A 55,309-nucleotide genomic window follows, 5' to 3' on the forward strand; every position below is an offset into this window, starting at 1 on the left:
GCGATCGGCGCTCTCATAGCCACGCTGCCACGACATCACGTCCCGCCGAGCCGACGGAACCATGATCTGTTCCTGGCGCGGAGGCGTTCGCCTCGCCTGCGCGCCAGGGACTTTTCAGGGACCTTCAGCGCTGCCCGAGGGGCTTCCGAAGGACCTTCCGCCGCCTGACGCGGCAAGCCTCCGAAAGACCGGAAAGGCCTCCGTTGCAGGTCAGAGGCCCTTTGCCAGGCGAAGCCGCGGTGGCGGCAGACGAGTCGGGCTGTACGCCGGGTTCTGTTCCGAGGGGTCCTCGCGGGCCCCTCGGCGACGGCCATCCATCTAGGGCCGGTGTTGCCACCGGCCTCGTGCGGTCTACCCGCGGACTCGGGCGGGCAGCCCTCGAACGTCCGCGCAGAGACACCGGGGTGTCTCCTTTTGACCTTGCTCCGGGTGGGGTTTACCTAGCTGCCCAGGTCACCCTGGGCACTGGTGGTCTCTTACACCACCGTTTCACCCTTACCGAGGACGAGATCCCCGGCGGTCTGCTTTCTGTGGCACTGTCCCGCGGGTCACCCCGGGTGGCCGTTAGCCACCACCCTGCCCTGTGGAGCCCGGACGTTCCTCGGGAAGCCCCCTAGGGGGACTCCACGCGGCCGTCCGCCCGGCTCGTCTGCCGTGCCGACCATGGTACCGGGCGCCGGGACCGGCGGGGACCGGCCGCCGCCGTCGCCAGGACCGAGCCCGTCAGGATCAGGGCGAAGGCCGCCAGGACCGTCGCGGTCAGGCGCTCGTTCAGGAAGACCGCGCCCGCCGCCACCGCGACCGCCGGGTTGACGTACGTGATCACCGTGGCGCGGGTGGGACCCGCCTCCCTGATCAGCTCCAGGAACGCCACGAACGCCACCGCCGTGCAGAGGACGCCCAGGCCGGCCAGGGCCGCCAGGGCGGTGGAGGAGGGGACGGACGACGGCCGGGCCAGGAACGCCACCGGGGCGTAGACCACGGCCGCCAGGGTCAGACAGGCCGCCGTCAGGTGCAGGGAGGGGACCTCCTTCAGCCGGCGCGCCGCTATCAGCGGGGCGGTGGCGTAGCCCAGGACCGTCAGCAGCACCTCGGCCAGGGAGCGGGCGTCGCCGCCGGTCAGGTGGGGAAGGGTCAGGACCGTCACCCCGCCCAGGCCCAGGGCGAGGCCGGTGATGCGGCGGGCTCCGAGGTGTTCGGTCTCCCCCAGCAGGCGGGCGGCGATCACGCCCACGATCGGCACGCCCGCGATCAGCAGCCCGGCCGTTGAACTGGACAGATGCCGTTCGGCGTCGGTGAGCGTGAACCAGGGGACGATGATCTCCAGACAGGCGAAGGCCAGCAGGGGCCGCCAGTGGGCGCGTACGGTCCGGGGCAGGCCGCCCTGGCGCAGGGCGAAGGGCAGCAGCAGGAGCGCGCCGAGCGCGCAGCGGGTGAACACGACCACCGGCGGGGACACCTCGTCCACCGCCACCTTGATCATCAGATAGGGGATGCCCCAGATCACTCCCATGAGGGAGAACAGGAACCAGCCACGTGCAGTCATGAGGTGAGTTTCGGCCACGTCCTCACGGGGCGTCTTGAACGCTGTTGCGAGGCGCCACCGAGGTGACGCTGGTGCGGTACGCCGCCGGTGTCACCCCGAGCACCCGGCGGAACCACCGGGTCAGGTGCGCCTGGTCGGCGAAGCCCACCAGGCCCGCCACCTCTGCCGGGCGCAGGCCGGCCTCCAGCAGGCCGCGCGCCCTGCTCACCCGGTACTGGGCCAGCCAGGCGTACGGGGGCACGCCCATCGTCGTACGGAAGGCCCGCAACAGCTGGTAGCGGGACAGGCCCAGGTCGGCGGCGAGGCAGGACAGCGGCGGGGGTGCCGTCAGCTCGTCGGCCAGACGGTCGCGGACCGTCAGGGCGATCGTCCGCGCGCCGGGGACCAGGTCGCGTCCCGGTCGGGCGGTGGAGTGCCGGCGGGCCAGCGCGGTCAGCAGCCAGGGCAGGACGGACTCGGCCTCCAGGGGGTCGGGGCACGAGCTGAGTCCGGTGTGGGCACGGCGGAACGCCGCGGCGAGTCCGGGGTCGTCGAGGAGGGGCTCGCGGAAGTACGGCAGGCCGCCGAGGATGCCGTCGGTCAGCAGCGCCGGCTCGGCGTACAGGGCGCGGTAGGCGTAGCCGTCGGTGGCGTTGGCGGGGCCGCCGGTGTGCATCTCGCCGGGGTCGAGGACGATGATGGTGCCCGGTCCGGTGCGGATGTGCCCGCCTCGGTAGTCGATCACCTCGCAGCCGCCGACGCAGACGCCGATCGTGTACTCCTCGTGGGCGTGCGGGGCGTAGGTGTGCCGGCGGAAGTTCGCCGTCAGGAGGTCGAGCGGCGGCCCGCCCCGGCCCAGCCGGGCCCGCGTCCACAGCGCCTGTTCCGTCATCCGGCACCCCCTTGCCTGTCCTGCGCCCATGGGTGCAACGCCGTGAGGTCCCGTTTCCATGCCGCGTCGAGGCCGGCTCCGGCCACGCGGTCCCGCGTGCCCTGCACGCCGGCCGCGCGCCCGCCCGGGCCGAGGTGGTCCGCCGTGCGTTCAATATCCTTGCGGAGGAGGGGAGATGAGGATGCTGAGGACACTGGGACGGCTGGCCGGGCACGAGATGCGGCTGTACACCAGCCTGGCGCTGTGGCTGGCCCGACGCACCCAGGGGACCGCCGGCGGGCGGGGTTTCGGGTACATGCGCGGGCAGGCCGCCACGATGTGGGGGGTGGCCGCCGTGTGCGTGATCGAGACGATCGGCGTGTCCGCGATGCTGCGCGACATGCCCACCGCGCACGACGTCCTGCTGGTGCTGGACCTCTACACCGTGCTGCTCGTCGTCGGCCTGCACGCGGCCTGTGCGGTCCGCCCGCACGTGCTGACCGGGGAGGCGCTGCGGGTGCGGTACGGGGTCCATGTGGACCTGCGGATTCCGCTGGGCGCGATCAGGGCCGTACACCGCGAGACGCAGCTGACGCACCGGCCGGCGGGCGACGTGCTGGACCTCGCGATCGGTTCTCGGACGTCGGTGCGGCTGGAGCTGGCGGAGCCCGTCACCCACCGGTCGCTCCTCGGCCGCCCCCGGCGGGTGCGCACGGTGCGCCTGCACGCCGACGACCCGGGCACCCTCGTCCAGGCGCTCACACGGGCCTGAACAGGACCTTCGCCGCCACGCCGTACGCTGTCGCGGAGGTCTACGTAAGGAGTACGTGTTGCTGGTCCTGCTGCCGCCCTCGGAAGGCAAGGCGACCGCGGGCGAGGGTGCCCCGCTGGAGCTTCGGTCGCTGTCGTTGCCGGGGCTGACCGCGGCGCGGGACGCCGTGCTCGGTGAGCTGGTCGAGCTGTGCTCCGGCGACGTGGAGAAGGCGCGCGAGGTGCTCGGGCTGAGCGAGGGGCTGCGCGGCGAGGTCGCGAAGAACGCCGGGCTGCGCACGGCCGGTGCCCGCCCCGCCGGGGAGATCTACACCGGGGTGCTGTACGACTCCCTCGGCCTGGCGACGCTGGACGCGGCGGCGCGGCAGCGCGCGGCGGAGTCGCTGCTGGTGTTCTCCGGGCTGTGGGGCGCGGTGCGGGTCACGGACCGCATCCCCTCCTACCGCTGCTCGATGGGCGTGAAGCTGCCGGGTCTCGGCGCGCTGGCCGCGCACTGGCGGACGCCGATGGCCGAGGTGCTGCCGGCGGCGGCCGGGGACGGGCTGGTGCTGGACCTGCGCTCCTCCGCCTACGCGGCGGCCTGGAAGCCGAAGGGCGAGGTCGCGGGGCGGACGGCGACCGTGCGGGTGCTGCACGCGCCGACCCGCAAGGTGGTCAGCCACTTCAACAAGGCGACCAAGGGCCGGATGGTACGGAGCCTGCTGACGGCGGGCGCCGCGCCGAACGACCCCGCCGAGCTGGTCGAGGTGCTGCGGGAGCTGGGGTACGAGGTGGAGGCCGAGGCGCCGGGGAAGGCGGGGAAGCCGTGGTCGCTGGATGTGCTGGTGGAGGAGATCCACTGAGGGCACCCCTCGCTTGAGGGCACCCCTCACTCCCGCCTCGCATTGCATCATGTGCAACGCGCTTTGCGCATGATGCATCCGCTGGGCACGATGAGGGCGTGACCTCACCGCCACCCTCCCCTCCGGCCGCCTCGGTACTGGAGCTCGCGCCCGTCGTGCCCGTGGTGGCCCTCTCCGACGCCGGCGACGCCGTACCGCTGGCGCGGGCGCTGGTGGCGGGCGGGCTGCCCGCGATCGAGGTGACGCTCAGGACTCCGGCGGCGCTGGAGGCGATCCGTGCGATCACCGGTGCGGTACCCGGGGCGGTCGTGGGAGCGGGGACGGTGATCAGCCCGGACCAGGTGACCGCGTGCGTGGCGGCCGGGGCGCGGTTCCTGGTCAGCCCCGGGTGGACGGAGACGCTGCTGACGGCGATGCGGGCGTCCGGGGTGCCGTTCCTGCCCGGCGTTTCGACCGCCTCGGAGGTGGTGGCGCTGCTGGAGCGCGGGGTGCGGGAGATGAAGTTCTTCCCGGCGCAGGCGGCGGGCGGCACGGCCTTTCTGAGATCCCTGGCCGGTCCACTGCCGCAGGCCCGCTTCTGTCCGACGGGCGGGATCGGTCCGGCGACCGCGCCGGAGTATCTGTCGCTGCCCAACGTCGGTTGTGTGGGCGGGAGCTGGATGGTCCCGGCGGACGCAGTGGCCGCCGGGGACTGGGCCCGGATCGAGGAGCTGGCGCGGGGCGCGGCGCGGCTCGCCGGGCTCAGGGACGCAGGTGGGACGTGTCGTTGAACAGCCGTACGCTCGCGTTGCCGTCCGCGTAGTACGCCACCGCCGACAGGGAGGCGGCGGACAGTTCCATGCGGAACAGCGACTCGGGCGGGGCGCCGAGGGCGAGGCGGACGAGGGTCTTGATCGGCGTGACATGGCTGACCAGCAGGACCGTGCGGCCCGCGTGGGCCGCGACCAGCTTGTCGCGCGTCGCCGCGATCCGGGTGGCCGTCTCGGCGAAGCTCTCGCCGCCGCCGGTGGGGCGGGCCTCCGGGTCGGCGAGCCAGGCGTTCAGGTCGTCCGGGTAGCGCTCGCGGACCTCGCCGAAGGTGAGGCCCTCCCAGGCGCCGAAGTCCGTCTCACGCAGACCGTCCTCGATCGTCACCTCCAGGCCCAGGCGGGCGGCGACGGCGGCGGCGGTCTCGCGGGTACGGGTGAGGGGGGAGGAGACGACGGCCTGGATGGTGCCGCGCCTGGCGAGCGCCGCTGCGACGCGCTGCGCCTGCTCTCGGCCGGCGGCGGAGAGGGAGGGGTCGGTGCCGCCGCTCCCGGAGAAGCGTTTCTGGGGGGTGAGGGGGGTTTCGCCGTGCCGGAGCAGCACGAAGGTGGCGGGGGCGCCGAGGTCGGGGGCGCTGCTCCAGCCCGGCGTGGAGCGGTGCTCCTCGTCGGGGATGTCACGGCGCTGCCCGCCGCCGGCCGTGGCTGCGGCCGATTCGGTGGGCGACCACTGCTGGCCCCTCGCCCCCGCGTCCATCGCCTCGTTGGCCAGACGGTCGGCGTGCTTGTTCTGTTCGCGGGGGATCCACTCGTAGGTGACCTGGTCCGGGGGGAAGACCGACCGCGCCTCGGTCGCCAGGGGCTTCATGTCGGGGTGTTTGATCTTCCAGCGGCCCGACATCTGCTCGATGACCAGCTTGGAGTCCATGCGGACGTGGACCCGGGCCGTCGGGTCGAGGGTGTGGGCGGCGCGGAGGCCGGCGACCAGGCCCCGGTACTCGGCCACGTTGTTGGTGGCGACACCGATGTACTCGGCCACCTCGGTCAGCGGCTCACCCGTGGCCGCGTCGCGGACCACCGTGCCGTAACCGGCGGGCCCGGGGTTGCCCCGCGACCCGCCGTCCGCCTCGACGATGAACTCCCGCACCCCGAAAGCCCCTTACCGGCTCTTACAGACCCGACTCGGCCGTACGCACCAGGATGCGGCGGCAGTTCTCGCAGCGCACCACCGTGTCCGGCGCCGCCGCGCGGATGTCGTTCAGCTCGGTGATCGCCAGCTCCTGGCGGCAGCCCTGGCAGGTGCGGGCGTACAGCTTGGCCGCGCCGATGCCGCCCTGCTGCTCGCGCAGCTTGTCGTAGAGCTTGAGGAGGTCGGCCGGGACGGCGGCCGCCATGACCTCGCGCTCCTTGGTCACCGAGGCGGCCTCGCCGTCGATCTCCTCGAAGGCCGCGTCACGGCGGGCGGTCGCGTCGTCGATCTTCGACTGGACGGAGGCGACGCGCTCGGTCAGCTCGTTCACCCGCTCCTGCGCGGCCTCGCGGCGCTCCATGACCTCCAGGACCACGTCCTCCAGGTCGCCCTGCCGCTTGGCGAGGGAGGCGATCTCGTGCTGGAGGTTGGACAGGTCCTTCGGCGAGGTGACCGCACCGGAGTCCAGGCGCTGCTGGTCGCGGGCGGCGCGCTGGCGCACCTGGTCCACGTCCTGCTCGGCCTTGGTCTGCTCGCGGGCGGTGTCGCTCTCCTCGGTCTGCGCGGCGACGAGCAGGTCCCGCAGCTGGGTGAGGTCCTTGTGCAGCGAGTCGATCTCGGCGTGCTCGGGCAGCGACCTCCGCTTGTGCGCCAGCTGCTGCAGGCGGACGTCGAGGGCCTGGACGTCGAGGAGTCGGATCTGGTCGGCGGGCGCGGCGTTCAGTTGGGGGCTCCCATTAGCTAGTGGTGACGGTGGACGCCGCGTGGGCGGTCCAGGGGTCGGTGACCGTCTTGGAGACATGGACCCGGAGGTCCCAGCCGTGGCGGTCGGAGATCTCGTCGAGCTGGGCTGCGGCCAGCTCGCACCAGGGCCACTCGGTGGCCCAGTGCGCCGCGTCGAGCAGCGCGAGGGGGCTTTGGGCGACCGCCTCGGAGGCGGGGTGGTGGCGCAGGTCTGCGGTGAGGAAGGCGTCGACGCCGGCCGCGCGGACCTGGTCGAAGAGGCTGTCGCCGGAGCCGCCGCTGACGGCGACCGTGCGGACGACGGCGTCGGGGTCGCCGGCCACCCGGATGCCCTGTGCGGTGGCGGGCAGCCGTTCGGCGGCGCGCGCGGCCAGTTCGCGGACGGTCAGCGGGTGGTCGAGTTCGCAGACCCGGCCGAGGCCGCGGCAGCCCTGCGGGTCGGTGGGGTCCGGCACGAGGGGGCGTACGACCCTCAGGTCGAGCGCGCCGGCGAGGGCGTCCGAGACTCCCGGGTCGGCGGTGTCGGCGTTGGTGTGGGCGACGTGCAGGGCGATGTCGTTCTTGATGAGGGTGTGCACGACACGGCCCTTGAAGTGGGTCGCCGCCACCGTCGTCGTCCCGCGCAGGTACAGCGGGTGGTGGGTGACCAGCAGGTCGGCGCCGAGCTTCACCGCCTCGTCGACGATCTCCTGCACGGGGTCGACGGCGAACAGGACCCGGGTGACCTCCTGGCCGGGGTCGCCCACGACCGTGCCGACCGCGTCCCAGGACTCGGCCCGCTCGGCGGGCCACAGGGTCTCCAGCGCGGCGATGACTTCAGACAGACGGGGCACGAGGGAAAGGCTACCTGGCTGGTCCGCTGGCCGTACCGCATGCGCCGGGTCTGACCCCGCTCAGCACATAAGCACCGGTTTCCTCAGGTGAATCGCTTCTTCGCCACCCTTATGTGTGAAGTGGCTGTCGGCCGGTGCCCCGCCTGTGCGTGCGAAAACTAGCTTCGTTCGCCGGAGGTGACCGAACGATGACGGCCTGTGCGATCGAACCCCCCTCGACCGGTGCGGAGGGCGGCGGGGCGAGGTGCGCCATCACGGCGGACGGCGCGTACGCGGCGCGCCTCGCGCGCGACGGCGAGTCGTGGTTCCCGGAGCGCTGGACGCTGGACGGCCCCGAGCCGTACGCGGTGCCGCTGCCCGGCAACCAGCCGGAGGAGCCCGGCACCGAGGTGCAGCCGCTGTCCGACGGCCGGGTGCTGATCCACCGGCTGGTCGAGCACCGGCACGCCTTCTCGCTGCTGTACCCGACCGGCCCCGGCACCGGCGAGCTGCCGCTGGGCGCGGTGGAGTGCCCCGGGCCCGGCACCCGGCTCACGCTGCTGCCGCCGGCGCCGGGGGGCACACGGGCGTACGCCCTCGCCGTCGGCCCCCGCTCCAGCGTGGTGTGGCTGGTGGCGGGCGGCGCCTTCGGGCCCGAGCGGCTCGCCGAGGTGCCGGGGCGCTGCTCGGGCGGGGTCTGGCTGGACCGTGCCGGACGGATGCTGGCGCTGGACCGTGAGCTGGGCGGGCCGGTCAAGACGGTCGTGCTGGACCTGGAGCGCGCCGAGGTGTCGCCGCTGCTGCAGATCGCGGCCACGAGCCATGACCGGCTGCTGCTCGCCGACCCCGACAGCGGGCTGCTGCTCATCTCCTCCGACGCACCCTCGCCGGGGGAGGAACGATTGGGCTGGGGCGTGCTCGGCAGCATGCTGCCGGTGCGCTTCCCGGAGAGCCTGCGCATGCCGGACTGTGTGGTGACGCCGTTCGCGATCCAGCCCGGGCAGGTGCTGATGCCGGAGAACTGCGCGGTGGCGCTGCGGGTGGACGGACCGGTCGGCAGCTGGGTGAGCACCTGGCGGCCGGCGGGCCGGCAGGTGAGCCATCTCCCGGCGCCCGAGGGCTGGCTGGCCGGGTCCGGGGTGTGGACACGGGACGGGGTGCTGCGGCTGCCGTACGCGACGCGGGAGACTCCGTGCGGCGTGGCGGAGCTGACGGCACCCCGGGGGGAGACGGGAGGCACGGCCGCCGCGGGGAGCGGTGTCGGCGGGCCTTCGGGGGGAACCGGGGGGCCGGGGGGCGCGGGTCCGGCGGGTCCGGTCCGGGACGGCACGGCGGCCGGGGCGCCCGAGGCGTCGCGGCCACCGACGGAACCGGACCCTCCGGAGCCCGCGCACCCGCGGGCTCCGCAGCCGGTGGCGGCACGTCCGGTGCCGTTGCAGCAGGCGCCTCTGGGACGTCTTGTAACGAAGTAGTGGCGGTTGGCGTGTGCGCCTGGATTCGGCTCGCGGTGTGTTGGTTACACTCGCCCGGCTGTACGAAAGATCATGTGACGGGGTGAATACGTCCGATGAGTGACACCAGTACGATGGAGCAGCTGTCCGCAGACTCCCAGGAGGCTGCCGGCCACGGCAGGCACCGGGGCCCGGTCGCGGCCCAGGAGAGCGAGACGGCTCCGCACGGCCGGCACCGCAGGCCGGCCGAGGAGTCCGCGGAGGCGGCTGCCTGACGGTTGAGGGAAGAGGGGGTGCCCGGCGGGCACCCCCTCTTCGCGTTCTCAGCCCCGCTTGAGTCCCAGCACCTCCGCCGCCGCGAAGGTCTCCCCCGGCGGCCGGTCCGCGTAGTGCGGGGTGAGCAGCGCGTCGAGTTCGTCGTAGGTGAACGTGTCCTGCTTGCTGTCGAACTTCGCCTGGACCCGGGGCCGTTCGACGACGGCGACCATGCCGCCGTGGACGACGAGCAGCTGGCCGTTGACCCGGGCGGCGGCGGGCGAGGCCAGGTAGCCGACGAGCGGGGCGACGTGCTCGGGGGCCAGCGGGTCGAGGCCGGTCCCGGGCTCGGCGAAGCCCGCGAAGACGTCCTCGGTCATCCGGGTCCGGGCGCGCGGGCAGATCGCGTTGGCCGTGACGCCGTAGCGGGCGAGGGCGAGGGCGGTGGAGGTGGTCAGGCCGACGATTCCGCCTTTGGCCGCCGCGTAGTTGGGCTGTCCCGCCGATCCGGCGAGGAACGCCTCGGAGGAGGTGTTCACGATCCGCCCGTACACCGGCCCCCCGGCCGCCTTGGACCGCTCCCGCCAGTGCGCGGCGGCGAAGCGGGTGGTGTTGAAGTGTCCCTTGAGGTGGACGCCGATCACCGAGTCCCACTCGTCCTCGGTCATGGAGAACACCATGCGGTCGCGCAGGATGCCCGCGTTGTTGACGAGGATGTCGAGCTTGCCGTACGCGGTGATCGCCGACTCGACCAGTTCCCGGGCCTGCTGGAAGTCGGCGACGTCCCCGGTGTGCGCGAGGGCCCGGCCGCCCGCGGCCCGTATGCCGGCGGCGACCTCCTCGGCGGGGCCCGCCGACGCCTCGCCGGACCCGTCCCGTCCGGGCTGTCCGTAGTCGTTGACGACGACGGCCGCGCCGAGCCGGGCGAGTTCCAGGGCCTCGGCCCGGCCGAGCCCGCGTCCGGCGCCGGTGACGACGGCGGACAGTCCCTCAAGTGGCAGTGACATGCGCGCAGTCCGTCCTCAGATCTCGATGCACGTACGCAGGGCCGTCCCGGTACGCATCTGGTCCAGTGCCTCGTTGATCCCGGCCAGCGGCACCCGGTGGGTGATCAGCCCGGCGAGATCGACGCGGCCCGCCCGCCACAGGGCGATCGTGCGCTCGTAGGAGCGCAGCACGTCCCCGCCGCCGTACAGGGACGGCAGGATCCGCTTCTCGTCGAAGAACAGCTCGAACATGTTGAACTGCAGGAAGTCGTCCATGGCGCCGGCGCCGACCACGACCAGGGTGCCGCCGCGCCGGGTGTTCTCGTACGCCGTCCGCGCGGTGGCGGACCTGCCGACGACCTCGAAGACGTGGTCGAAGCCCTCGCCGCCGGTGACCTGCTGTCTGGCGTCGGCCAGCTCCTCCGGAGAGACCGCCCTCGTGGCGCCGAACCCGAGTGCCGACTCGCGCCGGGAGGCGACCGGGTCGACGGCGACGATCTCGGCGGCGCCCTTCAGCCGGGCCCCCTGCACGACGGAGATGCCGACACCCCCGCAGCCGATGACGGCGACCGACGAACCGGCCTCCACATCGGCGGTGTTGAGGGCTGCGCCGAGTCCGGTGGTCACCCCGCAGCCGATCAGCGCGGCGATGTCGAACGGCACGTCCTCGGGGATCGGCACCGCGCAGCCGGCGGGGACCACGACCTCCTCGGCGAAGGTGCCGGTGCCGGCGAAGCCGAACACATCCGAAGCGCTGCTGCCGGAGCGCTGGAAGTTCGGGGTGCCCGCGTTCATGAACCCGGCCAGGCACAGCTCGGTCTGCCCGCGCCTGCAGGCCGGACAGGCGCCGCAGGCGGGCAGCCAGCACAGGACGACCCGGTCGCCCGGCTCCAGACCGCGCACCCCCTCCCCCACTTCGAGGATCTCGCCCGCGCCCTCGTGGCCCGGCACGAACGGCGCGGGCTGCGGCAGTACCCCCTTCATCGCGGACAGGTCCGAGTGGCACAGCCCGGTGGCCCGCACCCGGATCCGGACCTTGCCGGGGCCGAAGCCCACCGCCTCGACGTCGTCGAGGACCTCCAGCTTTTCCTGGCCGATCTCGTGCAGTACGGCTGCGCGCATGGTGCGGCTCCCCTCGGTACGGGTTTCAGGAGTGCTCTACGACGGTGTCGGTGAGGACCGGTACGTCGTCCCTCTCCCGCACGGCGCTCACGGCCACCCGCACCCGGCCCTCCTCGCGCCACATGCGGATGCGCAGGGTCTCGCCCGGATACACGACCCCGGCGAACCGGGTGGTGTACGACCGCACCCGGCTCACCTCGCCGCCGAGCAGCGTGTCGACGACCGCCTTGAGCGTGATGCCGTAGGTGCACAGTCCGTGCAGGATCGGCTTGTCGAAGCCGGCGCGCCGGGCGAAGTCGGGGTCGGCGTGCAGCGGGTTCCAGTCGCCGGAGAGGCGGTAGAGGAGGGCCTGGTCCTCGCGGACGGCGCGGTCGACGGTCTCGTCGGGTTCCCCGGCGGGGGGGTCGAGGCGTGTGGAGGGACCTCGGTCGCCGCCCCATCCGCCCTCTCCGCGTACGAAGATCTGGGCGTCGTTGGTCCACAGCGGTCCGTCGGCGTCGGCGACCTCGGTGCGCAGGACCAGGATCGCGGCCTTGCCCTTGTCGTAGACGGCGGCGAGCCGGTTGGTCGCGGTCGCCGTTCCCTCGGCCGGGATGGGGCGGTGGATCCGCAGCGCCTGCCCGCCGTGCAGGACCTTGGCGAGCTCGACCTCCACACCGGGCATGGACAGCCCGCTGATCACCCCGGGCGCGCCGGAGCCCGCGACGGTGGCGAAGCTCGGCAGGACGTGCAGCCGGGACTCCAGGGTGTAGCGCAGCTCACCGGGGTCGGTGGCGGGGATGCCGGCGCCGATGCCGAGGTGGTAGAGCTGGACGTCCTTGGTGGTCCAGGCGATCTCGCCGGTCCGGGGTTCGGCCGCGAGGGCTTTCGCTGCGTCGATGGGCATACGGCTCCTGACACTGGCGGTCCACTGGGCTGGCGGTTCAAGACCCCGGTGCGGACGTCCGCACCGTCGGCCGCACCGAGGTCGCTGCGGGCCGGTCTAGAACGCGTTCCAGTCCGGCGCCCTCTGTATAGCCGAGCACTCCGGAGTTGTGAAGGCTCCTGACGCCGTGTCAGCTCTGCCGGGGCAGTGACATTTGTACTGCCCGAGTGCGTACATGCGCCTCTGCCCCGCCCCGGGCACGGGTGCCATCATCGTGCTGACGGTGTGGCCGGAACCGTTCGGTTCGCACGGTGCTGTCGTACCGCCGTACGGCGGGGACCATCTGATCGGGGGAACACGGATATGACGGTGTTGCGCAGAGCGCGGGCGCAGGTGCGGGCCTGGCAGACGGCACGGCTCGAATGGAAGGCGGAGCACGAGCGCTTCAAGGCCGCGCAACGGGCGGCCGGAAAGTGCGGCAAGACCCCGGACGTCGACCATCCGGGGCCGCCGCCCACCGGCTTCTCACTGCTGCCGTGGCTGCTGATGGGGATGGGGGCCTTCTCCAACCTGCTCCAGGGCGAGGCGCCGAACCCGTTGATCGGCGGCCTGGGCCTGCTCGCCTTCAACTCCCTCTACGTCTACGTCACCTTCCGCTCCTTCGACCGGGCCAAGCGGGAGGCCGTCTCCACCCGGGTGGCCCTGCTGCTGATGGGCCTGCTGACCACGGGCCTGGCCGTCGGGTACGGCGGCAGCTGGCTGATGTTCTTCCCGCTGCTGGGCCTCGCGGCCGGCGCCACGCTGCGCGGCCCCTGGCTGGGCCGTACCGGCATCCTGCTCGCGGTGTACGCGGCGGCCGTCTCCGGCGTCCGCGACAACTGGGGCGACGCGACGAACATCGGCTACGCCACCTTCCTGTCCAGCATGGTGACCGCCGCGATCCTCGGTCTGTCCGAGGCCGTACGGGAACTGCGCGCCGCCCGCGAGGAACTGGCCCGGCGCGCGGTGGAGAAGGAGCGGCTGCGCTTCTCGCGGGATCTGCACGACCTGCTCGGACACACGCTGTCGGTGATCGTGGTGAAGTCGGAGGCGGCGCGGCGGCTCGCTCCGCGCGACATGGACGCGGCGCTGGGCCAGATCACGGACCTCGAGTCGGTGGGCCGGCAGGCGCTCACCGAGATCCGCGAGGCGGTGACCGGCTACCGCGAGGGCAGCCTCGCCACCGAGCTCACCCGGGCCCGTTCGGCGCTGTCCGCGGCGAGCGTGGAGCCGCTGGTGCGCCAGTCCGGTGTGCCGCTCGCACCGCAGACGGAGGCGCTGCTGAGCTGGGTGGTGCGCGAGGCGGTCACCAATGTGGTCCGGCACAGCGACGCCGGCCGCTGTGAGATCACCGTCGAGAGCGGCACCGAGCAGGCCCGGCTCACCGTGACCGACAACGGCAGCGGCAGGCCCGTGCGCCGGCCCGAGCAGGGCATCGGCGGCACGGGACTGAAGGGGCTGACCGAGCGCCTCGCGGCGGCGGGCGGCTCGCTCACGGCCGGCCCGTCGCCGCGCGGCGGTTTCACGGTGACCGCCGAACTGCCGGTGGCGTCGGCGGAGTTCGCGGACCTCGCGGCTACGGCGCCCAGGGCGGGCTGACCGCCCAGCTGACGTCGTCGGTCCAGGACGTGCCGCTGTCGAAGTCGTTGGGGCCGCCGTCGCTCGCTATGTAGAGGTTGTGGGCGTAGTGGCGCAGGTATCTCGTCGGGTAGTTGTACGAGGCGAACGAGGTGCCGGTGCCGCTCTTCCCGGCCTGCGGGCAGAAGGTGGCGTCGGCCCGGAACTGGGCGGTGCCGTCCATGGGCTGCCGGTAGAGCCTGTAGTTGCGGTGGCGCAGGTAGTCGCCGGGGTAGTTCCGTGACTCGAAGGAGACACAGGAACTGCTCGCGAGGCCGCGGCGGACGATCCAGGTGGCGTCGCTCCGGTCCGTGCCGGAGCTGCTCGCGTTGACGGCGGAGATGACGCCGGCGTCGTTCTGGTGGCGGACGTAGTCGGCGGTGCAGCAGGACGTGGTGGCGCGCAGCGAGATCTCCGAGCCGGGGTTCAGGGTGCCGGTGCTGCCCGTCGCGCCGCCGTAGCCGGCGGAGACGATGTCGGCCTGGACGGCGTTGTCGGCGGCGTCGGTCGGGATGCCGGAGGTCATGACGCCCTCGAAGAAGGAGCCGATGGAGCCGTTGCTGTTGTCGCCGCCGGTGCCGAGGACGATCGCGCCCTCCTGGTGCATCGGCGAGTATCCGCTCCTGGCCGGCTCACCTCCGGAATAGGTGGTCGTGAGCCCACCGGACTGGGCATTCCCGTATTTCAGCGCGAAATGGTTCTGCCCGTTGTTCTTGAGCAGCGCGGTCACGAAAGGCAGCGGTCCGGTGCCGGTGTCGGAGGTGTTCCTGCTGTATCCGGCGTCGGACTGGAACAGCCCGTTCTCCAGGTCGGCCTGCACCCAGGGGCCCTGTCCGTAGCAGGGCGAGAACCAGCACTCGGTGCCGAAGTTGATGGCGTCCATGTGGCCGTTGCCGGTGTCCTTGTTGTTGGTCTCGGCATTGCCGTAGTCGAAGCAGCAGCGGTTGTTGACGTGGGTGCCGGACGTCACCATGTACATCCCCTCGGCCTGCCCGTTCACGGCGACGCCCGAGGTCGAGTTGTCCCGGTAGCCCATGCCGGCGGAGATCTCCAGGCCGTAGACCTGGTGGCCGCCGACGGTCACCGGCAGCGCGTCGGCGGGCGCCCCGACATCGGCCGCGCCGGCGCCGCCCGCACCCTCGATCGTGAGGTCGTTGTGCCGGGCGGACTGGTCGTAGATCTCGGTGATGACGCAGGTCGTGCCGGAACAGAAGGAGTCCTGGACGGCCGCGTTCGCGTATCCGCCGGCGGCCAGCAGCCCGATGTCCCTGGTGGCGCCGTCCGAGGCGCGCCGCACCTGGTAGAGCGGGCCGCTGTACGAGGAGTACAGCGCCCGGACCAGGCTGTGCGCGGCGACGCAGGGGGTGCCCGCGGAGGCGTAGATGTCACAGGGCAGCGAACCGGCCGCGGCGGCCTGGGGCGCGCCGGTGCCGAGGAGCAGTGCGGCGAGGGTGGCGCAGACCGCGAGGACGGACAGGGCGGCGCTTCTCAGCCGCCGGGGGGCGGTGTGGGGGGATCTCATGAGCACGGTGCACCTCGGATTCTCCGTTCGGGATTTCGGACAACGTTCGACCGAAATACCGAACCTATTCAACGGTGGAAATTGCACGGATTCCTGGAAATGCAGGGGCGATTGTTTGAGCACTCCCCGGAGACCGTCAACCCCCGCGGCAGCGGACCATGCCAAGTCTTTAATCGGCGGCGGCCGCCGCCGAGTTGTCGCCGCAGGACGTCCAGGGCCGTAATCTGACCCCATGAACGAGATGCCCCGGGAGCACCGGACCGGCAAGTCCATTCGGGTGCTGCTCGCCGAGGATCAGGGCATGCTGCGTGGTGCGCTCGCTCTGCTGCTCGGTCTTGAGGAGGACATCGAGGTGGTGTCCCAGCTGGGCTCGGGCGGCGGCATCGTCGACGCCGTGCTCACCCACCGGCCGGACGTGGCCCTGCTGGACATCGAACTGCCGGGCGTCAGCGGGCTGGACGCGGCGGCCGAGCTGCGGGAGCAGGCGCCCGACTGCCGGGTACTGATCCTCACCACCTTCGGCCGGCCCGGCTATCTGCGCCGGGCCATGGAGGCCGGGGCGGCCGGGTTCCTCGTCAAGGACGGGCCGGTGGAGGAACTGGCCGCGGCGATCCGGCGCGTGCTCACCGGGGAGACCGTCGTCGATCCGGCGCTGGCCGCCGCCGCGCTCAGCGCAGGACCCAGTCCGCTGACGGCCCGTGAGTGCGATGTGCTGAAGGCGTCGGTGGACGGGGCGACCGTAGCCGACATCGCCGGCGAGCTGCATCTGTCCGAGTCCACCGTCCGCAACTACCTGTCCTCGGCCATCGGCAAGACAGGCACCCGCAACCGGGCGGAGGCGGTGCGGGAGGCCCGGCAGCAGGGATGGCTGTGAGCACCGGTCGGGCCGTGCCGGGTCACTGGATCACCTCCGCGTTCTGATACTGCCTCCCCTCCGGTGCCACGCAGACGAACCAGGCCGACGGAGCCCCGACGCCCGCCCTGGGCACCGCCACGGTGCTGGAGCCGTCGTTCCAGGTGCATTTGACCTGGCCGGCCGTCTGGGCCACCTCGCCGATCACCAGCCGGCCGGAGCTCTCAGGGCTCCAGCCCAGCCGTGTGGCGATGGATTCGAGGTCGGTGCCCGACGGCCGGTCCCAGTTCTCCAAGGTGTTGTACATGACCTGCTGGGGTGTGTGCTCACCCCAGGCGCGCGTGACGAAGAAGGAGATCTTGCCGATCAGGTCGGCCGCCTTGTGGACCTCCGCCGCCTCCAGGCGCAGCTTTTTCATCGCGTTGTACTGCCGGACCGCCTCCGTCCGGTCGCGCGGCGCATCCCACACCTGGAGCTCCACGCGCCATTCCTTCCCCCGGTACAGGCCCCTCGCCAGATCTGTGCGTTGCGGCTCGTCCACATGCCGGGCCCGAGAAGGCGCGGGTCGGGTCGCCACCGGCGCCGTCCGGTCCCCGTGACCACCGCCGGGCAGCCCCGTCACCGCCAGCGTCACCCCTGTCGACCCCGCCAGTACCAGCGTCGTGGCCGCCGCCACCGCCCAGCGGCGGGCTCTGCGGCGGCGGCCGCGGCGGATGACCGCCCCGACCGGGGCTATGCCGATCTCGGCCTCGTCCGCGGCGTCCGCGAGGAGCAGGGCGATGTCCGTCTGCGTCATGTCGGTCATCTCGTTCATGTCGTGGCTCTCCCGGTCCGCGCTCGTCACTTCCGACCTCCATGCGTCACCGTCTCGGCGAGTCCCGGTATGGCCCGGAGTTTCGCGATGCCCTTGGCCGCGTTGCTCTTCACCGTGCCGACCGAGCAGCCCATCGCCTCCGCCGCCTGGGTCTCCGTCAGGTCCTCCCAGTAGCGCAGGACCACCGCCTCCCGCTGCCGCAGCGGCAGCTGGGCGAGCGCCTTGAGCAGCGCGCCGCGGTCGTCGGCCTGCGCGATCCGGTCCCCTGTGTCGGCCACCTCGTGCACCAGGCCCGAGTCGTCCTTCGGAGCCAGGAACTCCTTGAGCCTTCTTCTGTGTTTGCGCGCATGCAGGTTGATCATCACGCGGCGTACATAGGCCTCCGGATCATCGGCCGCGCCGACCTTGCGCCAGGCCACATAGATCCGCTCCAGCGTGGACTGGACCAGGTCCTCCGCGGCGTGCTGCTCCCCCGTGAGGAGAAATGCCGTACGCATCAGCCGCGGCCAGCGGCCGATCATGAAGCTCTGGAACTCCTCGTTCCGAGCGTTCTTCCCGTCCCCCATGGGCACCTCCCTAGATATCAGAAGGAGTCCATGGGACGCCCGGACCGTTGCCTCATCCTCGGGAAGTCGCGGAAGTCTTTCGCGGCAGCCACAGCAGCATCAGCACCGCCCCGCCCAGCAGCACCGCCGTACTGGCCCGGAAGGCCAGCGCGTAGCCGTCCGTCAGCGCCTCGGGGCCGTGGCCGCCGCCCGTGCCCGCCGCGGCGACGGTCGACATCGCGGCGAGCCCGAGCGAGCCGCCCATCGTGCGCGAGGTGTTGACCAGTCCGGACACCACCCCGGCCTCGCCCGGCGCCGCCCCCGACGTGGCGAGGGAGGCGAGCGGCGTCGCCGCCAGACCCGCGCCGAGCATCATCAGCATTCCCGGGATCATGATCCCGGTGACGTACGCCCCGTGCGCGCTCATCGTCGACTGCCAGCCGAAGCCCGTCGCGGCCACCAGCGTGCCCAGCGCCGCCACGGTCCGCGCGCCCGCCGCCCGCATCAGGCGCGGCGCCAGCTTGGAGCCGGCGACCACGGACAGCGAGCTGGGCACGAGCGCGACCCCGGCCTCCAGCGGCGAGTAGCCGAGCACGTTCTGGGCGTAGAGCGTCATGAAGTACCACATGCAGAACATGGCCGACCCGGAGACGAACATCGCCGCGTTCGCCGAGGCGACCGAGCGCAGCCGCAGCAGTCCGAGCGGCATCAGCGGGGCCGTCGTACGGGCCTCCACCAGCAGGAACAGGCCGATCAGCAGCAGCCCGGCGAGCAGCGGCAGCAGCGTGGCGGCGGCCGTCCAGCCCTCCGCCTCCGTCTGCGAGATGCCGTAGGCCAGGGTCGCGAGGCCCGCCGTCACCAGCAGCGCGCCCGGCAGGTCCAGGCGCCGCCCGTCACCGGCCCGGCTCTCGGTGAGCCAGCGCACCGAGCCGGCCAGCACGAGCGCGCCCACCGGCACGTTGATCAGCAGCACCCAGCGCCAGGACAGCAGGTCCACGAGCACCCCGCCGACGAGCCCGCCCGCGGCCCCGCCCCCGGCGCCGACCGCGGTCCAGGTGGCGATCGCGCGGGCCCGCGCCGCCCCCTCCGGCACCGCGGAGGTCAGCAGGGTCAGCGTCGAGGGGGCCAGCACCGCGGCGCCCAGCCCCTGCACGGCCCGCGCCAGCAGCAGCTGCCAGCCCTCCTGGGCGAGGCCGCCGCCCAGCGAGGCCAGCGTGAACAGGCCGAGGCCGACGAGGAACATGCGCTTGCGCCCGTACAGGTCGCCGGCCCGGCCGCCGAGCAGCATGAACCCGGCGAAGGCGATGGCGTACGCGTTCACCACCCATTGCAGGCCCGACGGGGTCAGGCCGAGGCCGCCGCGCATGGACGGCAGGGCGACGTTCACCACGGACACGTCCAGGACGACCAGGAACTGTCCGGCACAGGCGAGCGCCACCACCAGCCAGGCGGGCACGGTCGTACGGCGGGATATGAGGGCTGTGGTGCCGGGGGCTTCGAGCATGGGTGTCATGCTCTCAACCCGGTTACGGTCCTTGCATCGGCATTTCGGACCACGGCTCTCGGTCGTACGACCTAGCCCGCCGCGACTGACGGCAGCTCAGAAACCCAAGGAACGGTCAAGGATTCGTTAGAGGCCCGAAGCAACGGAATAGTTGCCTGTGCATACGAGGTTTACCCGGCACTTATGTACACGGGAGGCCTCACTCAATGACCCACACGACGACCGGCCAGCCGCCCCGGAGGGCGAACGGCGCCGTGGTCCCGGTGCTCGCCTTCGCGGGCATCGTCGTCGCGGTGATGCAGACCCTGCTCGTGCCGGTCATCAAGGACCTGCCGCAGCTGCTGGACACCGCCCCCTCCAACGCCACCTGGGTGCTGACCTCGACCCTGCTGTCCGGCGCCGTCGCCACCCCGATCATGGGCCGGCTCGGCGACCTCTACGGCAAGCGGCGGATGCTGATCCTCAGCCTCGCCGTGATGGTGGTCGGCGCCCTGGTCAGCGCGCTCACCAGCCAGCTGCTCACCATGATCGTCGGCCGGACCCTGCAGGGCTTCGCGATGGGCGCGATCCCGCTCGGCATCGGCCTGATGCGCGACATGCTGCCGCGCGAGAGGCTCGGCTCGGCCATGGCGCTGATGAGCTCCTCGATCGGCGTCGGCGGCGGCCTCGCGCTGCCCGCCGCGGCCCTGGTCGCGCAGCACACGAACTGGCACGCCCTGTTCTACGGCGCCGCCGGCCTCGGCGCGCTCGCCATCGTCCTCACCCTCCTCGCCGTACCCGAGTCCCCGATGCGGGCGGACGGCTCCTTCGACCTGCTCGGCGCGATCGGCCTGTCGACCGGCCTGGTCCTGCTCCTGCTGCCCATCACCAAGGGCAGCGACTGGGGCTGGTCGTCGGGTACGACGCTCGGTCTGTTCGCCGCGTCGGCCCTGGTCCTCGTCCTGTGGGGCCTGTACGAGCTGCGCGTGCCGGCACCCCTGGTCGACCTGCGCACCACCGCGCGCCCGGCCGTCCTCTTCACCAACCTCGCGTCGATCATGGTCGGCGTGGCGTTCTACGTCGTCTCGCTGGTCCTGCCCCAGCTGCTGCAGCTGCCGAAGGCCACCGGCTACGGCCTCGGCCAGTCCATGGTCGTCGCCGGTCTGTGCGTGGCCCCGCTGGGCCTGACGATGATGTTCACGGCGCCGGTCTACGCCCGGCTGTCCGCCAGGTTCGGCCCGAAGGTCACCCTCATCATCGGCCTGCTGGTCATCGCGCTCGGCTACGGCGGCGGCCTCGGCCTGATGGACGCGGCCTGGCAGACCGTCGTCACGTCCGTGGTGCTCGGCGCCGGCATCGGCCTCGCCTACTCCTCGCTGCCCGCGCTGATCGTCGGCGCGGTGCCGGCCTCGGAGACCGGTGCGGCGAACGGCCTCAACACGCTGATGCGGTCCATCGGCACCTCGGTGTCCAGTGCCGTCATCGGCATGGTGCTGGCCAACACGGCGAACCACGTGGGCGGTGTCGCCGTCCCCACCATGCACGGCTTCCGGGTGTCCTTCCTGATCGCGACGGCCGCGGTGGCGGTGGGGCTGGTGCTGGCGCTGTTCCTGCCGAAGGCCTCCCGGCCGGGTCAGCAGCACACTCAGCTGCGGGCCAGCAGTGAGGAGGAGGCTTCGCTGGAGCGGGCCGAAGAGGCGCTCCGTGGATTCCGGGGACGCGTTCTGGGTGCCGACGGCGTTCCGGTTGCCCGGGCCAAGGTCACGCTCATCGACCGGCGGGGGCGGCAGGCGGGGGCGACCGTCTCCGACGAGGACGGCGGTTATGCGCTTGCCGTGCCGGCGCAGGGGGCGTACGTCCTCGCCGCGAAGGCCTCCGGCCATGGGCCGCATGCTTCCTCCGCGACGCATTCCGGGGAGGACCGGGCTGTCGAACTGGATCTTTCGCTGCCTGGGGAGACCGTGAGCGCGTAGAGCTCGGGACGTTCTGCCGTCTCGCTGTCGTGGCTTGTCGCGCGGTTCCCCGCGCCCCTACGAAACGCACCCCTTGTCGATCAGCGGCCGGGGGTGCGGCAGCATGGGCCCCCGGAACAGTCGTACGACCGGAAGGCCAGCCATGACCGCCGCCGCCCCCAAACCCGAGATCCTGGCCGCCTTCGAAGGGGCCAAGGGGTTCATGCCCGTGGACGAGGGGCTGGCGCTGTACGCGGCCGCGGTGGAGGCCGGGGGGCTGGGGCTGCCGTTGCTGGAGGTGGGCACGTACTGCGGGCGGTCCACCGTGCTGCTCGCCGACGCGGCCCGTGCGGCCGGGGTCACGGCGCTGACCGTCGACCACCACCGGGGCAGCGAGGAGCAGCAGCCGGGCTGGGACTACCACGACCCGGAGACGGTCGACCCCGAGGTCGGGCTGATGGACACGCTGCCCGCCTTCCGCCGGACGCTGTTCAAGGCGGGTCTGGAGGAGCACGTGGTCGCCGTCGTCGGGCGCTCCCCGCAGATCGCGGCGATCTGGAACTCCCCGCTCGGTCTCGTGTTCATCGACGGCGGCCATACGGACGAGCACGCCACCGCCGACTACGAGGGCTGGGCACCCCATGTGGCTGAGGGGGGCCTCCTCGTCATCCACGACGTGTTCCCGCACCCCGAGGACGAGTTCACCGGGCAGGCGCCGTACCGGGTGTATCTGCGGGCTCTGGAGTCGGGCGCGTTCACCGAGATCTCGGTGACCGACTCGCTGCGTGTCCTGCGTCGAACGCGCGCGGGGATCTGAGGCCCCGGTTAGAGTCACAGACGTGTCGTACCTAGGCCCGGAGTTCGATCCGCCCCAGCCGCGCCGGTCCCGGCGCCGCCCGCTGACCGTGGCGCTCGCCGTGCTGGTGCCCGGCGCGCTGCTCGGGTGGGTGGCGTACGAGGCGGTGGGCGGCGGGGGCGGGGCCGCCGCGGCCCCGGGCGCCCGCGGCGGCTCCGCCGTGTCGTCCCCGGCGCCGTCGTCGCCGTCGGCCCCGTCCGCTTCTCCCGCGGACGGCGGCACGCGGGCCTCGGGGCCGGCGCCCGCGGACGGTCCGCTGAAGGGCAAGGTCGTCGTCGTCGACCCGGGGCACAACCCGGGCAACTTCCAGCACCCGGACGAGATCAACCGCAAGGTGGACATCGGGACGAACTGGAAGGAGTGCGACACCACCGGGACGTCCACCAACGACGGTTACACGGAGGCCCGGTTCAGCCTCGACGTCGCCCACCGGCTGCGCACGCTGCTGGAGCAGCAGGGCGCCACGGTGAAGCTCACCCATGACGGCGACAGCCCGGCGTGGGGGCCGTGTGTGGACGAGCGGGCCCGGATCGGCAACGCCGCGCACGCGGACGCGGCCGTCTCCATCCACGCCGACGGCTCCGCCGAAGGCGACCGGGGCTTCCACGTCATCCTGCCGGGATCGGTGCACGCCGGTGCCGCCGACACCCGGCCGATCGTCGACTCCTCGCACGACCTCGGTACCCGCATCGCCGGAACCTTCCTGCGCGACACCGGTGAGCCGCCGTCCAACTACCTCGGCGAAGGTACCGGTCTCGTCACACGTACGGACCTGGGCGGTCTCAATCTGTCAACGGTTCCCAAGGTGTTCATCGAGTGCGGCAACATGCGCGATAGCAAGGACGCGGCACTGCTGACCAGCGGAGCCTGGCGGCAGAAGGCCGCGCAAGGGATCTCTGAGGGAATCGTGAGTTTCCTGCGCGCGTCCTGACCGGCGGGCGGAACCGGCCGGACAGGCGGATCTTGCGGACGGTAGTGTCTACCGACGACGAGACGACTTACGAAGGACCTTTGAAGTGAATATCCGCTCCCTCACTAGAGGCGACGGCGCGGTGATCGGAGCAGCGGTGGTGCTGTTCATCGCGTCGTTCCTCACCTTCCAGAGCTACTCCTTTTTCGGCAGCTCAGCCAGCGGGAACGCATGGGACAACCTGGGCATTGGCCTGGGCATCTACATGGGCGCGGTGATCGGGGCCGTCCTCATCGTCGTCAACCGCTGTCTGCCGCAGCAGCGCAAGGTGCTCGGCCTCGACCTCGGCCAGGCCGGCACCGCGTTCGCGGTCCTGGCGGCCTGGTCGCTGCTGTGGTCGCTGATCGACACCCCGGACGGCGCGGACGTCGGCGCGGGCCTCGTCCTCGGCTTCATCGCCGCTCTCGTCCTCGCGGGCGCCGCCATCGCCACCCCCCTGGTCCCGGCCCTCCAGGCCGAGCTGCTCCCGGCCCCCAAGCCGGTCGCCCCGCAGCCCTACGGCGCCCAGCCGCCCGGCGGTTACGGCTACCCGGGCGCTCCGGCCCAGCCCTACGGCGGCCAGCCGCAGGCCGGGCAGCCGTTCGGGCAGCAGCCGCAGGGCGGTCCGGCGCCGGCGGAGCAGCCGGCCGCGGCCCAGCCGGCCCCCGCGGACTTCTCGCCGTTCTGGTTCGCCGTTCCGGTCGCCCGTCCGCTCTTCGCGGAGGACGGCTCGCCGACCCCGATCGCCGAACTGGCGCCGGGCACCTGGTACCTGGCCGTCGAGCAGCGCGGTGCCGCGCTGGTCGCGCAGACCCAGGACGGCCGCCGCGGCGTGCTCCAGGACACCTCCGGCATCCAGCGCGGCTGACCGCCCGCACCCGCCGCAGCGACGGCCCCTCGCCCTTCCGGGTGAGGGGCCGTTGTCGTAGAGTCGGCTCCCGACCGGTGAACTGACGGACCGTCAGGAGGCAGGGGATGCGGCTGGGTCTCGCACTCGGGTACTGGGGACGCGGCCCGGACGCCGGTCATGTGCCGCTCGCCCAGGAGGCGGAACGGCTCGGCTACGACTCCGTGTGGACGGCGGAGTCCTGGGGGTCGGACGCCTTCACCCCGCTCACCTGGATCGCCGCGCGGACCTCGACGATCAGGCTGGGTACGGCGGTCGCCCAGATGGCCGCGCGTTCGCCGGCCACCACCGCGATGCACGCGCTCACCCTGGACCACCTCTCCGGCGGGCGGATGATGCTCGGGCTCGGCCTGTCCGGGCCGCAGGTGGTGGAGGGGTGGTACGGCCGCCCGTTCCCGAAGTCGCCGCTGACCGCGACCCGGGAGTACGTGGACGTCGTACGGCAGGTGCTGCGGCGCGAGGCGCCGGTGGAGGTGGACGGGCGGTTCCATCCGCTGCCCTACCGGGGCCCGGACGGCACCGGGCTCGGCAAGCCGCTGAAGCCGATCACGCATCCGCTGCGGGCCGACCTCCCCGTGCTGCTCGGCGCCGAGGGGCCCGGGAACGTGGCGCAGACGGTCCGGATCGCCGACGGCTGGCTGCCGCTGTACTGGTCGCCGAGCCGGCCCGGGGCGTACGGGGACGTGGTGCGCAAGGTGCCGGAGGGGTTCATGGTGGCTCCGCTGGCCCGGGTGAAGGTGTGCGACGACGTGGCCGAGGGGCTGCTGCCCGTGAAGGCCATGCTCGGCTTCTACATCGGCGGGATGGGCCACGCCTCCCGCAACTTCCACGCCGACCTCATGGCGCGCATGGGGTACGAGGAGGAGGCGCGGCGGATCCAGGAGCTGTTCCTCGCGGGCCGGCGGGAGGAGGCGGTACAGGCCGTACCGGACGCCTTCGCCGACGAGATCTCGCTCGTCGGGCCGCGTGAACGCATCGCCGAGCGGCTGGAGTTGTGGCGGGCGGGCCCGGTGACGGACCTGCTGGCCCTCTCACCGGACCCGCACACGCTGCGCGTGCTCGCGGAGCTGAACTCCTAGCAGGACGAAACGCCCTAGCTGCCCTTGGCGAGCTGGGACGCCGAGGGGACCTGGTCCTTGACCGGGGCGCCCGCGCTCGCGCCCGCGTGTTTGACGTCGCCGATGACGTCGTTGAAGGAGGAGGCCGCGTCGGTGTCACCGTTGCGCAGCTTGGACGGCAGGTTCTTCAGGGCGTCGATGCCGGCACCGAGCGGCGCCAGCGCCTTGGCGAGCGCCGGGTCGCCCTGCGCGTTCTTCTGGGCCGCCTTGAGCCGGTTGTAGGCGAAGGCACCGGCGAGGCCCGCCTTCACCAGCGCCGTCTTGCGGCCCTTGGCGCCCTTCTTGAACGCGCCGGCCTTCCAGGGCTTCACGATCCACTGGTAGGTGGCGCCGGCCGCGAGACCGGCGTCGACCACGAAGCGCGTCTTGGCGAACTTGCGTCGCTGCGCGGAGGTGGTCGGGCTGGGGGTCCCGGCGGGGACGGCCTCGACCGCCGCGGCGTCCGTCGTACTGGTCTTCTCGACGGTCTTCTCGCTGCTGCCGCAGGCGGTGGAGCCGGCCAGCAGGGCGCAGCACAGCGTGAGCGCCACGCACAGGCGCCGTATCGGTACGGGCACGGAAGTCCTCCGGAGGTGTCCTCCCCGAGCGATCTGCTTCCTCCGGCAGCCTCACCCGTGACCGCGGGTTCCGCCACTCGGCGGCGGCCGACCGGGTTTCACCGTCCCGCGCCCGGCAATCCGGAAGGTATGTCCCCTCGATATCGCAACGGCACGAATCAGGCCGGGACGGTCATCGCGGTCGTCGCCGACATCATGGCCCTGATCCTCGGCCTGTGGATCCTGATGTACCTGCTGGACGCGAACCGGGCCAACAGCCTGGTCCAGTTCGTCCACGACGCCGCCGCCTGGCTGGCGGGCTGGTCGCACGACCTGTTCACGTTCAACGAGGCCTGGGCCCGGGTGGTCGCCGGTTACGGCCTGGCCGCGGTCGTGTACCTGTTCGTGGGCCACGCCGTCGCCAACCGCATGCACCGGCACTGAAGCCCCGGGCTATCCGCAGCAGTCGGGGTCCAGGCCGGCCGGCAGGTGTTCGCCGCCGAAGACCGCGCAGGTCGCCTCGTGGCCGCCCAGGGCGGCGACCGCCAGCAGCAGGGAGCCGGCCGTCCAGGTGGTGAGCTCCTGCGGCCAGATCGCGTCGTCCTCGAAGACGTAGCCCGTCCAGTACAGGCCGCTCCCGGGATCGCGCAGATGCTGGATGGACTGCAGGATCGCCAGGGCGCGGTCCGACTCCCCCACCGCCCACAGGGCCAGGGCGAGTTCGCTGGACTCGCCGCCGGTGACCCAGGGGTTGGGCACCACGCAGCGCACGCCGGCGCCGGGCACGACGAACCGGTCCCAGGACTCCTCGATGCGGGCCTTGGCCTCCGCGCCGGTCAGCGCGCCGCCGAGGACCGGGTAGTACCAGTCCATCGAGTAGCGCTCCTTGTCCAGGAAGCGCTCCGGGTGGCGGCGGATCGCGTGGCGGAGTCCCCCGACCGCCAACTCCCAGTCCGGCTGCGGCTCTTCGCGCTGCTCGGCGATGGCGAGCGCGCAGCGCAGCGCGTGGTGGATCGAGGAGCTGCCGGTGAGCAGGGCGTCCGCGGTGGGCGTGCCGTCGTCCTCGCGGCGCCAGCCGATCTGACCGCCGGGCTGCTGGAGTCCGAGCACCCACTCCATGGCCGCGTAGACGGTCGGCCACATGCGGTCCAGGAAGGTGTCGTCGCCGGTGGACAGGTAGTGGTGCCACACGCCCACGGCCACGTAGGCGACGAAGTTGGACTCGCGGGCGCGGTCGGTGACGTCGTCGTGGGCGCCGTCGGCGTAGGCGGCGTACCAGGAGCCGTCCTCGTTCTGGTGCCGGGCCAGCCAGTCGTAGGCCCGCTCGGCGGCCTCGTGCTCGCCGGCCGCGTCCAGGGCCATCGCGGCCTCGGTGTGGTCCCACGGGTCCAGGTGGTGCCCGCGGAACCACGGGATGGCACCGTCCTCCCGCTGTACGGCGAGGATGCCGGCGACGGTCGCGGCGGCCTGCTCGGCGGTGAGGACCCCGGGCAGGACGAGGTGTTCTGTCCGGGGGGTGGTCACTTGGCGGCCACCTCGGCGGACAGACGCGGCAGGTGCGGCTTGGTCGCGTAGACCACGAAGCTCTTGCCGATCAGCGGGTTCAGCGCCTGCTCGGCGACCCGGGTGGCGAGCGGCTTCTTCATGATGTCCCAGACGAGCAGCTTGTGGTACGCCCGCACCGGCAGCGCCTTGTCGTTGTCGACGCCGAACGCGCACTTGAGCCACCAGTACGGCGAGTGCAGCGCGTGCGCGTGATGGCTGCCGTACGGCTTCAGACCGGCTTCCCTGATCTTCGCCACCAGCTCGTCGGCCTTGTAGATGCGGATGTGGCCGCCCTCGACCTCGTGGTAGGCGTCGGACAGCGCCCAGCAGACCTTCTCCGGGCCGTAGCGCGGCACGGTGACGGCGATGCGGCCGCCCGGCCTGAGCACGCGGACCATCTCGGCGAGCACGCCCTTGTCGTCGGGGATGTGCTCCATCACCTCGGAGATGATGACGACGTCGAAGGACTCGTCCGGGAAGGGCAGGGCCAGCGCGTCGCCCTCCATGGCGGTGGCGGTGGCGCCCTCCGGCGCCTCCCCGGCCTCCTTCATCGCCGCGAACCACTTGGCGACCTCGCGGATCTCCTCGCCGTTCTGGTCGAGGGCCACGACCTGGGCGCCGCGCCGGTAGCACTCGAAGGCGTGCCGGCCGGCCCCGCAGCCGAGGTCCAGGACGCGGTCGCCGGGGGCGAGCGGGAACCGGGAGAAGTCGACGGTCAGCACGTGGCCCTGCTTTCGGGGTAGACGCCGGTGTCACTCGTCGAGGTCGCGGACGCGACCTTCGCCGAGGTCACGGAAGCAACACTCGGTGGGGCCGCGGAGCGGCCGGGTATCGGTGCCGTGGCGCGGCCGGGTACCGGTCCCGCGGAGCGGGCGATGGCCTCGCGGTAGTGGGCCACGGTTCCCTCCGCGGCGCGGGCCCAGGTGAAGTGCCGCAGCACCCGCTCACGGCCCGCGCGGCCGAGCCGCACCCTCAGCTCACGGTCGCCCAGCAGCCGGCCGAGACCGGCGGCCAGCGCTCCCGCGTCGCCCGGCGGTACGGCCAGGCAGGTCTCGCCGTCGCGGCCGGCGACCTCGGGAATCGCGCCGCCGGTCGTGGCGAGAAGCGGGGTGCCGGTGGCCATGGCCTCGGCGGCGGGCAGGGAGAAGCCCTCGTACAGCGAGGGCACGCAGGCGACCTCGGCCGAGCGGATCAGGCCGACCAGTTCGGCGTCGGAGATGCCCTTGACGAACTCGACGGCGCCGTCGAGGCCGTACCGCTCGATCGCCGCGGCGACCGGCCCCTCCTCGGGGCGCTTGCCGACGACGACGAGATGGGCGGCCGGGTGCTCGGTGCGCACCTTGGCCAGCGCCTCCACCAGGAACACCAGCCCCTTGAGCGGGACGTCGGCGCTGGAGGTGGTGACGATCCGGCCCGGGACCTCGGGCACGGCCGGATTCGGCGCGAACAGATCGGTGTCGGCGCCGATGTGGACGACGTGGACGCGGTCGTCGCGGACGCCGAGGTGGTCCACGATCTCCTGCCGGGAGCTGCCGGAGACGGTGAGGACCGAGGGCAGCCGGCGCGCGACGCGCTTCTGCATGCGGGTGAAGGCGTACCAGCGGCGCACCGAGTAGCGCCGCTGCCAGCCCTGCGCCGCGTCCAGTTCCAGCTGCCGGTCGACGGTGATGGGGTGGTGGATCGTGGTGACCAGGGGGGCGCCGATGTCGCCGAGCAGGCCGTAGCCGAGGGTCTGGTTGTCGTGGACGACGTCGAACGCACCGCGCCGGGCGCGCAGATGGCGACGGGCGCGCAGCGAGAAGGTCAGCGGCTCGGGGAAGCCGCCGGTCCACATCGTCGCGACTTCCAGGGCGTCGATCCAGTCCCGGTACTCGTCGCGCCCGGGGGTGCGGAAGGGGTCGGGCTGGCGGTAGAGGTCGAGGCTGGGCAGTTCGGTCAGGGTGAGTCCGGGACAGCCCTCGTCGAGGACGGGGTACGGCTGGGAGCCGATGACCTCGACGCGGTGGCCGAGCCGGGTCAGCTCGCGCGAGAGGTGCCGGACGTAGACGCCCTGGCCGCCGCAGAACGGGTTCCCTTTATAGGTGAGGAGCGCGATGTCGAGCGGTCGCTCGCCGTCGGCTGCGGGCTCCTCCTGGGCACCCGCATCCCGGGCCTCAGCGGTCACTCCGTGCCCCCTTCTGCCTGCACTGTCCCGCGAGACTACGACGGGACGCTAATCTAGAACAAGTTTCAGACTTGATCGTTCAAGAGGCTCTGAATCTACCGGCAGGTAGGGGCACTGTGAGCAGTGGATCAGGTGATTCGCGCCACGGCGCGTCGCCCTGCCATGCTGTCTGATCACGTGCCCCACAGACGCCTTCACCGACTGTCACGGAACGGGACCCATGCCTGCGGACATGCCTGCGGAATCCAAGGCTGAAGCCAGGGCGGAAGCCAGTACGGTCCGGCCCTCGTCGTCGCTCACCGAGCGCCAGGAGGCCCGCCGCCGCCGGATCCTGCACGCGAGCGCCCAACTGGCCAGCCGGGGCGGTTTCGACGCCGTACAGATGCGCGAGGTGGCGGAGTCCTCCCAGGTCGCCCTGGGCACCCTCTACCGCTACTTCCCGTCCAAGGTGCACCTGCTGGTCGCCACCATGCAGGACCAGCTGGAGCACATGCACGGCACACTGCGCAAGAAGCCGCCCACGGGTGACACGGCCGCCGAGCGGGTGGCGGAGACCCTGATGCGGGCCTTCCGCGCGCTCCAGCGCGAGCCGCACCTGGCCGACGCGATGGTCCGCGCGCTGACCTTCGCCGACCGCAGTGTCTCGCCGGAGGTCGACCAGGTCTCCCGCCAGACCACCCTGATCATCCTGGACGCGATGGGCCTCGACGACCCCACGCCCGAGCAGCTCTCGGCGGTCCGGGTCATCGAGCACACCTGGCACTCGGCCCTGATCACCTGGCTCTCGGGCCGCGCCTCCATCGCCCAGGTGAAGATCGACATCGAGACGGTGTGCCGCCTGATAGACCTGACGGAACCCGGCACCCGTCCGTGATCACCGCCGCGTACGGCGGTTCCCCGCCGCTCACCAGGTGGAGCGAGCCCGGCGAGGACGAACCGCGCCCTTGACGACGGGGCCTAGTCCTCCGGCGGGAACACCGCCTCCCCGCTCTCCAGCAGGGTGATCAGGATGGCCTCCACCGGACAGCCCTCGGCCGCCTCCAGGACGGGTTCGCCGGCGTCGGTGTCCGCCTCCACCGGGTGGGACTGGCGGGCGGAGTCGAGGCGGAAGGCCTGCGGGGCGTGGTGGAGGCACTGGGCCGAGCCGATGCACAGCGAGCGGTCGACCTCGACGTGCCAGCGGTCGCCCATGCTCACGCCCCCGCCGGCAGGTGGATCATCTTGTGTTCGAGGTACGCGCCGAAGCCCTCGGGGCCGAACTCCCGGCCCAGACCGGAGTTCTTGTAACCGCCGAACGGGCCCAGCATGTCCAGGCTGAAGGTGTTGACCGAGTAGGTGCCGGTGCGGACCTGCCGGGCGACCTCGATGCCGTGCTCGGTGTCGGCCGTCCACACGCTGCCGGACAGGCCGTAGTCGGAGTCGTTGGCGATCTTCACGGCCTCGGGTTCGTCGTCGTACGGCAGCAGGCAGATGACCGGGCCGAAGATCTCCTCGCGGGCGATCCGCATGGCGTTGTCCACGTCCCCGAAGAGGGTCGGCTCGACGTACCAGCCGCGGTCGAGGCCCGCCGGACGGCCGCCGCCGGTGAGGATCTTGGCGCCCTCCTCCTGGCCGATGCGGATGTAGTCGAGGCTGCGGCGCTGCTGCCGCCGGGCGACCAGGGGGCCGACCTGGGTCGCCGGGTCCAGCGGGTCGCCGACCCTCAGCGCGCTCGCGGCCGCCGCGAAAGCGTCGGCGAACTCGTCGTAGCGGGCGCGCGGCAGGAGGATGCGGGTCTGGGCCACGCAGGCCTGCCCGTTGTTCATCCAGGCCGCCGGGACGATCCCCGACACCGCCGCCTCGACGTCCGCGTCCGGCAGGACGACCGCCGCCGACTTTCCGCCCAGTTCGAGTGTGACCCGGGTGAGGTTGCGGGCGGCGACCTCCATCACCCGCTTGCCGGCCGCGACCGAGCCGGTGAAGGAGACCTTGTCGATGCCGGGGTGTCCGACCAGGTACTCGCTGACCTCGCGGTCGGCGGGCAGGATGGAGAGCACGCCCTCGGGCAGCCCGGCCTCGCGGGCGATCCCACCGAGGAGATAGGCGTCCAGCGGGGACTCGGGCGACGGCTTGAGTACGACCGTGCAGCCGGCCAGCAGCGCGGGGGCGAGCTTGGCGGCGGCGACGAACTGCGGGACGTTCCAGGGGACCACGGCGGCGACGACACCGACCGGCTCCCGGCGGACGAGGATCGGGCCGAGGACGCCGTCCCTGCGCTCCTCGCAGCTGTGGTCCCGCGCGACCCTGATCGCCGCGTCCCACACCATCATCGCGCCGAGCGCCTGGGCGAGGACGCTCCAGGAGTACGGGGAGCCGTTCTGCGCGGAGATCACCCGGGCGATCTCCTCGTGCCGGGCGGCGATGGCGTCCTTGATCCGGGCGACGACCTCGATCCGCTCCTCCGGCGTGGCCCGCGGCCACGGCCCCTCGTCGAAGGCGCGGCGCGCGACGGCCACGGCCCGGTCCACGTCCTGCCGCGACGCGTGCGGCACCCGGCCGATGACCTCCTCGGTGTGCGGGGAGACCACCTCGATGACGTCGTCGCCCAGGGGCTCGGTCAACTCCCCGCCGATGAACAGCTGTCCGTGTTCCACGAGCTCGGTCATGCCCGGCACCCTTTCTGACGCTGTTTCAGAACTGATACCAGTTCTAGTTATCATGGGCAATGGCCGTGGGCCGGAGGGGCGGAGGACCGATGACGAAGACGTTCGATCACGGTGGGGGCGTACGGTCCGTGGCGGTCCCCATCCCCGGCAACCCCCTCGGCCACACACTGGTGTACGTGGTGGACACCGGCCGCGGTCCCGTGCTGGTCGACACCGGCTGGGACGATCCCGCGTCCTGGGAGACGCTCGTGGCCGGACTGGCCGACTGCGGTACGGCGGTTGCGGAGGTGTACGGCGTCGTCATCACGCATCACCATCCGGACCACCACGGGCTGTCGGCCAGGGTGCGCGAGGCCTCCGGCGCCTGGGTGGCGATGCACGCGGCCGACACCGCGGTCGTCCGGCGCACCCGGGAGGCCCCGCCGGAGCGCTGGTTCACCTACATGAGCGCCAAACTCGCGGCGGCCGGCGCCCCGGAGGAACACCTGGCACCGCTGCGCACCCCCCGCGCCCTGCCCGGCCCCTCCCCCGCCCTCCCGGACCGGGAGGTCGTCCCCGGCGAACTCCTCGACCTGCCCGGACGCAGACTGCGCGCGATCTGGACCCCGGGGCACACACCGGGCCACGTCTGCCTGCACCTGGAGGAGGAGCACCCCGCCCACCTGACGGGCCGCGGGCGGCTGTTCAGCGGCGACCACCTGCTCCCGCGGATCACCCCGCACATCGGCCTGTACGAGGACCCCGACGACGCGACCGTGACCGACCCCCTCGGCGACTACCTCGACTCCCTGGAGCGGATCGGCCGGCTCGCCCCCGCCGAGGTCCTGCCCGCACACCAGCACGCCTTCACCGACGCGCCCGGCCGGGTACGGGAGCTGCTCGACCACCACGAGGAGCGCCTGGCCGGCCTGCTCGTCCTGCTCGCGGAGCCGCTCACCCCCTGGCAGCTCGCCGAGCGCATGGAGTGGAACCGCCCCTGGGCCGAGATCCCCTACGGCTCGCGGAACATCGCGGTCTCGGAGGCCGAGTCCCATCTGCGCCGCCTGGTGAAGCTGGGCCGCGCGGAGCCGGTGGCGGGCAGCGAGCCGGTGACGTACCTCGCGGTGTGATCCGGTCGCCTCCCGCGGGGCGGCCCTGATGGACAGGCGCATGGACCCGTTGCCCGGCCTCGTCGCCCAGCACGCCTGTGAGCGCCTGATCACCGACTTCGTCCACCGGCTCGACCTCGGTGAACCGGCCTCGGTGGCCGAGCTGTTCACCGAGGACGGCAGCTGGGAGTGGCCCCCGCCGGGGGACGGGCGCCGGATCGAGGGCCGCCAGGCGCTGCGGGCGTACTTCGGCTCCCGCCCCGCCGACCGTCTCTCGCGCCGCCTGATGTCCAACGTCCTGGTCACGGTGACCGGCCGGACCACGGCCAGGGCCGTGTCGTACTTCTCGACGTACCGCGTCGACGGATACGCGGGCGGCATGGTCCCCGCCGGGCCACCCGTCCAGGTGGGGCACTACGAGGACACCTTCCGCCGGGTCGACGACAGCTGGCTGATCGCCTCCCGCACGCTGCGCCTGCCCTTCGCCGGCGACACCCCGACGGTCAGCTGAGCGGTGTCGGGGGCCGGTTGGGGTCAGCCGAGTCCCGCTCCGCCGTAATGATCATCTCGGCCAGGTCGGCGAGCGTGGCGAGCTGCCGGGCGTTCATCTGCGGGGCGCGGGCGGCGAGCCGGACGAGACCGCTCTCGCGCAGCCGCACCAACGGGTCCGACTCGGCCTCCAGACCCTGCAGCACCGGCCGCAACGCCTCCTGCAGCGCCTCCGGTTCGTCGGCGGTGAAGAATCCGGCGGGCAGGCCGAAGAAGCGGCGCAGCCGGTCGGTGTGCTGCAGGCCCGGCATCCCGCTCTTGCGCCATTCGCTCAGCCACTGCCGGCTGGTCCCGGCGATCCTCGCCAGCTCGTCCAGTGAGTACCGCTTGCCGTCGGGCCGGCGCCGGGTCTCGCGGATGAAGTCCAGCCGCTGGCGCACCCGTCCGGCCAGAGACGTCTCCGGTGCCCGCCCGCCGGCGAGCAGTTCGACCACGACGCTCACGGGGATGCCCGTGCGATGGGACAGGTCGGCCACGTCGAGGACTTCCGGCAGCCGGCCGGGCCTGCCGGTCAACTCGCCGAGCCGGTCCAGGACAGCGGCCAGCGAGGCGTAGGCGTCACTCACCGAGGTCCCCCCTGGGCGTGTCGTCCGTGCGGTGGCTGGGCTGACCGCGAGGCTACCCGGTCACTCGTTCGCCGACCAGACGGGACAAGACTTCCTGCAGAAGATGGCAGGAATCGTTGACAGTTGAGGGCGCGACGGGTGAGGATCACGACACAGAGAGCAAGATTCGACCCGCCCGGGTGACCTTCAGACCCGCCCCGGGTGCCGTCTATGGGGGAGCGGCATCCGGGGTGTTTCTCTGTCCCGCTCCTCCTGCGAAGGTGGTGCGCCGATGCTGCAGCCCGTCCTTCTGCTCGGGGCCGGACGGCCCGCACACGGCGGATACCCGCTGGCGCGGATCGCGGCCGTGCGCCCGGTGGTGCTGGCCGACACCTCGGCGCCCGACTGGGCGCGGCCGTTCCTGTCCGGCCATCTCGCAGCCGACCCGGCGCGCGAGACGGAGACCGCCGAAACGGCGGCGCGGTACGCCGCCCGGCACCCGTTCGCCGGCGTGCTGACCTGGAACAGGGCGCAGCTGGCCGTGGCCGCGCGGATCACCGGACGGCTCGGCCTGCCGGGCCTGCCGTACGAGACGGCCGCCGTCTGCGCCGATCCACCGGCGTTACGGGCGCTGCTGCTCCGGAACCGGGTGGTGCCCGCGGGGCCGGAGGACGCGGCGGAGCCGTTGGTGTCGGCCGAGGCCGTCGTCCTGGACGACGAGGTCCGCATCACCGCGCTGACCCGTACGACCTCGCTGGGGCACTCCGTCCACGCCCATGACCCCCTGCTGCACAACCGGTTCGTGCGGCGGACCGTGGAACGCACGGTGCGGGCGCTCGGCCTCCGGCACGCCGTCGCGCACGTGGGCCTGCGGCTGACCGAGCGCGGACCGAGGGTCACCGGTGTCTCGCCGCATCTGCCCGGCGACCTGATCCCCTGGCTCGTGGAACGGGCGACGGGGGTGGACCTGGTGGGTGCGGCACTGTCGCTCGCGTGCGGGGCGGTGCCCGAGGTGACGCCCACCCGGCAGCGGGCGGCGGCCATCCGGTTCGCCGACGGAGCCTCCCGGCGGGCGCCACGGGAGTACCGGATCGCCGAGGGCGCGGACGCGTCGGAGTGCGAGCGGGCGTTGGACGCGGCCTGAGCTCGGCGTGCGAGCGGGCGTTGGACACGGCTTGAGCACAGCCTCGCGCCCCTGGCCGACCGCGGGCTGCCGCCCGGCGGTCTCTCCGGCTCCTCATGGCCGTGACCGTGGTCACCGCCGTCCTGTGCCCACAGCCACCCCTCGGGGCGCTGAAGGCTGCCGGTAAAGTGGCGGCGTCGTCATCACACCCGTACGGGGGGAAGCCGGTGCAATTCCGGCGCTGACCCGCAACCGTCAACCGTCCCGAGGACGGTGAGCCGGACCGCCCCGCACGGCACGTTGACCGGCTTGCGTGCGTCGGCCGCCCGCCGCGCACGGCACCGTCGAGGTTTACGGAGCCGAGCCGCCCGGGGCCCGCCCGCGCGCTGCCCGGCTCCCCACAGGAGAGGCAGTCGCCGACCATGAACGTCCGCCGCAGTGCCGCGGCTCTCGCCGCCGTAGGCGTGCTGGCCGCCGCCGCGCCCGCCACGGCCGCCGGCCCGTCCCCGTCTCCGAAGGCCGCGATCCCGTCCGGGCTGTACGGCACGTCCGACCCGACCTACGACGGCGTGTGGCGCCAGTCGCTGACGCTGATCGCCCAGCGGACCCTCGGCTACCGGCCGGCCGCGAAGGCCGTGGACTGGCTCGCGGGCCAGCAGTGTGCCAGCGGTGCCTTCGCCGCCTTCCGCGCCGCCCCCGCCAAGGCGTGCGACGGCAAGGTCACGGTGGACACCAACAGCACGGCCGCCGCCGTCCAGGCCCTGAAGGCGGCCGGCGGGCACGACGACGCCGTCGGCAGGGCGGTGGCCTGGCTGAAGTCGGTGCAGAACAAGGACGGCGGCTGGAGCTACTTTCCGGGCAAGGCCAGCGACACCAACTCCACCTCCGTCGTGGTCGGCGCGCTGACCGCGGCCGGCATGAACCCGGTGGACGTGCGCAAGTCGGGCAAGTCCCCCTACGACCTGCTGGCCGCCATGTCCGTTCCCTGCGACCAGGACGGCGGCGGTGCCCTCGCCTTCCAGCCGGACAAGAACGGCAAGCCGGCCGCCAACGCCGACGCCACGGCGGCCGGGGTGCTGGGGGCGCTCGGCAAGGGATTCGTCGCGCGGGCCGGCACGGCGCCCGCGCACGCCGCCTGCACCCGGGCCGCCCACCCCACGCCCGCGCAGGTGGCGGACAACGCCGGAGCGTATCTGGCGGCGGCCGTCGCCAAGAGCGGGCACCTGCAGTCCGCGCTGCCCGGCGCCAAGGACCAGCCGGACTTCGGCAACACGGCGGACACGGTCGTCGCGCTCGCCGCGGACGGGCGCACCGAGCAGGCGAAGGCCTCGTACGCCTGGCTGGAGAAGAACGCCTCCCAGTGGGCGGCGCAGAGCGGACCGGCGGCGTACGCCCAGCTGATCCTCGCCGCGCACGCGGTCGGCGCACAGCCCGGTGACTTCGGCGGCACCAGCCTGGTCCGGTCCCTCAACGCCCTCGGCCCCGCCCCGCAGGTGGAGACCGAGCAGAAGGAGAAGACGAAGTCCGACGGCGGCTCGGGCCTCGGTGTCTGGTGGTTCGTCGGCGTCTGCCTAGTGGCGGGCATCGGCGCCGGCTTCCTGCTCAGCGGCCGGAAGAAGAAGCAGCCGTGACCGCGGTCCGCCGTGCCGCGAGCCTGCTGGGCGCCGCGCTCGTCCTGCTGGCCGGGGCCGGGCAGGCGGACGCCGCCGGCTACCGCTACTGGTCCTTCTGGGAGCGGACGGGCGGGCACTGGACGTACGCCACGCAGGGCCCGTCGACCGTCCGTCCCGACGACGGCGCCGTGGAGGGCTTCCGTTTCGCGGTGAGCGCGGACTCGGCGGACGCGAGCCGGCCCCGCGGTGCGGCGGACTTCACCACGATCTGTGCGGGGACGCCCGCCACGTCCGGTACGAAGCGGGTGGCCCTGGTCCTCGACTTCGGCACCGCCGCGGACGCGCCGTCCGGCGAGACCCCGCCGGCGCGCCGCACGGCGTGCGCGCGGGTGTCCGCCGACGCGACGACGGCCGACGCCCTGGCGGCCGTCGCACCGCCCCTGCGCTACGACACCAACGCCCTGCTGTGCGCGATCGCCGGGTATCCGGAGAAGGGGTGCGGGGAGCAGGTTTCGGTGTCCACGAGCGGGAAGTCAGCGGAGAAGAGCGGCGGTTCGGACGACGGCCCCTCGCTGGGTCTGCCCATCGGCGCGGGATTGGTCGCCGTGCTGGCGGGTGCGGCGGTGTGGCAGTACCGGCGGCGACGCGATGCATCCGCCTGACCGCCGCCTCCGCCGCGACGTGCGGGCGGTCGTCCACCCCGGCGCCTGGTGGCTGTGGTCGTTGAGCCTCGGTACCGCCGCCACCCGCACCACCAACCCCCTCCTCCTCGCTCTCCTCATATCGGCCTCCGCCTACGTCGTGGCGACCCACCGCACCCCCGCCCCCGCCTCCCACGCCTACCCGGCCTTCGCCCGGCTCGCCCTCGCCGTCCTCCTCGTCCGCCTCCTCTTCGCGGTGGCGCTCGGCTCCCCGATCCCCGGCACCCACACCCTCCTCACCCTCCCCGAAGTCCCGCTCCCGCACTGGGCGCAGGGCATCCGCCTGGGCGGCAAGGTCACCGCCGAGGCGCTCGTCTTCGCCGCCTACGACGGGCTGAAGCTGGCCACCCTGCTGATCTGCGTCGGCGCGGCGAACGCGCTCGCCAGTCCCGCCCGGCTGCTGAAATCCCTGCCCGGCGCGCTGTACGAGACCGGCGTCGCCGTGGTCGTCGCCCTCACCTTCGCCCCGCACCTCATCGCCGACGTCCAGCGCCTGCGCGCCGCCCGCCGGCTGCGCGGCCGCCCGGACCGCGGCCTGCGCGGGCTGCTGCAGGTCGGACTGCCGGTGCTGGAGGGCGCGTTGGAGCGCTCGGTCGCGCTCGCCGCCGCGATGGAGGCCCGCGGCTACGGCCGCGGTGCCGAGGTTCCCGCCCGTGTCCGCCGTACGACGGCCGCGCTCACCCTCGGCGGCCTGCTCGGCGTGTGCGCCGGGACGTACGGGCTGCTCACCGCGGAGGGCGGCACGTACGGCGTCCCGCTGCTGCTCGCCGGTGTGGCCGCCGCGCTCGCGGGCCTCAGGCTCGGCGGGCGGCGTTCGCTGCGCACCCGGTACCGGCCGGATCCGTGGGACGCGCGGGCCTGGCTGGTCGCCGGCTCCGGTGTCGCCGTGGCCGTGCTGCTCACGCTCGCCTCGACCCGCGACCCGGACTCCCTGCATCCCGGTGTCGTGCCCCTGACGGCCCCCGCCCTCCCCCTGTGGCCCGCCGCGGCGGTCCTCCTCGCCCTCCTCCCCGCCTTCGTCGTACCCCAGGCCCCCAAGGAGCCGTCGTGATCCGCTTCGAGGATGTCAGCGTGACGTACGACGGTGCGCCCGGACCCACCGTCCAGCGCGTCGGCTTCGACGTGCCGGAAGGCGAACTGGTGCTGCTCGCCGGCCCGTCCGGGGTGGGCAAGTCGACCGTGCTCGGCGCGGTGAGCGGTCTGGTGCCGCACTTCACCGGCGGCACCCTGCGCGGCCGCGTCACGGTGGCCGGCCGGGACACCCGCACCCACAAGCCGCGCGAACTCGCCGGCGTGGTCGGCACGGTGGGGCAGGATCCGCTCGCCCATTTCGTGACCGACACCGTGGAGGACGAACTCGCCTACGGCATGGAGTCGTTGGGCCTCGCCCCTGAGGTGATGCGGCGCCGGGTGGAGGAGACCCTCGACCTGCTGGGCCTCGCCGGACTGCGCGACCGTCCCCTCGCCACCCTCTCCGGCGGACAGCGGCAGCGGGTCGCGATCGGCTCGGTCCTCACCCCGCACCCCCAGGTGCTGGTCCTGGACGAGCCGACCTCGGCACTGGACCCGGCCGCGGCGGAGGAGGTCCTGGCCGTGCTCCAGCGCCTGGTGCACGACCTGGGCACGACGGTCCTGATGGCCGAGCACCGCCTGGAACGCGTGATCCAGTACGCCGACCGGGTCGTCCTCCTGCCCGGCCCCGGCGAACCCCCGGTCGCCGGCACCCCGGCGGAGGTGATGGCCGTGTCCCCCGTGTTCCCTCCGGTGGTGGACCTGGGCCGCCTGGCGGGCTGGTCCCCGCTTCCCCTGACGGTACGGGACGCCCGCCGCAGGGCCGGTGACCTGAGAGAACGCCTGGCCGCCCACGCGGCGGGCGGCACGCGTGCGAGCGCGGCGGCGGCCACACCGGGGACGGCCGCGCCCCGCGGCGGAGCCGCGGACCGGTGCGGCCCCGCGCCCCTCCGGGGCGCTTCCCGCCGCGGAAGCCGGCACCTCTTCCGGCGCCGCCCGACGCCCGCGCCCGAACCCCCGCGGACACTCGTCGCGGAGACCCGTTCCCTCTCCGTACGCCGAGCCCGCGTCGACGCCCTCCGGCACGTCGACCTGACCGTCGCCCCCGGCGAGACCATCGCCCTCATGGGCCGCAACGGTGCCGGGAAGTCCACCCTGCTCGGCTCCCTCGTCGGACTGGTCACCCCCACCTCCGGCACCGTCACCGTCGGCGGGGCCAGCCCCCACCGCACCACCCCCCGCGACCTCGTCCGGCGCGTGGGCCTCGTCCCCCAGGACCCGCGGGACCTCCTCTACGCCGACACGGTCGCCGACGAGTGCGCGGCGGCCGACCGGGACGCCGCGGCCGAGCCCGGCACCTGCCGGACCCTGGTGTCCGAGCTGCTGCCGGGGATCACGGACGACACCCACCCCCGCGACCTGTCCGAGGGCCAGTGCCTCGCGCTCGCCCTCGCCGTCGTACTGACCGCCCGGCCGCCCCTGCTGCTGCTCGACGAGCCGACGCGCGGCCTGGACTACGCGGCCAAGGCCCGCCTGGTGACCGTGCTGCGCGGACTCGCCGCCGAGGGGCACGCGATCGTGCTGGCCACGCATGACGTGGAGCTGGCGGCCGAGATCGCGCACCGGGTGGTGCTGCTCGCCGAGGGCGAGGTGATCGCCGACGGGCCGACGGCGCAGATCGTCGTCTCCTCGCCGTCCTTCGCGCCCCAGGTGACGAAGATCCTCGCACCGCAGCAGTGGCTCACCGTGGCCCAGGTGCGCGAGGCCCTCGGATGAGCGCCGCACGCCTGCACGCCGTCCGGCTCGGCCCCCGCTCGCTCGCCGCGCTGGGCCTGGTCAGCGCGGTCGGCGTGGTCGCCTTCTGCTGGCCCTTCCTCGCCCCGCCCCCCTCGCGGCTGAGCGCCCACGCGCAGGACGCGCCCTGGCTCTTCGGGGGCCTGCTGGTGCTGCTGGTCGCAGTCGTGGCGGCGACGATCTCCGAGTCGGATCTCGGGCCGAAGGCCGTGGCCATGCTGGGCGTGCTGGCCGCGACGGGGGCCGCGCTGCGCCCGATCGGCGCGGGCACGGCCGGGATCGAGCCGATGTTCTTCCTGATGGTGCTCAGCGGGCGGGTGCTGGGCCCGGGCTTCGGCTTCACGCTGGGTGCGGTGACGATGTTCGCGTCCGCCCTGCTCACGGGCGGGGTCGGGCCGTGGCTGCCGTTCCAGATGCTGTCGATGGGCTGGTTCACGATGGGCGCGGGGCTGCTGCCGGGCCCGGTGCGGCTGCGGGGGCGCGGTGAACTGCTGCTGCTGGCCGGCTACGGCTTCCTCGCCGCCTTCGCCTACGGCACGGTCATGAATCTGGCGGGCTGGCCGTTCATGGGCGCCTCCGCCTCGAACATCTCCTTCGACGGGCATGCCTCCGTCGCCGCCAACCTGGCCCGTTTCCTCGCCTACTGCCTGGCCACGTCGCTCGGCTGGGACCTGGGCCGGGCCGTCTGCACGGTGGCGCTGACCCTCGCCCTCGGGCCGGCCGTGCTGCGCGCACTGCGCCGGGCCACCCGGCGGGCCGCCTTCGAGACCGCGGTCACATTCGACGAGCGCGGTGGGTGAGCCGCCGTATCCGCCGTGTGAGCGAGTCGGTGAAGCACCCCACATGACGCAGGTCACCTACGAGGGCGGGCCGTAGTCACGAATGCCCGATATGCCCTCTCGTGCACCCCTTCTGACCTGCGCTTTGAGAGCCACGCCACACTGGTGACGATTGCCGCCGATCCGGCCACAACTAGTAAAAGGGGTCATTGCGGACCGAGTTCGGGCCTGGTTGTCTGGACGACGTCGCCAGGCGCCACGAGCCCTCAGGGCCGCGGCGCCGACGCATGCGGCCACAGCGCGTGGTCCATCCCATGCGGGCGATCCCCTGTCCCCGACGCAAGAGGTTCTCCGTGTCCGTCTCCTTCATCCGCCGCATCGCTTCCCCGAAGAAGGCCCTCACCGCCGCCGCCCTGGCCGCCGCCACCGCCGGTATGGCGCTGTCCGCGGCACCCGCCCAGGCCGCGCCCGCCTCGGCCTCCTCCGCTCAGGCGATCGCGCACAAGATGATCCCGGACGCCGCGCAGTTCAACGCGTTCAGCAAGATCGTCGAGCGGGAGAGCGGTTGGAACCCGACCGCCACCAACAGCTCCTCCGGCGCCTACGGCCTGGTCCAGGCCCTGCCGGGTTCGAAGATGTCCTCGGCCGGCTCCGACTGGAAGACCAACCCGGCCACCCAGATCAAGTGGGGCCTGGACTACATGAACTCCCGCTACGGCAGCCCGGCGAAGGCCTGGAGCTTCTGGCAGGCCAACGGCTGGTACTGAGCCGACCCCGCACAGCCCCTGAAGGCGGCGGCCCGATCCCGGGCCGCCGCCTTCGGCGTTCCCCGGCCTCCGCGGCGTGGTCAACTGGAGCGGTGAGCGCAGCGGAGGAAGCACCGGCGGCGGAGACGTACGACTCCGAGGTGCGCGGGCTGCGGCTGGTCGTCGTGCTGCTGGCCCTGGCCGTGGTGAGCGGTCTGATCGACGCCGTCAGCTATCTGGGCCTGGGCCGGGTCTTCACCGCCAACATGACCGGCAACGTGGTCGTCCTGGGCTTCGCAGCGGTCGGCGCGCCCGGCTTCTCCGTCCCGCACACGGCGACCTCGCTGGCCTGCTTCCTGCTCGGCGCGGCGGCGGGCGGCCGGGTGGCGGCCCACGCCGCAACGGGCTCCCGCCGCCGGTGGACCCGCCTGACGCTGGCCTCGGAGGCGGTCCTGGTCGGCGCCTCGGCGGCGGTGGCCTTCGCCTGGCCGGGCACCACCGGCACCCGTTACACGCTGATCGCCCTGACGGCGTTCGCGATGGGCCTGCGCAACGCGACCGTGCGCAAGCTGGGCGTCGCCGGTCTGACCACCACCACCGTCCTGACCATGACCCTGACCGGCCTGGCCGCCGAGTCCCGTCTCGGCGACGCCACCGCGCACCGCTCACCGCGCCGCACGGCCGCGGTGCTCGCCATGTTCGCCGGTGCCTGCCTGGGCGCATGGCTGGTCCTCCAGCACGGCCTGGGCATCCCGCTGCTGATCGCGGCGGTGACGCCGGGCGTGCTGGCGGTGGTGGCGTCCGGCCGGGAGTGAGGCCGCGGTCAGCCGGTGGTGACCAGGAGTTCCTTGACGCCGTTGATCCAGGCCGAGCGCAGCCGGCGCGGGGCGTCGGCGAGCCGCAGGCCCGGCATCGCGTCGGCGATCGCGTGGAAGATCAGGTCGATCTCCAGGATCGCGAGGGACTTGCCGAGGCAGTAGTGCGGGCCACCCCCGCCGAAGCCCAGGTGGGGATTGGGATCACGGGTGATGTCGAAGGCGTCGGGATCGGTGAAGACGTCGGGGTCGTGGTTGGCGGAGGCGTAGAAGAGCCCGACGCGATCGCCCTTCCCGATCCGGACCCCGCCCAGTTCGGTGTCCTGGGTGGCCGTCCGCTGGAAGGCGTTGACCGGGGTCGCCCAGCGCACGATCTCCTCGGCCGTGGTGGCCGGACGGTCCCGCTTGAAGAGGTCCCACTGGTCGGGGTGGGTGAGGAAGCCGTGCATCCCGTGCGTGATGGCGTTCCGGGTCGTCTCGTTGCCGGCCACCGCCAGCATCAGCACGAAGAAGCCGAACTCGTCGGAGTTGAGGTTGCCCTGGTCCTCCGCCGCGACGAGGGTCGTGACGATGTCCTGGGCCGGACACCGCTTCCGCTCGGCGGCCATGTTCATCGCGTAGGCGATGATCTCGGCGGCCGACTGCGCGCCGACCTCCTCGGTGACGGCGTACTCGGGATCGTCGTAGGCGATCATCTTGTTGGACCAGTCGAAGATCTTGGACCGGTCCTCCTGGGGTACGCCGATCAGCTCGGCGATGGCCTGCAGGGGCAGTTCGCAGGCGACCTCGGTGACGAAGTCGAACGGTCCGGAGCGGGCTCGGGCACCCGCGACGATGGCCTCCGCACGCACGCGGAGCCGCCGCTCCAGGGCGCGGATGGAACGTGGCGTGAAGCCGCGCTGCACTATCTGCCGCACCCGCGTATGTTCCGGAGGATCCATGTTGAGCAGGATCAGCCGCTGGGCGTCGATCGCGTCGCGCTGGATGTGCTCGTTGAAGCGGATGATCGCGGTGTTGACGGTGGAGGAGAAGAGTTCAGGGTGCGTGGAGACGTACCTGACATCCGCGTGCCGGGTGACGGCCCAGTAGCCGGCGTCGTCGAAGCCCGCGATGCCGTGCGGCTGCGGGATCCAGCGGACCGGCTCGGCGCGGCGCAGCTCGGCGAACTCGGGCAGGGGCACGCGGTGGTGCAGGAGATCGGGATCGGTGAAGTCGAACCCGTCGGGCAGCGCGGGGCAGTGCATCGGCGGCTCCCGTCGATAAGTCCTGACGGTCCATCAGCGAACTGCCGTGAACGTAATAACGGGTTCTACAACTGACAAGAGGTACGACGCCCCCAATCCGCTGCAAGACCCTTGCGGTGACGGACACCGCGTCAGCAGACTGCTGAACGGAACTAGAACGCGTACTAGTTCTGGAGGAGAGCCCTCTCGGAGAGGACCCGCACCCATGGCCGCCGAACCCGTGATCGTCGAAGCCGTACGCACCCCCATCGGCAAGCGCGGCGGCGCGCTAGCCAACCTGCACCCCGCCTACCTCCTGGGCGAGACCTACCGTGAACTCCTCGGCCGTACCGGCATCCCCGCCGACGCGGTCGAGCAGATCGTCGGCGGCACGGTCACCCACGCCGGCGAACAGTCCATGAACCCCGCACGCACGGCCTGGCTGACCATGGGGCTCCCGTACGAGACGGCCGCCACGACCGTCGACTGCCAGTGCGGCTCCTCCCAGCAGGCCTCGCACATGGTGGCCAACATGGTCGCGGCCGGTGTCATCGACGTCGGCATCAGCTGCGGCGTCGAGGCGATGAGCCGGGTGCCGCTGGGGTCGGGCTCGAAGCACGGCCCCGGGAAGCCGTTCCCGGACGAGTGGAACGTCGACCTGCCGAACCAGTTCGAGGCGGCGGAGCGGATCGCGCGCCACAGGGGGCTGTCCAGGGAGGACGTCGACGCGCTGGGGCTCTCGTCCCAGGAGCGGGCGGCGCTGGCGTGGGCGGAGGAACGTTTCAAGCGGGAGACCTTCGCGGTCCAGGTGCCGACCACCGAGGAGGAGCAGTACGCCGGTCAGGGCATGTGGCGGCTGGTCGACAAGGACGAGGGCCTGCGGGACACGTCGATGGAGGCGCTGGCGGGGCTGAAGCCGGTGATGCCGACGGCGGTCCATACGGCCGGCAACTCGTCGCAGATCTCGGACGGGGCGGCGGCCATCATGTGGGCGTCGAAGCGGATGGCTCGGGCGCTGAAACTGAGGCCGAGGGCACGGATCGTCGCCCAGGCACTGGTCGGCGCCGACCCGCACTTCCACCTCGACGGCCCGATCGACGCGACGCGCGCGGTGCTGGGCAAGGCGGGGATGTCGCTGAAGGACATCGATCTCGTGGAGATCAACGAGGCGTTCGCGTCAGTGGTGTTGAGCTGGGCCCAGGTCTTCGAACAGGACCTGGAGAAGGTCAACGTGAACGGCGGTGCGATCGCCCTGGGCCACCCGGTCGGGGCGACGGGCGCCCGCCTCATCACCACCGCCCTGCACGAACTGGAGCGCACGGACAAGGAGTTCGCGCTGATCAGCATGTGCGCGGGCGGCGGGCTGGCTACTGGGACGATCATTCAGCGGCTGTAGGTGATGTTCAGGGGACGGGGTGGTGAGGGTGTTTCCCCGATAGCGACTTAAAAGTGACCGTTGGGCCGCCCGCTTCTTCGCCAGTGCCGGGCTTCCGCGAGCCGCGTCAAGGGCGCTGCGCGTCGCCTCCGGCGACGGCCCTCCGGGCCACGCTTGACCCAGGGGCGCGGCGGCGCAGTGGCGGCACGCCGGGCAAGCCAAGCGGCTTACCGCCGGTGGAGAGGGGCGCGGCCGCACAGTGGCGGCACGCCGGGCCGGTTTGGCGACTTGCGGCCGGTGGGAGGTGGCGGGCGCGGACCCAGCTCGCCGGCACGCCGGGTGGGCTAAGCGGCGAACGGCCGGTGGGGGTGCCGGGCGCGGACGCGCCTCGCCGGCACGCCGGGCCGATTCGGCGGCTTGCAGCCGGTGGGGAGCCGGGGGCGCGGTCGCAGCTCGCCGGCACGCCGGGTGGGCTAAGCGGCGAACGGCCGGTGGGGGTGCCGGGCGCGGACGCGGCTTGCCGGCACGCCGGGACGGGTCGGCGGCGAACGGTCAGCGGGGGCTCACTGCGAGAGAGCCCGGCGGAGGGGGCATGGGACTCACTGGTCACACAGGCCCCAGCCGCGCTGGTGATTGGCAGGTTTGGGCCACGCCTGGCCTGCTTCTCCATCTTCCACGTGGCCCAAAGCTTCCCGTCACCCCGGCGCAGCCCCGGCCAGTGGGTGTGGTCCCGCCCGACCGGCCGGCCGGCAGCAACTAGGCGACGCCCCCAGGCCACCGCACCGGCCCAGACCAGCACCCCTTCCAGGCCGCCCGCAGGGCCGTCGCCGGGAGGCGGGCGGCCCTGCGGTCACTTGCGTTGCCTGGCCGGGGCGCGAGAAGGGTCACAGTGGAAGTCTGGAATGGCTCGTCGCGAGTGGGCAGACGTACCTGCGTATGCGGCATTTAGCTGCACTGTGCAGTTACTCGTGTACGTCACGTAAGGTGCCGAACGCCGCCTATGGTCACTTTTCGGCCCGTTTCCCGGCAGTGTCGCCGTACGGACCGCGCCCCTGTCCCCGTCGAAAGGTAGGCGAGCCCCGTTTTGGCGACCGCCACAGCCATATCCCCGTCCCCGAAGACCCGGCGGGCCACCCCGGCCCGCGACGTCACCGTCACCGACCCCGCGCTCGTCAAGCGCGCAGTGAAGGCCGCCGCGCTCGGCAACGCCATGGAGTGGTTCGACTTCGGTGTCTACAGCTACATCGCGGTCACGCTGGGCAAGGTCTTCTTCCCGTCCGGCAACCCGACCGCGCAGCTGCTGTCGACGTTCGGCGCCTTCGCCGCGGCGTTCCTGGTCCGCCCGCTCGGAGGCATGGTCTTCGGTCCGCTGGGCGACCGCGTGGGCCGCCAGAAGGTCCTCGCCGTCACGATGATCATGATGGCGGTGGGTACGTTCGCGATCGGTCTGATCCCGTCGTACGCGTCGATCGGAGTGGGCGCACCGCTGCTGCTCCTGGCCGCCCGGCTGGTGCAGGGGTTCTCCACGGGCGGTGAGTACGCCGGCGCGTCGACCTTCATCGCCGAGTACGCCCCGGACAAGAAGCGCGGCTTCTTCGGCAGCTGGCTGGAGTTCGGCACGCTGGCGGGCTACATCGGCGGCGCGGGTCTGGTCACCGTGATGACCGCCGTGCTGTCCTCCGAGGACCTGCTCTCCTGGGGCTGGCGGATCCCGTTCCTGATCGCCGGTCCGATGGGCATCATCGGCCTGTATCTGCGGATGCGGCTGGAGGAGACCCCGGCGTTCGCGGCCGAGGTGGAGAAGGCGGAGGCCGCCCGGCCGAAGGTGCCGCTGCGCGAGATGGTGGCGGGCCAGTGGAAGGCGCTGCTGCTGTGCATGGGCCTGGTGCTGGTCTTCAACGTCACCGACTACATGCTGCTGTCGTACATGCCGAGCTACCTCACGAGTGAGCTGAAGTACGACGAGACGCACGGGCTGCTGGTCGTGCTGGGCGTGATGGCGCTGATGATGATCGTCCAGCCGTTCGCGGGCGCGCTGACCGACCGGGTCGGCCGCCGGCCGGTGATCGCGGCGGGCTGTGCGGGCTTCCTGTTCCTGTCGATCCCGGCGCTGCTGCTGATCCGCCAGGGCAGCCTGCTCGCCGTCGCGCTGGGCATGGGCGCGCTGGGTCTGCTGCTGGTCTGCTTCACGGCGGCCATGCCGGCCGCGCTGCCCGCTCTCTTCCCGACGCGGGTGCGGTACGGGTCCCTGTCCATCGGGTTCAACGTGTCCGTGTCCCTGTTCGGCGGGACGACTCCGCTGGTCGTGACCGCGCTGATCGGGGCGACGGGGAACATGATGATGCCTGCCTACTACATGATGGCCGCGGCGGTGGTGGGCGGTTTCGCGGTGTGGCGGATGTCCGAGTCCGCCGGGCGGCCGCTGCCGGGTTCGGCGCCGTCGGTGGAGCAGCGCCAGCGGCCGTAGGAGTACCTCGCGGTTGCCGGGTGCGGGCGAGCTGTGGCCGCCCGCACCCGCACAGGAACCGGTCACCTGTGCGGCACGTCTGTTGCCCATGTGAAACGCGCCCGCATCCTCAGTCTCGTCCTCACCCTCCTCGGCATCCAGCTGACCTGGCTCATCGCCCCGGCGTACGCCTGCGGCTGCGGCGCGATGGTGCCGGACCCGTCGGCGCGGATCTCCGTCGCCGACGAGGAGTCCGTACTGCGCTGGGACGGCCGCCAGGAGCAGATCGTGATGCGGCTGACGGTCAACGGCGACGCGCGGCACGCCGCCTGGATCATGCCCGTCCCGCACCGCGCCGCGGTCCGGCTCGGCGACCCCGCCCTCTTCGACCAGCTGGCCGAGGCCGTCCAGCCGGTCCACCGCACGCGGTACCACTTCTGGCCGGAAAACGGCGACTGGCCCTTCGACGGTCGCGGCCTCAACGGCGACGGCGCGGCCAAGCCCGGCGGCGCCGTCGGCGTGGTCGACCGGCAGCGGCTCGGCCCCTTCGACGTGGCCCGGCTGACCGCCACCGACCCGGCCGCACTCGGTGACTGGCTGCACGCCCACGGCTTCTCGCTGCCCGCCCGGCTGAAGAGCGCCCTGCAGCCGTACGTCGACCGGCACTGGGAGTACGTGGCCGTCCGGCTCGCCCCGGACACGGCCGGCACCACGCTGAACGGCGCGCTGGACCCGATCCACCTCACCTTCGCCTCGGACGCCCCGGTGTACCCGATGCGGCTGTCCCGCCTGGCGACCCGGCCGCAGACCCTGGGCCTGTACGTCCTCGCCGCGCACCGCATGCGGACGCGCTCGACGATCGGCGGGCTCCAGCCCAGCGTGGTCTTCGCGGGCCGCCTCCGTACGCACGGCGACAGCGGCCTGGGCAAGCTGGCCGCCGGGACGCCGTATCTGACCGCGCTCACCCAGTGGTTCCCCGAGCCCGCCCGTATCTCCGGCGACCACGAGCTGCGCCGGGCCGCCGCCGACACCCCGGTCCAGCAGGTGGTCTACGACGACCGGCTGCGGGAGATCGCCGGGGTGCCGGCCTGGCTGCTCACGGTCGGCGGCGTTCTGCTCCTGGCCGGCACCGCCGTCGCCCTGGTCGTCGTACGGCGTTCGCGGCGGCCGGTGATTCCGCCGCCGCCCGTGCAGCCTCCGCCGCCGGTCTCCCCGTCGACGCCCGTCGGCTGAGACGATGCGGGGGGAAGGGCAGGCACTCGGGAAAGGCAGCACGAGCATGAGCGACTCCCAGCTCTGGGACGACGTCGACGCGTACTTCACCAGCCATCTGGCACCCGACGACGAGGCGCTTCGGGCGGCCCTGCGGGAGAACGACGCCGCCGGGCTCCCGGACATCGCCGTGACGGCGGCGCAGGGCAAGTTCCTCCAGTTGCTCGCCCAGGTGCAGGGCGCGCGGCAGATCCTGGAGATCGGCACCCTCGGCGGTTACAGCACCATCTGGCTGGCCCGCGCGCTGCCCGAGGACGGCAGACTCGTCTCGCTGGAGTACAACGCCAAGCACGCCGAGGTCGCCGTCCGGAACATCGCCCGGGCCGGCCTGGACCGGATCGCGGAGGTGCGGGTGGGGCCGGCCCTGGAGTCGCTGCCCAAGCTCGCCGACGAGAACCCGGCCCCGTTCGACCTGGTGTTCATCGACGCCGACAAGGCCAACAACCCGCACTACGTGGAGTGGGCGCTGCGGCTCACCCGCACCGGCAGCCTGATCGTCGTGGACAACGTGGTGCGCGGCGGCCGGGTCCTCGACGAGGGCAGCACCGAGCCGGACATCGTGGGCACGCGTGCCGCGATCGAGCTGATCGCCTCGCATCCGCGGCTGAGCGGTACGGCGATCCAGACGGTCGGCAGCAAGGGCTACGACGGCTTCGCGCTGGCCCGGGTACTGGCCTGAGCGGTCTCCGGCTCCCGGCTCACACCTCGTGGTAGAAGCCGACGTTGACGCTGCGCGGCGCGGTGCGGTCCTGGACGACGAGTTCGCCGGACCCGCCGCGCGGCAGCCGTACGGTCGAGCCGTAGCCGACGGTCTGCGCGTACTCGCCGACCACCAGCCGCACTTCGGCGGAGGGGTCGGCCTGGGAACCGCGCAGCCAGCTCACCTGCCAGCCGCCGTCCGGGCCGCACAGGAACTCCAGGTGCACCCGGGAGACGAACAGCCAGTCCTCGGGGGTGACCAGCCGGCACACGGACGCGTCCCGGCCGACCCGGAGCACGGCGCCCGGCTCGCTGGGCGCGTCGGCCATCGTCATGCCGGCCGTGGCGCCCGCGTCGGCCCCGGAGACGGTGGCCATGGTGAGTTCGAGCACGCGCGTTCCCCCTGTGACGTCCTTGCGCGGCGGCCGGATTGGCGTACCGCCGCCGCATGATAGAACGCCCCGCCGGGTCGCGTCCGGCACAATGGGGTCATGACCGAGCGAAAGCCCCCGGGTGTGCCGTTCGAGTCCTGGGTGGAGAAGGAGATCCGCGACGCGCAGGAGCGCGGTGCGTTCGAGCGGCTGCCGGGCGCGGGGGAGCCGCTGCCCGCCGAACTCGACTCCGTCTACGACGAACTGTGGTGGGTCAAGCGGAAGATGGCGCGCGAGGGCCTGTCCGTGCTGCCGCCCGCGCTCGCCCTGCGCAAGGAGGCCGAGGACGCGCTCGCGGCGGCCTACGCGGCGCCCTCGGAGCGGATCGCCCGGAAGCTGATCGAGGACGTCAACGTCAAGATCAAGGACATGATGTTCAAGCCGCCGCCCGGTCCTCCGCTGGGGAAGAAGCCGTACGACGTCGAGGAGGTCGTACGCGAGTGGCGGCGGCTCAGGGCCGCCGCCGAGGGCGGGGTGCCGGGCCCGTCACAGGTGTAGGCCGTCACAGGTGTAGCAGGCGCCCGGCCAGCTCCCGGTAGTCGCGCAGGGCCAGCCTGAGCTGCTCGGTGTCGGTATCGGTGCCGGGGCCACGGTCCTCGGAGGCCTCCCAGGAGCGGCGCAGCGTACGCCGCCGGCGGTTCACGGCCTCGCCGAAGCGCGCCACGATCTCCTCCAGCGCCCGATCGGCCTGCTCCACCGCACCGCGCGGCTCCTCCACGAACCCGGCGGCCAGCTGCCGCATCCGCTGCTCCCAGCGCTCGGTCTCGTCGTGCGGCAGAAGAGGGGCGCCGACGCCGCCGGAGCCCGACGGGGCTCGGGGCGCGGCTCCGGCGGGTTCGGGTGCGTCCGGTGCCGTCGGCCAGGTGTCCGGCGCCGGGGACTCGGTCGAGCGCCCACCGCTCCCGTCCGGTGTGCCGGAGGCCAGGTCCTCCGTTCCGGGCCGCAGGCCCTCGGACCCCGTGTCGGCCCCGGCCCCGCCCGCGGTGCCGGTGCCCGCCGGGCCCGGAGGGTGTGCGGGTGTGTCCCCGGGGGTGCGGTCGTCGGCTGTCAGGTCCTCCGGGCCGGGGGCGGTCGAGGCGGGCGGCTCGCCGGGCAGCCGTTCCTCCGGCAGGGGTTCCCGCGCTGTGCTGCGGCGCGGTGCCGTGTCGTCCTCCGGGGTCCAGTCCTCGTCCGGTGGCTGGGTGAAGCGGCCGGTGGGGCGCTCGTCGCCGGGGTCTCTCGTCCTGTCCGACATGACGGTCAACTCTCCTTCGGCCGGCCCCTGTCGAGGGCCCACGGGGTGGGGGAGCGGGTGCCGGCGTGGGTCGCGCGGTGGCGGCCCGTTTCCCGGGCGGGGTGGGTCAGGTCGTCGAAGAGGGCGCGGGCGCCGACGAGTGCCCTGCGCATCTCCTCGGTCCCGGAGCCCGCCTCGGTCACCCCGCTGCGCGCCCCGGACCGGGCCACCCGGTGCACCTGCCGGTAGCCGTCGACGTGGTCGGCGTGGTGCACGGACAGGGCGGCGAGCTGCTCCTCGTAGCGCCCGCCGTCCGGGTAGCCGCGTGCGACGGCGAGTTCCGCGAGCAGCCGGTCGGCCTCGGCGACCGCCTGCCGGGGCGACTCGACGAAGTGTTCCTGTACGGCTGTCCAGCGGGCCGCGTACTGTTCGCAGCCGACCGGGTCCAGTGGCCGTTCCCGCAGGTCGCCGTGGCGTTCGACGCGCTCGGTCAGTTCCCGTTCGGCGGCCTTGGTGTCACCGTCGTGCAGGGCCACGGCCCGCTCGTACTCGGGCCCGAAGCGCCGCTTGAGGGCGGGACCGCCGCGCCGGACCCGGTCGCGCAGGACCGGGAGGGCGGCCGCGCCGACGACCACGACCGCCACGATCACCGTCAACACGATCATGCCAGTGGACATGGTTGCCTTCCGCTCGGACCGGCCCGGCTGGCCGGCTCCCCCTCCGGGTCACCCGGAAGGGGAGCCACAAACGGCGGTCAGTCCCCGAAGCGGCGCAGTCCGGTCACCGACCAGACGGTCGCGATCCGCCCGTCCACCACCTCCAGCAGGTCGATCCCGCTCTTCTGCGCGCCGTCCGCCAGGGTCACGTACCAGCAGCAGGCGACCCGGCCCAGACCGGCGTCCACCAGCGGGGTCCCGTCGACGGTGTACCGCAGTCCGGGCTTGTCCTCCCGGAAGGACCGGACGTAGGCGACCATCCCGGCCGGTCCCCGTACGTCGTCGGTGGCCGCGTTCGCGGGGTCGTTGCCGAAGCGGATGCGGAAGCCGGGGGCGAGGAAGGCCTCCGGGTCGCTGAAGTCGCCGTTCCACAGGGCGGTCCAGCGGTCGAAGAGGGCGGTACCGGTCGTGGTGGTCAGCATGCGGTGACCGGTGGGAGAAGTCGTTGTCATGGGGACCAGCCTCGGTCCGGCCGGCGACACCCCCCTGTCGGTGATTGCCGTCACATCCCGGTCGCCGCGTCGAGCGGTACGACGTCGGAGCCGAGCGTGTCGAGGGCGGCGAGGTCGACGGCGCGGTGCGGGGCCCGCTCGTCCAGGGCCGTCGCCGCACGCACCCGGTCCAGGCGGAAGCCGCGCGGCGCGTCCCGCAGCCGGCACCAGCCGGCCAGGTACCAGTGCTCCGCTCCGCCGAGGAAGCCGAGCGGTTCCACGTCCCGGGCGGTCACCCGGCCCGCAGCGTCGGCGTACTCCAGGCGCAGCACCCGGCCCGCGGTCAGCGCCTCCCGCAGCGCGGCGGGCACGACCGGTCCGGCGGGCGGCGCCGGCCGGGCGGCCGGGACGAGCAGCCGTACCCGCCCGGTCAGCTCGGCCGTCGCCCGCCGCTCCCGCTCCGGCAGCACGGCCAGCACCTTGTGCAGCGCGCCGCGCGCGTCCTCTGCGAACGGCGTCCCGGCCAGCGTGTGCAGTCCGACGGCGAGGGCGGTCGCCTCGGCCGGGGTGAGGGTCAGCGGCGGCAGGGTGCGGTCGCGGTCCAGCACGTAGCCGCCGCTGCGGCCCGGCTCGGCGTGGATGGGCACGCCGGACTGCTGCAGCGCGGCCAGGTCGCGCTCGATGGTACGGACGCTGACCTCGAAGCGCCGGGCGAGCGCGCGGGCGCTGCGCGGGCGGGGCGCGGCGGCGCGCAGTTCCTCGACGAGGGCGTAGAGGCGGTCGGTGCGGTTCACGGGAGACAGTGTGCGGAACAGGCTCGGCCGACGGTGCCGCGACCCCCGGGGCGACCGGCGCCGTGTTCGGTGCGCGGCTGCCGCCGCGTGGGCGTGGCCGGCCGCGGGGGTCCCGCATCCGTTGGGCGGCAGCCCCCGGCAGACCGCTGCGGAGCCGGCGGGGCGGTCAGCCGGCCTTCGCCCGGGCCGCGTGGTGCGGGCGCTCGCGCTCGGTGCCGCACAGTTCGCCGGTGAGTTCCCTGACCAGCTGCGTCAGGTCGGTCGAGCGGCCCGGCTGCCACCAGTCGCCGAGGAGTTCGGCCAGGGACTCCTCGCGTGCCTTGGCGAGCCGTTCGGCGACCTCGCGGCCGGACTCGGTCAGGTACAGGTCCAGGCCCCGGCGTTCGGCGAGGTGCCGCTCCTCGACCTGGCGGGCCGCGGCGAGGACCGCGTCGAGCGGCACGGGGCTGCGCTCGGCGAGCACGCCCGGCTCCACGGAGCCGTACTTGCGGATGCGCAGCAGCATCCAGCCGGCGGCGGGCAGCAGGTCGTACCCGGCGCGTTCGGTGATCTCCTGGTAGATCTCGCGGCGGCCCTCGCGGGTGCCGAGCAGGGAGAGGGCCCGGCAGCACTCGTCGTAGGAGGACCGCTCGACCGGGTTGGGCGGGATGGTCTCGGAGACGTCCGGTGCGGTGACCGAGCCGCGCAGCCGGTCCTCCTTCAGGAACCAGGCCAGCAGGAAGCCGAGGACGGCGACGGGGGCGGCGTAGAGGAAGACGTCGGTGATGGCGGACGCGTACGCGTGCAGGGCCGCCGGGCGCAGGGCGGGCGGCAGGGCGGCGATGCCGCGCGGGTCGGACTTGAGGGCGTTCGCGGAGGTGCCGGGCGGCAGGGGCAGGCCCCGGAACGCGGCGGCGAGCTTGTCGCCGAGGCGACTGGCGAAGACCGTGCCGAAGATGGCGACGCCGAAGGAGGCGCCGATGGAGCGGAAGAAGGTGGCACCGGAGGTGGCGACGCCGAGGTCCTCGTACGACACGGCGTTCTGCACGATGAGGACGAGCACCTGCATGACCAGGCCGAGGCCCAGGCCGAAGACGAAGAAGGAGACGCTCATCCGGGCGGTGGAGCTGTGTTCGTCGAGCCGGTGCAGCAGGAGCAGGCCGATGGTGGTGACGGCGGTGCCGGCGAGCGGGAAGACCTTCCAGCGGCCGGTGCGGCTGACGATCTGCCCGGAGAGGGTGGAGGACAGCAGCAGGCCGGCCACCATGGGCAGCATGTGCACGCCGGACAGGGTCGGCGAGATGCCGTGCACGACCTGCAGGAACGTCGGCAGATAGGTCATCGCGCCGAACATGGCGAAGCCGACGATGAAGCTGATGACGGCGGCGAGGGTGAAGGTGCGGATGCGGAACAGCTTCAGCGGCAGCACCGGTTCGGCGGCCCGGCGTTCGACGGCCACGAACGCGACGGCCAGCAGGACGCCCAGCACGGCGAGCCCGATGATCTGCCCCGATCCCCAGGCCCAGGTCGTACCGCCGAGGGAGGCGACGAGGACGAGGCAGGTGGCGACGGAGGCGATGAGGAGCGTCCCCAGGTAGTCGATGACGTGGTGGGCGGTGCGGCGCGGGATCTGCAGGGCGGTGGCGATCACGGCGAGCGCGACCACGCCGACCGGCAGATTGACGTAGAACACCCAGCGCCAGCTCAGATGCTCGGTGAGCAGCCCGCCGAGCAGCGGCCCGAGGACACTGGCCGCCCCGAACACGGCCCCGAACAGCCCCTGGTACCGGCCGCGTTCCCGCGGCGGCACGATGTCCCCGACGATCGCCATCGAGAGCACCATCAGCCCGCCGCCACCCAGCCCCTGCAGCGCGCGGAAGCCGATCAGCTCGGGCATGTTCCGCGCCATGCCGCACAGCGCGGAGCCGACGAGGAAGATGACGATCGCGGTCTGGAACAGCCGTTTCCGCCCGTACTGATCGCCGAGCTTGCCCCACAGCGGGGTCGCGGCGGTCGAGGCCAGCAGATAGGCGGTGACCACCCAGGACAGGTGCTCCAGGCCGCCGAGGTCGCTGACGATGGTGGGCAGCGCGGTCGACACGATGGTCTGGTCGAGCGCGGCGAGCAGCAGTCCGAGGAGCAGGGCGCCGATCGAGACGAGCACATTGCCGGAGACGTGCTCGGCGGCCTGCGTGTTCTTCTCCGCGCCGTGCGTGTCCAGGGCCATGGAGACCTCCCGGGG

General features: G+C 72.9%; 54 protein-coding genes, 1 other RNA gene and 1 pseudogene (1 of these 56 only partly in view). 29 read left to right on the plus strand and 27 right to left on the minus strand.

The genetic code is table 11. The features are described 5' to 3' along the window. Window positions 1-246 precede the first annotated feature (246 nt). From rnpB to ABT171_RS18440, 3 genes and pseudogenes are all read right to left on the minus strand, one after another. An RNA gene (gene rnpB, locus ABT171_RS18430) (RNase P RNA component class A) lies at window positions 247-648 on the minus strand. A 118-nt stretch (window positions 649-766) separates the two neighbouring features. Next, a pseudogene (locus ABT171_RS18435) lies at window positions 767-1,546 on the minus strand (DMT family transporter); the annotation flags it as partial. A 22-nt stretch (window positions 1,547-1,568) separates the two neighbouring features. Then, window positions 1,569-2,417 carry an AraC family transcriptional regulator gene (locus ABT171_RS18440; RefSeq protein ID WP_351244934.1) on the minus strand — a complete coding sequence of 283 codons (849 nt, stop codon included), beginning with the start codon at window positions 2,415-2,417 and terminating at the stop codon, window positions 1,569-1,571. 181 nt (window positions 2,418-2,598) lie between these two features. Between ABT171_RS18440 and ABT171_RS18445 the strand changes: the two genes are divergently transcribed. The 3 genes from ABT171_RS18445 (at window position 2,599) to eda (ending at window position 4,779) form a co-directional block, all read left to right on the plus strand. After that, window positions 2,599-3,168 (plus strand): hypothetical protein, encoded by a 570-nt coding sequence (locus ABT171_RS18445; protein ID WP_503075682.1) that lies wholly within the window; start codon window positions 2,599-2,601, stop codon window positions 3,166-3,168. 58 nt (window positions 3,169-3,226) lie between these two features. Then, window positions 3,227-4,009, plus strand: a complete 783-nt coding sequence (yaaA, locus tag ABT171_RS18450) for a peroxide stress protein YaaA (RefSeq protein ID WP_351245166.1) — start codon at window positions 3,227-3,229, stop codon at window positions 4,007-4,009. Between the two features lie 98 nt (window positions 4,010-4,107). After that, entirely contained in the window at window positions 4,108-4,779 is a 672-nt protein-coding gene (gene eda, locus ABT171_RS18455) for a bifunctional 4-hydroxy-2-oxoglutarate aldolase/2-dehydro-3-deoxy-phosphogluconate aldolase (protein ID WP_351244938.1), read from the plus strand. Here the strand turns inward: eda and ABT171_RS18460 are convergent. The 3 genes from ABT171_RS18460 to ABT171_RS18470 are packed head-to-tail and all read right to left on the minus strand — an operon-like array spanning window position 4,751 to window position 7,521. After that, on the minus strand, window positions 4,751-5,902 hold the full coding sequence (locus tag ABT171_RS18460) for a bifunctional RNase H/acid phosphatase (RefSeq protein WP_351244940.1): 1,152 nt from the start codon (window positions 5,900-5,902) through the stop codon (window positions 4,751-4,753). The two genes, eda and ABT171_RS18460, sit on opposite strands and share 29 nt — an antisense overlap. A gap of 22 nt (window positions 5,903-5,924) precedes the next feature. Beyond that, the gene (locus ABT171_RS18465) at window positions 5,925-6,668 is read right to left on the minus strand and encodes a zinc ribbon domain-containing protein (RefSeq protein WP_351245168.1); all 744 of its coding nucleotides are present in this window, start codon (window positions 6,666-6,668) and stop codon (window positions 5,925-5,927) included. A gap of 13 nt (window positions 6,669-6,681) precedes the next feature. Further along, window positions 6,682-7,521 (minus strand): Nif3-like dinuclear metal center hexameric protein, encoded by an 840-nt coding sequence (locus ABT171_RS18470; protein ID WP_351244942.1) that lies wholly within the window; start codon window positions 7,519-7,521, stop codon window positions 6,682-6,684. A 188-nt stretch (window positions 7,522-7,709) separates the two neighbouring features. On the opposite strand from ABT171_RS18470, the gene ABT171_RS18475 reads away from it, so the two are divergent. Both ABT171_RS18475 and ABT171_RS18480 read left to right on the plus strand, forming a co-directional pair. Continuing rightward, a complete protein-coding gene (locus ABT171_RS18475) occupies window positions 7,710-8,972 on the plus strand; it encodes a hypothetical protein (protein WP_351244944.1) in 1,263 nt (420 codons plus the stop codon). 95 nt (window positions 8,973-9,067) lie between these two features. Then, a complete protein-coding gene (locus tag ABT171_RS18480; RefSeq protein ID WP_351244946.1) occupies window positions 9,068-9,226 on the plus strand; it encodes a hypothetical protein in 159 nt (52 codons plus the stop codon). A gap of 48 nt (window positions 9,227-9,274) precedes the next feature. Here the strand turns inward: ABT171_RS18480 and ABT171_RS18485 are convergent, their stop codons facing one another. The 3 genes from ABT171_RS18485 to chsH3 are packed head-to-tail and all read right to left on the minus strand — an operon-like array spanning window position 9,275 to window position 12,200. Then, window positions 9,275-10,213 (minus strand): 3-oxoacyl-ACP reductase, encoded by a 939-nt coding sequence (locus tag ABT171_RS18485; protein WP_351244948.1) that lies wholly within the window; start codon window positions 10,211-10,213, stop codon window positions 9,275-9,277. A gap of 15 nt (window positions 10,214-10,228) precedes the next feature. After that, window positions 10,229-11,314 (minus strand): Zn-dependent alcohol dehydrogenase, encoded by a 1,086-nt coding sequence (locus ABT171_RS18490; RefSeq protein ID WP_351244950.1) that lies wholly within the window; start codon window positions 11,312-11,314, stop codon window positions 10,229-10,231. A gap of 25 nt (window positions 11,315-11,339) precedes the next feature. Further along, on the minus strand, window positions 11,340-12,200 hold the full coding sequence (chsH3, locus tag ABT171_RS18495) for an enoyl-CoA hydratase ChsH3 (RefSeq protein WP_351244952.1): 861 nt from the start codon (window positions 12,198-12,200) through the stop codon (window positions 11,340-11,342). Between the two features lie 342 nt (window positions 12,201-12,542). Here chsH3 and ABT171_RS18500 point away from each other — a divergent pair, with 342 nt between their 5' ends. After that, window positions 12,543-13,817 (plus strand): sensor histidine kinase, encoded by a 1,275-nt coding sequence (locus ABT171_RS18500; protein ID WP_351244954.1) that lies wholly within the window; start codon window positions 12,543-12,545, stop codon window positions 13,815-13,817. Here ABT171_RS18500 and ABT171_RS18505 read toward each other — a convergent pair. Further along, window positions 13,795-15,357: an alpha-L-arabinofuranosidase B gene (locus ABT171_RS18505; protein ID WP_351244956.1), complete on the minus strand. Its 1,563-nt coding sequence runs from the start codon at window positions 15,355-15,357 to the stop codon at window positions 13,795-13,797. The two genes, ABT171_RS18500 and ABT171_RS18505, sit on opposite strands and share 23 nt — an antisense overlap. A 232-nt stretch (window positions 15,358-15,589) precedes the next feature. Here ABT171_RS18505 and ABT171_RS18510 point away from each other — a divergent pair, with 232 nt between their 5' ends. Next, the gene (locus tag ABT171_RS18510) at window positions 15,590-16,231 is read left to right on the plus strand and encodes a response regulator (RefSeq protein WP_351244958.1); all 642 of its coding nucleotides are present in this window, start codon (window positions 15,590-15,592) and stop codon (window positions 16,229-16,231) included. Window positions 16,232-16,253: 22 nt separating this feature from the next. On the opposite strand, the gene ABT171_RS18515 is transcribed toward ABT171_RS18510, so the two are convergent. Genes ABT171_RS18515 through ABT171_RS18525 form a run of 3 tightly spaced genes read right to left on the minus strand, consistent with a single transcriptional unit; the run spans window position 16,254 to window position 19,082 of the window. Beyond that, window positions 16,254-17,054: a hypothetical protein gene (locus ABT171_RS18515; protein ID WP_351244959.1), complete on the minus strand. Its 801-nt coding sequence runs from the start codon at window positions 17,052-17,054 to the stop codon at window positions 16,254-16,256. Continuing rightward, window positions 17,051-17,590: a SigE family RNA polymerase sigma factor gene (locus ABT171_RS18520; protein WP_351244961.1), complete on the minus strand. Its 540-nt coding sequence runs from the start codon at window positions 17,588-17,590 to the stop codon at window positions 17,051-17,053. Before ABT171_RS18520 ends, ABT171_RS18515 begins: the two co-directional genes overlap by 4 nt. Window positions 17,591-17,642: 52 nt before the next feature. Continuing rightward, a complete protein-coding gene (locus ABT171_RS18525) occupies window positions 17,643-19,082 on the minus strand; it encodes an MFS transporter (RefSeq protein ID WP_503075701.1) in 1,440 nt (479 codons plus the stop codon). Window positions 19,083-19,279: 197 nt separating this feature from the next. On the opposite strand from ABT171_RS18525, the gene ABT171_RS18530 reads away from it, so the two are divergent. The 5 genes from ABT171_RS18530 (at window position 19,280) to ABT171_RS18550 (ending at window position 24,795) form a co-directional block, all read left to right on the plus strand. Beyond that, window positions 19,280-21,025, plus strand: coding sequence for an MFS transporter (locus ABT171_RS18530; RefSeq protein WP_351244965.1), 1,746 nt, complete (start codon window positions 19,280-19,282; stop codon window positions 21,023-21,025). A gap of 142 nt (window positions 21,026-21,167) precedes the next feature. Further along, window positions 21,168-21,821 (plus strand): class I SAM-dependent methyltransferase, encoded by a 654-nt coding sequence (locus ABT171_RS18535; RefSeq protein ID WP_351244967.1) that lies wholly within the window; start codon window positions 21,168-21,170, stop codon window positions 21,819-21,821. A 22-nt stretch (window positions 21,822-21,843) separates the two neighbouring features. Beyond that, window positions 21,844-22,791 (plus strand): N-acetylmuramoyl-L-alanine amidase, encoded by a 948-nt coding sequence (locus tag ABT171_RS18540; RefSeq protein ID WP_351244969.1) that lies wholly within the window; start codon window positions 21,844-21,846, stop codon window positions 22,789-22,791. Window positions 22,792-22,876: 85 nt separating this feature from the next. Next, window positions 22,877-23,677, plus strand: coding sequence for a DUF5336 domain-containing protein (locus ABT171_RS18545; RefSeq protein ID WP_351244971.1), 801 nt, complete (start codon window positions 22,877-22,879; stop codon window positions 23,675-23,677). A gap of 107 nt (window positions 23,678-23,784) precedes the next feature. Beyond that, window positions 23,785-24,795 carry an LLM class F420-dependent oxidoreductase gene (locus ABT171_RS18550; RefSeq protein WP_351244973.1) on the plus strand — a complete coding sequence of 337 codons (1,011 nt, stop codon included), beginning with the start codon at window positions 23,785-23,787 and terminating at the stop codon, window positions 24,793-24,795. Between the two features lie 14 nt (window positions 24,796-24,809). Here the strand turns inward: ABT171_RS18550 and ABT171_RS18555 are convergent, their stop codons facing one another. Next, the gene (locus ABT171_RS18555) at window positions 24,810-25,391 is read right to left on the minus strand and encodes a hypothetical protein (RefSeq protein ID WP_351244975.1); all 582 of its coding nucleotides are present in this window, start codon (window positions 25,389-25,391) and stop codon (window positions 24,810-24,812) included. Between the two features lie 129 nt (window positions 25,392-25,520). Between ABT171_RS18555 and ABT171_RS18560 the strand changes: the two genes are divergently transcribed. Continuing rightward, window positions 25,521-25,814, plus strand: coding sequence for a hypothetical protein (locus ABT171_RS18560; RefSeq protein WP_351244977.1), 294 nt, complete (start codon window positions 25,521-25,523; stop codon window positions 25,812-25,814). 9 nt (window positions 25,815-25,823) lie between these two features. On the opposite strand, the gene ABT171_RS18565 is transcribed toward ABT171_RS18560, so the two are convergent. Genes ABT171_RS18565 through ABT171_RS18575 form a run of 3 tightly spaced genes read right to left on the minus strand, consistent with a single transcriptional unit; the run spans window position 25,824 to window position 29,079 of the window. Next, complete coding sequence (locus ABT171_RS18565; protein WP_351244979.1) at window positions 25,824-26,894, minus strand: prenyltransferase/squalene oxidase repeat-containing protein; 1,071 nt, start codon at window positions 26,892-26,894, stop codon at window positions 25,824-25,826. Then, window positions 26,891-27,637: a class I SAM-dependent methyltransferase gene (locus tag ABT171_RS18570; RefSeq protein WP_351244981.1), complete on the minus strand. Its 747-nt coding sequence runs from the start codon at window positions 27,635-27,637 to the stop codon at window positions 26,891-26,893. Before ABT171_RS18570 ends, ABT171_RS18565 begins: the two co-directional genes overlap by 4 nt. Further along, complete coding sequence (locus tag ABT171_RS18575) at window positions 27,631-29,079, minus strand: glycosyltransferase family 4 protein (protein WP_351244983.1); 1,449 nt, start codon at window positions 29,077-29,079, stop codon at window positions 27,631-27,633. Before ABT171_RS18575 ends, ABT171_RS18570 begins: the two co-directional genes overlap by 7 nt. Window positions 29,080-29,311: 232 nt before the next feature. Between ABT171_RS18575 and ABT171_RS18580 the strand changes: the two genes are divergently transcribed. Further along, a complete protein-coding gene (locus ABT171_RS18580) occupies window positions 29,312-29,953 on the plus strand; it encodes a TetR family transcriptional regulator (RefSeq protein WP_351244985.1) in 642 nt (213 codons plus the stop codon). A gap of 83 nt (window positions 29,954-30,036) precedes the next feature. Here the strand turns inward: ABT171_RS18580 and ABT171_RS18585 are convergent, their stop codons facing one another. Together ABT171_RS18585 and ABT171_RS18590 are read right to left on the minus strand one after the other, a co-directional pair. Next, entirely contained in the window at window positions 30,037-30,270 is a 234-nt protein-coding gene (locus tag ABT171_RS18585; RefSeq protein ID WP_351245169.1) for a ferredoxin, read from the minus strand. 2 nt (window positions 30,271-30,272) lie between these two features. Further along, window positions 30,273-31,724: an aldehyde dehydrogenase gene (locus tag ABT171_RS18590; protein WP_351244987.1), complete on the minus strand. Its 1,452-nt coding sequence runs from the start codon at window positions 31,722-31,724 to the stop codon at window positions 30,273-30,275. Between the two features lie 89 nt (window positions 31,725-31,813). Between ABT171_RS18590 and ABT171_RS18595 the strand changes: the two genes are divergently transcribed. Both ABT171_RS18595 and ABT171_RS18600 read left to right on the plus strand, forming a co-directional pair. Beyond that, entirely contained in the window at window positions 31,814-32,833 is a 1,020-nt protein-coding gene (locus ABT171_RS18595) for a Strvi_7410 family MBL fold metallo-hydrolase (RefSeq protein ID WP_351244989.1), read from the plus strand. Between the two features lie 40 nt (window positions 32,834-32,873). Then, window positions 32,874-33,323 carry a nuclear transport factor 2 family protein gene (locus ABT171_RS18600; protein ID WP_351244991.1) on the plus strand — a complete coding sequence of 150 codons (450 nt, stop codon included), beginning with the start codon at window positions 32,874-32,876 and terminating at the stop codon, window positions 33,321-33,323. Here ABT171_RS18600 and ABT171_RS18605 read toward each other — a convergent pair. Then, the gene (locus tag ABT171_RS18605; RefSeq protein WP_351244993.1) at window positions 33,316-33,927 is read right to left on the minus strand and encodes an XRE family transcriptional regulator; all 612 of its coding nucleotides are present in this window, start codon (window positions 33,925-33,927) and stop codon (window positions 33,316-33,318) included. The two genes, ABT171_RS18600 and ABT171_RS18605, sit on opposite strands and share 8 nt — an antisense overlap. Before the next feature lie 271 nt (window positions 33,928-34,198). Here ABT171_RS18605 and ABT171_RS18610 point away from each other — a divergent pair, with 271 nt between their 5' ends. The 8 genes from ABT171_RS18610 (at window position 34,199) to ABT171_RS18645 (ending at window position 42,488) form a co-directional block, all read left to right on the plus strand. Then, complete coding sequence (locus tag ABT171_RS18610; RefSeq protein ID WP_351244995.1) at window positions 34,199-35,050, plus strand: ATP-grasp domain-containing protein; 852 nt, start codon at window positions 34,199-34,201, stop codon at window positions 35,048-35,050. 401 nt (window positions 35,051-35,451) lie between these two features. Then, window positions 35,452-36,660, plus strand: coding sequence for an SCO2321 family membrane protein (locus tag ABT171_RS18615; RefSeq protein WP_351244997.1), 1,209 nt, complete (start codon window positions 35,452-35,454; stop codon window positions 36,658-36,660). Further along, a complete protein-coding gene (locus ABT171_RS18620; RefSeq protein ID WP_351244999.1) occupies window positions 36,657-37,304 on the plus strand; it encodes an SCO2322 family protein in 648 nt (215 codons plus the stop codon). The genes ABT171_RS18615 and ABT171_RS18620 overlap by 4 nt, the downstream gene beginning before the upstream one ends. Next, complete coding sequence (locus tag ABT171_RS18625; RefSeq protein ID WP_351245001.1) at window positions 37,291-38,394, plus strand: CbiQ family ECF transporter T component; 1,104 nt, start codon at window positions 37,291-37,293, stop codon at window positions 38,392-38,394. The genes ABT171_RS18620 and ABT171_RS18625 overlap by 14 nt, the downstream gene beginning before the upstream one ends. Beyond that, window positions 38,391-40,130, plus strand: a complete 1,740-nt coding sequence (locus ABT171_RS18630) for an ABC transporter ATP-binding protein (protein ID WP_351245003.1) — start codon at window positions 38,391-38,393, stop codon at window positions 40,128-40,130. The genes ABT171_RS18625 and ABT171_RS18630 overlap by 4 nt, the downstream gene beginning before the upstream one ends. Beyond that, window positions 40,127-40,948, plus strand: coding sequence for an ECF transporter S component (locus tag ABT171_RS18635; protein WP_351245005.1), 822 nt, complete (start codon window positions 40,127-40,129; stop codon window positions 40,946-40,948). The genes ABT171_RS18630 and ABT171_RS18635 overlap by 4 nt, the downstream gene beginning before the upstream one ends. A 332-nt stretch (window positions 40,949-41,280) precedes the next feature. Continuing rightward, a complete protein-coding gene (locus ABT171_RS18640) occupies window positions 41,281-41,694 on the plus strand; it encodes an aggregation-promoting factor C-terminal-like domain-containing protein (RefSeq protein WP_351245007.1) in 414 nt (137 codons plus the stop codon). Between the two features lie 92 nt (window positions 41,695-41,786). Continuing rightward, the gene (locus ABT171_RS18645) at window positions 41,787-42,488 is read left to right on the plus strand and encodes a YoaK family protein (RefSeq protein ID WP_351245009.1); all 702 of its coding nucleotides are present in this window, start codon (window positions 41,787-41,789) and stop codon (window positions 42,486-42,488) included. Between the two features lie 8 nt (window positions 42,489-42,496). Here the strand turns inward: ABT171_RS18645 and ABT171_RS18650 are convergent, their stop codons facing one another. Further along, on the minus strand, window positions 42,497-43,732 hold the full coding sequence (locus ABT171_RS18650; RefSeq protein ID WP_351245011.1) for a cytochrome P450: 1,236 nt from the start codon (window positions 43,730-43,732) through the stop codon (window positions 42,497-42,499). Window positions 43,733-43,937: 205 nt separating this feature from the next. On the opposite strand from ABT171_RS18650, the gene ABT171_RS18655 reads away from it, so the two are divergent. The 4 genes from ABT171_RS18655 to ABT171_RS18670 all read left to right on the plus strand — a co-directional run bounded on the left by ABT171_RS18655 (window position 43,938) and on the right by ABT171_RS18670 (window position 49,483). After that, window positions 43,938-45,107 carry a steroid 3-ketoacyl-CoA thiolase gene (locus ABT171_RS18655; RefSeq protein WP_351245013.1) on the plus strand — a complete coding sequence of 390 codons (1,170 nt, stop codon included), beginning with the start codon at window positions 43,938-43,940 and terminating at the stop codon, window positions 45,105-45,107. Window positions 45,108-46,170: 1,063 nt separating this feature from the next. After that, window positions 46,171-47,553 (plus strand): glycine betaine/L-proline transporter ProP, encoded by a 1,383-nt coding sequence (gene proP, locus ABT171_RS18660; protein WP_503075713.1) that lies wholly within the window; start codon window positions 46,171-46,173, stop codon window positions 47,551-47,553. Between the two features lie 90 nt (window positions 47,554-47,643). After that, entirely contained in the window at window positions 47,644-48,765 is a 1,122-nt protein-coding gene (locus ABT171_RS18665) for a DUF2330 domain-containing protein (protein WP_351245015.1), read from the plus strand. A 46-nt stretch (window positions 48,766-48,811) separates the two neighbouring features. Continuing rightward, window positions 48,812-49,483 (plus strand): O-methyltransferase, encoded by a 672-nt coding sequence (locus ABT171_RS18670; RefSeq protein ID WP_351245017.1) that lies wholly within the window; start codon window positions 48,812-48,814, stop codon window positions 49,481-49,483. Window positions 49,484-49,502: 19 nt separating this feature from the next. Here the strand turns inward: ABT171_RS18670 and ABT171_RS18675 are convergent, their stop codons facing one another. Further along, window positions 49,503-49,895 (minus strand): hypothetical protein, encoded by a 393-nt coding sequence (locus tag ABT171_RS18675; RefSeq protein ID WP_351245018.1) that lies wholly within the window; start codon window positions 49,893-49,895, stop codon window positions 49,503-49,505. 99 nt (window positions 49,896-49,994) lie between these two features. Here ABT171_RS18675 and ABT171_RS18680 point away from each other — a divergent pair, with 99 nt between their 5' ends. Then, window positions 49,995-50,432: a DnaJ family domain-containing protein gene (locus ABT171_RS18680; RefSeq protein ID WP_351245020.1), complete on the plus strand. Its 438-nt coding sequence runs from the start codon at window positions 49,995-49,997 to the stop codon at window positions 50,430-50,432. A 4-nt stretch (window positions 50,433-50,436) separates the two neighbouring features. On the opposite strand, the gene ABT171_RS18685 is transcribed toward ABT171_RS18680, so the two are convergent. The 5 genes from ABT171_RS18685 to ABT171_RS18705 form a co-directional block, all read right to left on the minus strand. Next, on the minus strand, window positions 50,437-51,168 hold the full coding sequence (locus ABT171_RS18685; RefSeq protein WP_351245022.1) for a hypothetical protein: 732 nt from the start codon (window positions 51,166-51,168) through the stop codon (window positions 50,437-50,439). A gap of 5 nt (window positions 51,169-51,173) precedes the next feature. Continuing rightward, window positions 51,174-51,824, minus strand: a complete 651-nt coding sequence (locus ABT171_RS18690) for a hypothetical protein (RefSeq protein WP_351245024.1) — start codon at window positions 51,822-51,824, stop codon at window positions 51,174-51,176. Between the two features lie 77 nt (window positions 51,825-51,901). Then, on the minus strand, window positions 51,902-52,315 hold the full coding sequence (locus tag ABT171_RS18695; RefSeq protein ID WP_351245026.1) for a nuclear transport factor 2 family protein: 414 nt from the start codon (window positions 52,313-52,315) through the stop codon (window positions 51,902-51,904). Window positions 52,316-52,365: 50 nt separating this feature from the next. Then, window positions 52,366-53,088 carry a helix-turn-helix transcriptional regulator gene (locus ABT171_RS18700; RefSeq protein WP_351245028.1) on the minus strand — a complete coding sequence of 241 codons (723 nt, stop codon included), beginning with the start codon at window positions 53,086-53,088 and terminating at the stop codon, window positions 52,366-52,368. A 166-nt stretch (window positions 53,089-53,254) separates the two neighbouring features. Next, window positions 53,255-55,309 carry the 3' portion of a DHA2 family efflux MFS transporter permease subunit gene (locus ABT171_RS18705; RefSeq protein WP_351245030.1) on the minus strand. It continues 18 nt past the right edge of the window, so 2,055 of the gene's 2,073 nt are visible here — the last part of the coding sequence; its start codon lies beyond the right edge, outside the window; its stop codon occupies window positions 53,255-53,257.

The sequence above is a fragment of the Streptomyces sp. NPDC001851 genome, from assembly GCF_040297165.1.
GTDB lineage: Bacteria > Actinomycetota > Actinomycetes > Streptomycetales > Streptomycetaceae > Streptomyces.

Coding starts and splice junctions, on each gene's coding strand:
- ABT171_RS18440 (WP_351244934.1), bottom strand. CDS start 2,417: ATGACGGAACAGGCGCTGTGGACGCGGGCCCGGCTGGGCCGGGGCGGG.
- ABT171_RS18445 (WP_503075682.1), top strand. CDS start 2,599: ATGCTGAGGACACTGGGACGGCTGGCCGGGCACGAGATGCGGCTGTAC.
- ABT171_RS18475 (WP_351244944.1), top strand. CDS start 7,710: ATGACGGCCTGTGCGATCGAACCCCCCTCGACCGGTGCGGAGGGCGGC.
- ABT171_RS18480 (WP_351244946.1), top strand. CDS start 9,068: ATGAGTGACACCAGTACGATGGAGCAGCTGTCCGCAGACTCCCAGGAG.
- ABT171_RS18485 (WP_351244948.1), bottom strand. CDS start 10,213: ATGTCACTGCCACTTGAGGGACTGTCCGCCGTCGTCACCGGCGCCGGA.
- ABT171_RS18490 (WP_351244950.1), bottom strand. CDS start 11,314: ATGCGCGCAGCCGTACTGCACGAGATCGGCCAGGAAAAGCTGGAGGTC.
- chsH3 (WP_351244952.1), bottom strand. CDS start 12,200: ATGCCCATCGACGCAGCGAAAGCCCTCGCGGCCGAACCCCGGACCGGC.
- ABT171_RS18500 (WP_351244954.1), top strand. CDS start 12,543: ATGACGGTGTTGCGCAGAGCGCGGGCGCAGGTGCGGGCCTGGCAGACG.
- ABT171_RS18505 (WP_351244956.1), bottom strand. CDS start 15,357: ATGAGATCCCCCCACACCGCCCCCCGGCGGCTGAGAAGCGCCGCCCTG.
- ABT171_RS18510 (WP_351244958.1), top strand. CDS start 15,590: ATGAACGAGATGCCCCGGGAGCACCGGACCGGCAAGTCCATTCGGGTG.
- ABT171_RS18520 (WP_351244961.1), bottom strand. CDS start 17,590: ATGGGGGACGGGAAGAACGCTCGGAACGAGGAGTTCCAGAGCTTCATG.
- ABT171_RS18525 (WP_503075701.1), bottom strand. CDS start 19,082: ATGACACCCATGCTCGAAGCCCCCGGCACCACAGCCCTCATATCCCGC.
- ABT171_RS18530 (WP_351244965.1), top strand. CDS start 19,280: ATGACCCACACGACGACCGGCCAGCCGCCCCGGAGGGCGAACGGCGCC.
- ABT171_RS18535 (WP_351244967.1), top strand. CDS start 21,168: ATGACCGCCGCCGCCCCCAAACCCGAGATCCTGGCCGCCTTCGAAGGG.
- ABT171_RS18550 (WP_351244973.1), top strand. CDS start 23,785: ATGCGGCTGGGTCTCGCACTCGGGTACTGGGGACGCGGCCCGGACGCC.
- ABT171_RS18560 (WP_351244977.1), top strand. CDS start 25,521: ATGTCCCCTCGATATCGCAACGGCACGAATCAGGCCGGGACGGTCATC.
- ABT171_RS18580 (WP_351244985.1), top strand. CDS start 29,312: ATGCCTGCGGAATCCAAGGCTGAAGCCAGGGCGGAAGCCAGTACGGTC.
- ABT171_RS18585 (WP_351245169.1), bottom strand. CDS start 30,270: ATGGGCGACCGCTGGCACGTCGAGGTCGACCGCTCGCTGTGCATCGGC.
- ABT171_RS18590 (WP_351244987.1), bottom strand. CDS start 31,724: ATGACCGAGCTCGTGGAACACGGACAGCTGTTCATCGGCGGGGAGTTG.
- ABT171_RS18595 (WP_351244989.1), top strand. CDS start 31,814: ATGACGAAGACGTTCGATCACGGTGGGGGCGTACGGTCCGTGGCGGTC.
- ABT171_RS18600 (WP_351244991.1), top strand. CDS start 32,874: ATGGACCCGTTGCCCGGCCTCGTCGCCCAGCACGCCTGTGAGCGCCTG.
- ABT171_RS18610 (WP_351244995.1), top strand. CDS start 34,199: ATGCTGCAGCCCGTCCTTCTGCTCGGGGCCGGACGGCCCGCACACGGC.
- ABT171_RS18615 (WP_351244997.1), top strand. CDS start 35,452: ATGAACGTCCGCCGCAGTGCCGCGGCTCTCGCCGCCGTAGGCGTGCTG.
- ABT171_RS18625 (WP_351245001.1), top strand. CDS start 37,291: ATGCATCCGCCTGACCGCCGCCTCCGCCGCGACGTGCGGGCGGTCGTC.
- ABT171_RS18635 (WP_351245005.1), top strand. CDS start 40,127: ATGAGCGCCGCACGCCTGCACGCCGTCCGGCTCGGCCCCCGCTCGCTC.
- ABT171_RS18650 (WP_351245011.1), bottom strand. CDS start 43,732: ATGCACTGCCCCGCGCTGCCCGACGGGTTCGACTTCACCGATCCCGAT.
- ABT171_RS18655 (WP_351245013.1), top strand. CDS start 43,938: ATGGCCGCCGAACCCGTGATCGTCGAAGCCGTACGCACCCCCATCGGC.
- ABT171_RS18670 (WP_351245017.1), top strand. CDS start 48,812: ATGAGCGACTCCCAGCTCTGGGACGACGTCGACGCGTACTTCACCAGC.
- ABT171_RS18680 (WP_351245020.1), top strand. CDS start 49,995: ATGACCGAGCGAAAGCCCCCGGGTGTGCCGTTCGAGTCCTGGGTGGAG.
- ABT171_RS18685 (WP_351245022.1), bottom strand. CDS start 51,168: ATGTCGGACAGGACGAGAGACCCCGGCGACGAGCGCCCCACCGGCCGC.
- ABT171_RS18690 (WP_351245024.1), bottom strand. CDS start 51,824: ATGTCCACTGGCATGATCGTGTTGACGGTGATCGTGGCGGTCGTGGTC.
- ABT171_RS18695 (WP_351245026.1), bottom strand. CDS start 52,315: ATGACAACGACTTCTCCCACCGGTCACCGCATGCTGACCACCACGACC.